Origin of the sequence: Pseudomonas koreensis (assembly GCF_025447595.1) — a bacterium.
GTDB lineage: Bacteria > Pseudomonadota > Gammaproteobacteria > Pseudomonadales > Pseudomonadaceae > Aquipseudomonas > Aquipseudomonas koreensis_H.
Genome location: NZ_JAOEJU010000034.1, coordinates 1 through 55248, shown reverse-complemented (window position 1 = coordinate 55248; position 55248 = coordinate 1). Strand labels below are relative to the sequence as shown.

The following is a 55248-nucleotide window of genomic DNA, read 5'->3' as shown; positions in this document are numbered from 1 at the left end:
AGATGTGTATAAGAGACAGGGAGCGAGCTTGCTCGCGAAGGCCGCGCCGCGGTCTGACTCAGAGCTTGACCGCCGGCCGCCCCGGCTTCTTGGTCTGCAACAGGTGCGAGAACACTGCATGCAGATCGTCCGAAGCGCTTTCCTCGTCGAGGTTGAGCTTGCTGTCGATGTGATCCATGTGATGCATCATCAGGTCCACCGCCAGCTCGCCGTTGCGTGCTTCGATGGCGTCGATCAGCTGGGTATGCTCGTCGTAGGAACAGTGTGAGCGGTTGCCGCTTTCATATTGGGCGATGATCAGCGACGTCTGCGAAACCAGGCTGCGCTGGAAGCTGATCAACGGCGCGTTCTTCGCCGCTTCGGCCAGTTTCAGGTGGAATTCACCCGACAACCGGATGCCGGCGCCGCGATCGCCACGGGAGAAGCTGTCGCGCTCGTCGTTGACCATCTGGCGCAGTTCGGCGATCTGCTCGGCGGTGGCGTGCTGCACCGCCAGCTCAGTGATCGCGCGTTCCACCAGACGTCGGGCGAGGAACACCTGACGCGCCTCTTCAACGCTCGGGCTGGCCACGACCGCGCCACGGTTCGGCCGCAACAGCACCACGCCTTCATGGGCCAGACGCGAGAGCGCGCGGCGAATGATGGTGCGGCTGACCCCGAAAATTTCCCCCAGCGCTTCTTCGCTCAACTTTGTGCCGGGCGCCAGGCGCTGTTCGAGGATGGCCTCGAAGATATGCGCATAGACAATATCGTCCTGGGTTCCGCTGCGGCCGGCTTTGCCTGCTCGCGGTTGTTTCTTGAGGGGTTGCAACTGTTCGTTCATGGGCACTCGAGTCGGGAAGAACGGCGGCGAATTGACCGTGACTGTAATACGGCACAGTGGGTCGCTGGCAAGTATCGCGTAAAAAACAGCGCGATTGTACACAATGGAAGGTGGCAACACGACTGTACGGCTGTTTGTGACTTCGGCTGTATTGCAACGCTCCGTTACGTTTGAGTTTAGGCTTGATCGCAGAATCCGCGATCCCTGTGGGAGCGAGCTTGCTCGCGATAGCGGTTGGACATTCAACTCTAATGTCGACTGTTCCGCCGTCATCGCGAGCAAGCTCGCTCCCACAAGGGTTTCGCATAGCAGCAAATATCTTCATTGGTACAAGGAATACCGCTGTCATGAACGAAATTACCCACACCCGACTGCGCCCGCTGGCGGACACATCGCCCTCCGCCATCGTCGCCGGGTTCATCGCGATGATGACCGGCTACACCAGTTCGCTGGTGCTGATGTTCCAGGCCGGGCAAGCGGCGGGCCTGACCAGCGGGCAGATTTCGTCATGGATCTGGGCGATCTCCATCGGCATGGCGGTGTGTTCGATCGGCCTGTCCCTGCGTTATCGCACACCGATCACCATTGCCTGGTCTACACCCGGGGCAGCGCTGTTGATCACCAGCCTTGGCGGCGTTACCTACGGCGAAGCGATTGGCGCCTACATCACCTGCGCGGTGCTGGTGACCATTTGCGGCCTGACCGGCAGCTTCGAACGGCTGGTGAAAAAGATCCCGGCCTCCCTCGCCGCCGCGCTGCTGGCGGGGATTCTGTTTAAGATCGGCAGCGAAATCTTCGTCGCCGCGCAGCATCGCACCGGCCTGGTGCTGGGGATGTTCTTCACTTATCTCATCGTCAAACGCCTGTCGACACGTTATGCGGTGCTGGCCGCGCTGCTGATCGGCACCGCGTTGTCGGGCTTCATGGGGCTGCTGGACTTCAGCGGCTTTCATCTGGAAGTGGCGACGCCGGTCTGGACCACGCCGCACTTCTCCCTCGCCGCGACCATCAGCATCGGCATTCCGCTGTTTGTTGTAGCGATGACCTCGCAAAACATGCCCGGCATCGCCGTGCTGCGGGCCGATGGTTACAACGTCCCGGCCTCGCCGCTGATTACCTCTACCGGCATCGCGTCCCTGCTGCTGGCGCCGTTCGGTTCCCACGGTATCAACCTGGCGGCCATCAGCGCGGCGATCTGCACCGGGCCGCATGCCCATGAGGATCGCAACAAACGCTACACCGCTGCCGTGTGGTGCGGGATTTTCTACGGGATTGCCGGGGTGTTCGGCGCCACGCTGGCGGCACTGTTTGCCGCGCTGCCGAAGGAGCTGGTGCTGTCGATTGCTGCTTTGGCGCTGTTCGGCTCGATCATCAACGGCTTGAGCATCGCCATGACCGAGGTGAAGGAACGGGAAGCGGCGCTGATCACCTTCATGGTCACGGCGTCGGGGCTGACGCTGTTTTCCATCGGTTCCGCGTTCTGGGGGATTGTCGCGGGGGTGCTGACCTTGCTGATCCTCAACTGGCGCAAGGCCTGAGGCCTGGTTAAAACGCAGGCATAAAAAAACGGCGACCCTCAGGTCGCCGTTTTTTCAGTATCACTTGGCCGCGTTGATCGGCTTTTCCGGATACCAGACGTCCAGCAGCGGGCTGATTTCAGTAGAAGTCAGCTCGGAGCGGGTTTTCAGCCAGGCTTCAACAGCAGCGCGCTGCTCTTCGGAGACCGAACCACGCTTCTGCAGGCAAACCAGACCGAAGTCGTCGCCGCCGACATAGCCCAGACCGTTGGCTTCCATGGCTTCTTTGATGAATGCTTCGAGGAAAGCGTCAATGGCTTCTTCGGACAGGTCTTCTTTGAAGCCCAGGTTCAGTTCGAAACCCAGCTCTTGAAATTCATCGACGCACAGTTTTTTGCGCAGACGCTGGGAACGGTTAGTCGCCATTGGAACAATCCTCTTAAGTAATAACGGCCGGCACTTTACCAGTTTAAGCCGTCGATTGCCCGACTCTCTGGGACGTGCGTGCGACCGCCTGTAAAAAAATAACGAATTGGCGCCCTTGCGAAAGGCACAAGCTGTTACACCTTGGGGCATAATGCCGACACTTTCATGACCACTGAGGGCCTTTTCATCCATGTCCTCGTCTTTTTTCCCCTCGGCTGTAGGGTTTTATTTCATATGATCAAATCGTTGCGTCCTCTGCTCCTGGCCGGCCTTCTTCTGCCGCTGGCCCTGCCCGTCTCCGCTGCCACCATCAACACCGCCCTGACCCCCAACGTCGAAAAAGCCCTCAAGGCCAGCAAGCTGCAGCCCACTGCCCTGTCGCTGGTGATGGTGCCGCTGGACGGCCCGGGCACGCCGACCGTGTACAACGCCGACGTGTCGGTCAACCCGGCCTCGACCATGAAGCTGGTCACCACTTACGCGGCGCTGGAAATGCTCGGCCCCAACCATCAGTGGAAAACCGAGTTCTACACCGACGGCGACCTGAACGGCGGGATCCTCAACGGCAACCTCTACCTCAAGGGCGGCGGCGATCCGAAGCTGAACATGGAAAAACTCTGGCTGCTGATGCGCGATCTGCGTGCCAACGGCGTAACCCAGGTCACCGGGGATCTGGTGCTCGATCGCAGCTTCTTCGTGCAGCCGCAACTGCCGGAATTCAACGATGACGGCAATGACGAGAACAAGCCGTTCCTGGTCAAGCCGGATTCGCTGCTGGTCAACCTCAAGGCCCTGCGTTTCGTGGCCCGCAATGACAATGGCCGGGTTTTGATCTCGGTCGAACCGCCGATTGCCAGCATCAACATCGAGAACACCGTCAAGGCGCTCAACTCCAAACAATGCACCGGCGGCGTGCGCTACAACCCGGTGCCGCAGGCCGATGGCAGCGTGACCGTGACCGTGGCAGGTCAGTTGGGCGAAGGCTGCAGCTCTCAGACTTATCTGTCGCTGCTCGACCACGCGACCTACACCGCCGGCGCCGTGCGGGCGATCTGGAAAGAACTGGGCGGCAGCATCCAGGGCAAGGATCGTCTGGCCCCGACGCCGAGCAGCGCCAAAGTGCTGGCCCGTGCGTTCTCGCCGGATCTGGCGGAAATCATCCGCGACATCAACAAATACAGTAACAACACCATGGCTCAGCAGCTGTTCCTGAGCCTGGGCCAGAAATTCCGCAACGATGCCGACGGCGATGACGCCAAGGCCGCGCAACGCGTGGTGCGTCAGTGGCTGGCGAAGAAAGGCATCACCGCGCCGCACCTGGTGATGGAGAACGGCTCCGGTCTGTCGCGTTCCGAGCGAGTCAGTGCCCGTGAAATGGCCAGCATGCTGCAAGCGGCCTGGCACAGCCCTTACGCCGCCGAATACATCAGCTCGCTGCCGATTGCCGGCACCGACGGCACCATGCGCAAACGCTTGAAAACCACCGCGATGCGCGGCGAAGCCCACGTCAAGACCGGCACCCTGAACACCGTACGGGCGATTGCCGGCTTCAGCCGCGACGTCAACGGCAACACCTGGGCGGTAGTGGCGATCCTCAACGACAAGGCCCCGTTCGGCGCATCGTCGGTGCTGGATCAGGTGCTGCTGGATCTCTACAAGCAGCCGCGGACGCCGCAGACTGCTTCGGTTCTGTAAGCACACCACAAACACTGTGGGAGCGAGCTTGCTCGCGAAGGCGTCCAGTCAGTCAATAAAGATGTCGACTTTGCTGGCCCCTTCGCGAGCAAACTCGCTCCTACAAGTGTTCACCGGCAAACCGGATCAGTGCATCTGCCGCTCAACCCGATCCCGTCCGCCCTGCTTCGCCGCGTAAACTCCCGAGTCAGCCCGTAGCAACAGCGCATCCGCGCCCTCTCCCGGTCGCCAGCTGGCAATCCCGAAACTGGCCGTCACCACCCCCACCACGTCGATCGGCGCACCGCGCAGGCTTTGCCATAACTCCTCGGCCAGCATGTGGGCGTGATCGCCGTCGATGTCCGGGCACAGCACCATGAACTCTTCGCCACCCAACCGGCAGAACACGTCGGTACGCCGCAGACGATGGCCGATTCGCTCGCAGACCGCCTGCAGCACGCGGTCGCCCGCTGCGTGACCGTACTGATCGTTGATCCGTTTGAAGTGGTCGATGTCGAGCATGATCACCGACAACTCGCCACCGCCACGCTCGACCCGGGCCATTTCGGTGGTCAGGCGCTCCTGGAAATAGCGCCGGTTGTGAATCCCGGTCAGGGCGTCAGTCACCGATAATGCGCGCAACTCCTCTTCGACGCGCTTTAGGTCTGAGATGTCGGAGATATAACCGTGCCACAGCACGCCGCCGCCCGGCAGTTCCTCCGGGGTCGCCTCACCGCGAACCCAGCGCAGACCACGCTCGGGCAATTGCACCCGATACTCCTCGCGCCATGGACTGAGATTGTCTGCCGAAGCGCGGATTGATGAGCGCACGCGAGTGGTGTCCTGCGGGTGGATGCGGGTGAAGATCGCTTCGGCGTTGAGCAGCAGCACGTCCGGTTCCAGCTCGTAGATTTCGCGAATGCCATCGCTGGCGTAAATCACACTGAAACGTCCGTCGAACTCCATCTTGAACTGATAGATTCCGCCCGGAACGTGGGCGCTGAGCTTTTTCAACAGCACGTCCCGGGCCGCCAGCACTTCATGCACGCGCTTGCGTTCGGTGATATCGATGCAGATCGCCAGATGGCCGACCCACAGGCCCTGTTCGTCCAGCACCGGAGTGGCCAGCATGTTCACTGGAATATGGCTGCCATCCTTGCGCACCAGCGTCCACTCCCGCGCCTCGTGCCCGCCGACTTCGCCGCCCTCGACCAGCATCGCCTGACAGGTCGGAATGGCCTTGCCGTAGCGGGCGCTCAGTTCGGCGGCGCGAGCCACCAGCTCCCGAGGAAAATGCAGATTCTCCAGGGTCATGTGGCCGACCACGTCAACGCTGCGATAACCGAGCATTTGCTCGGCTCCGGGGTTGAAGGTATTGATCACCCCGCGCAGGTCGGTCGCGATGATGGCCACCTGTGTCGCCGCGTTGAGCACCCCGCGCAACTGGCCGTGAGTGCCGCGCAGCTCCTGTTCGCGCTCATGCAATTCCTGGGTGCGCAACTCGACCATGCGCAACGCGCGCTGGCGCTGACTGACCAGCACATAAAGCAGCGCGCTCAGCAGCAGACTGAGCAATCCGCCGAGAATCACCACACTGGCAACCGACGAATGGTTAGCCTGAATGAAGGCCTCGCTCGGCGCGATATCCACCTGATAATCGTGATCGGCCATGCGCACCAGCCGAGTGGCCGACAGATCGCTCGGCGCAGGCTCATTGGTGGACTCGAACAGCACCTCATGCTGATCGTTGGTGGACAGATCGAGAATGCGCACCGAAAGGTAGTCATGCAGCGCATCCGGCAAACCGTCCGCCAGCAGCTGACGCATGCTGATGACCGCCATCACATAACCGTACGACCTGGCTTCACCCGAGCGCAGCACCGGCGCAACCAACAGAACGCCGCGCGCATAGGCCGGTTCGATGGCGACCAGATGCATCGGCTGCGAAACCGCCAGGCCGCCGAGCTGATCGGCACGTTCAAGCGTCGTGCGGCGCAACGGCTGCGCGAGCAAGTCATAGCCCAGCGGCGAGCCGAGCCGGCTCTGGGTCTGGCTGTACACCACGACAACGTACTCATCGCGGGCCGAGGCCAACTGCAGCTCACCGCGAGCATTGAGTTCACGCACACTGAAAGTGCTCAGACCTTCGTCACGCACCCGTTGCTCGAACGCGCCACGCTCGGCACCGCTCACCCGCAAAGCGAATGAATAAGCCTGGGTACGCAGTAAAAGAGGCTGGGTGTAACCATCGAACTCGGCGCGGGACACCGATTCGGAGTTGGCGAAGAAACGGCGCAGTCCATCGAGACGTTGCTCCTGATCCTGAAAACGCTCTTCGATGCGGCTGTAGCGCTCGTTGGCCAGCAGCTGAAAGCGTTGGCGCAACTGGCTATGAAACTGATTGAGGGTGCCCCAGGCGAGCAGCCCCGTGAGAATCCCGCCGGCGAGCAATACCAGCAGCCCGACCAGCCAGGCCGAGACTTCTTCGCTGATAAAACCCAATATCTTCGGGCGCACGGGGTGCAACGACATAAAAGCCACTCACTACGTCAGCATCTGCGGGAAAAACCCCATCGGCCGTGTGTGAGTTATAGCTATTAGCCACTAATTTGGCTAGTTCTGAAAGGATCCAAGAGCCTTTAAAAATCAAGGCTCTGTGGATCCAATATTGCAGAGTGTCAACGAGCCGTGATTTTCCAGGCGCGGTGGATCTTGCCGTTGCGGGCGAAATCCGGGTCGATGGTGCTGGTGGTGATTTCCTCGACCGCGTAACGCTCGGCCAGGTTGTCTTCGAGCTGGAACTTGCGGAAGTTGTTGGAGAAGTACAACACCCCGCCCGCTGCCAGGCGCGCCATGGCCAGGTCGATCAACTGCACCTGGTCACGTTGCACGTCGAAGATGCCTTCCATGCGCTTGGAGTTAGAGAAGGTCGGTGGATCGATGAAGATCAGGTCGTACTCTTCCCGGCAGTTTTCCAGCCACGCCATCACATCGCCCTGCTCCAGACGGTTTTTGTCGGAGAAGCCGTTGAGCGACAAGTTGCGGCGCGCCCAGTCGAGGTAGGTTTTCGACAGGTCGACGCTGGTGGTGCTGCGCGCGCCACCCTTGGCTGCGTGGACGGAAGCGGTCGCGGTGTAGCAGAACAGGTTGAGGAAGCGCTTGCCGGCGGCCTCTTTCTGGATCCGCATGCGCATCGGGCGGTGGTCGAGGAACAACCCGGTGTCGAGGTAATCGGTGAGATTGACCAGCAACTTCACGCCACCCTCGGTCACTTCATTGAACTTGCCCTGGGCCGCCTGACGCTCGTACTGCTTGGTGCCGCTCTGACGCTCGCGACGCTTGACCACCACGCGGCTCTTGCCGATGTTCAGCGCCTGCGGAATGGCCGCCAGGGCGTCGAACATGCGGATCGAGGCTTTTTCCGGGTCGATCGACTTCGGCGCGGCGTATTCCTGAACGTGCACCCAGTCGTGGTACAGATCGATGGCCATGGCGTATTCCGGCATGTCCGCATCATAGACGCGGTAGCAATCGATGCCTTCGCGCTTGACCCACTTTCCCATCGCCTTGAGGTTTTTCTGCAGGCGGTTGGCAAACATCTGCCCGCCTTCGCTCAGGCGCGGCTGCTCGATCACTGGTGCCGGGGCCGGCGTCGGTTTGATCGGGTTGCCGTTCTTGTTGAACTTGCGCTCTTGCGGCTCGTTCGGCGTCTGATCGTAGGCGGCTTGCTCGCGCTCGGCCTGACGTTGTTCCGGGGTGCGGCGCTCGCCAGTGACGAACTGATCCGGCAGAACTTTGATCAACAGCAGCTTGCACGGCAGCGCGCCGTTCCAGAACGAATACTGTTTGTGGCTGCGGATGCCCATGCGCTTGCCCAGGTCCGGCGCGCCGGTGAACACCGCCGCTTCCCAGTTCAGGCAGGCCTGACGCAGACGCTCGCCGAGGTTCTGGTAGAGGTACAACAGGCTGGCTTCATCGCCCAGACGCTCGCCGTACGGCGGGTTGCAGATGACCAGACCTTTCTGGTTCTGGTCCGGACGCGGCTCGAAGGTTGCGACTTCGCCCTGATAGATCTTGATCCACTCGCTCAGGCCGGCGCGCTCGACGTTGTTGCGGCCCGGCTGGATCAGCCGTGGGTCGGCTTCATAACCACGAATCCACAGCGGCGGCTTGGCCAGACCGGCAGCGGCGCGCTCTACGGCTTCTTCATGGAGTTTTTTCCACAGCGCCGGGACGTGACCGAGCCAGGCGGTGAAGCCCCACTGCTCGCGACGCAGGTTCGGCGCCATGTCGGCGGCGATCATGCCGGCTTCTACCAGGAACGTGCCGACACCGCACATCGGGTCAGCCAGCGCGCCACCTTCGGCGGCAATGCGCGGCCAGCCGGAACGGATCAGGATCGCGGCCGCAAGGTTCTCCTTCAGCGGCGCAGCGCCCTGCTGCAAGCGGTAGCCACGCTGGTGCAGGCTGTGACCGGAGAGGTCGAGGGACAGAATCGCTTCGCCGCGATCCAGACGCAGGTGAATGCGCAGGTCCGGGTTGAGCTTGTCGATACTAGGGCGGTCACCCTGCGGGGTGCGCAGTTTGTCGACGATGGCGTCCTTGACCTTCAAAGCGCCAAAGTGAGTGTTGTCGATGCCCGAACCGTGACCGCTGAATTCCACGGCCAGGGTGCCGTCGGCCAGCATATGGTCCTGCCAGTCGACGTCGAGTACGCCGTGGTACAGGTCTTCGGCGTTTTTCATCGGGAAACGCTTGAGCACCAGCAGCACCCGGTTGGCCAGACGCGACCAGAGGCACAGGCGATACGCGGTTTCCATGGTCGCCATGCCACGCACGGCGGAGGTGTGTTCGCGGGCCTCTTCAAGGCCAAGCCCGACGGCTTCCTCGATGAGCAGGCCTTCAAGGCCTTTGGGGCAAGTGAGGAAGAGTTCGAAACGGTCGGACATGGTTTTTCCAGAGCCTTTGGCTAATGAACCGGCAACGCATTGCCGATCCGGTTTTCAATCAGGCGCTTTTCTACAAGAGCGCCCGCGTGGCACGAAGGTGTGCCGTTCCATCCCCGCTGCTCGGGTTAAAGGAGCTTAGATGCCGGGACAGATAAAAAAGTTGAAGCAACAAAATGATTCAGGACAACCCTTCGTCGAATAGTACCCGAGTGTAAACGTGGGTCATTCTCACTAAAGGATTAACCTCATCATCCAGCGCGGGGCCGATCATACCGGGGTTTGGCCAATAAACACTGGATAAATACGCGGTTACTTATGGCCATAGCATCTTTTTCGTTACGTCCTTATGACAAAACGGTCATTCCATCGATGTGACTCATTGGTTAGAACTGGACACAGGTTGACGTCGCAACGGCGTCAACACCTTGGCTCGCCACGCCGGCAGCGAGCCGCCAACGGCAGAGTTTTTCTGCCAGACCTCAATTGAGGTCGACGCGACAAAAACAGTCAACAAGTGAGGGAAACACCCTATGAGAAGACTTAAGCGTGATCCGTTGGAAAGAGCATTTTTGCGCGGATATCAATATGGCGTTGGTGGCAAATCCCGTGAGCTTTGCCCATTTACTCTACCGTCGGTACGTCAAGCCTGGATCAACGGCTGGCGAGAAGGACGCGGCGACAACTGGGACGGTATGACCGGCACTGCGGGAATCCACAGACTCAACGAACTTCACGCCGTCGGCTGACACAGGGCACTTATTGCGACACGACAATCTGATTTCGTAACAACCTGATCACCATGCACGTCCTTCCCGGACGGCGGGCTACGGCCCAGGGGCTCCTTCGAGGAGCCCTTTTTTATGCCTGCCACATTATTTATGCCATACACAAAACCTGTGGGAGCGACGGTGCGACGACTCGACTTGCTCGCGATGGCGGTGCATCAGTCACACGAAATGTTGACTGAACGGACGCCATCGCGAGCAAGCTCGCTCTCACAAAGGATCAGCGTTTGGCGGCGATGGCGTCGACCGACTCGCGAATCAGCGCCGGACCCTTATAGATGAAGCCGGAGTAGATCTGCACCAGGCTCGCACCGGCAGCGATCTTCTCGGCCGCATGCTTGCCTTCAGTGATACCGCCCGCCGCGATGATCGGCAGCTTGCCGCCCAGCTCGGACGCCAGCACTTTCACGGTGTGGGTGCTCTTCTCACGCACCGGCGCACCGGACAGACCGCCCGCCTCGTCACCGTGTTCCATGCCTTCGACGCCCACACGGCTGAGGGTGGTGTTGGTGGCGATCACCGCGTCCATCCCGGTTTCGATCAGCGCTTGCGCGACTTGCGCGGTTTCTTCGTCGGTCATGTCCGGCGCGATCTTGATCGCCAGCGGTACATGTTTGCCGTGGCGCAGGGCCAGTTCGGCGCGGCGCGTGGCCAGGTCCGCCAGCAATTGCTTGAGCGAATCACCGAATTGCAGGCTGCGCAGGCCCGGGGTGTTCGGCGAACTGACGTTGACCGTGACGTAACTGGCGTGGGCGTAGACCTTGTCCAGGCAGATCAGGTAGTCATCCACCGCGCGCTCGACCGGGGTGTCGAAGTTCTTGCCAATGTTGATCCCGAGCACGCCCTTGTATTTGGCCGCCGCCACCCGCGCCAGCAGGTTATCCACGCCGAGGTTGTTGAAACCCATGCGGTTGATGATCGCCTCGGCTTCCGGCAGGCGGAAAATCCGTGGTTTCGGGTTGCCCGGCTGCGGACGCGGGGTCACGGTGCCGATTTCGACAAAACCGAAACCCAGCTGGGCGAAGCCGTCGATGGCCGCGCCGTTCTTGTCCAGACCGGCCGCCAGACCGACAGGGTTCGGGAACTCCAGGCCCATGACATTCACCGGCAGCGACGCCGGGGCCTTGCACAGCAAGCCGTTGAGGCCCAAACGCCCGCCCGCGCCGATCAGATCCAGCGACAGATCGTGGGAGGTTTCCGGGGAAAGTTTGAACAACAGCTGACGGGCCAGGGTGTACATGGGCGGCTATGACTCGGGCGGCGAAAAGAGGCGGCGATTATAGCCGGGCATCGCCCCGCCGCGCGAGGCGCACGGGTAAATCCGTGCGCATGGCATATGCCTTGCACCTTCCTCGGCATCAGCCCGCAGGCCAATGGTGGCGTGCAGGCAAGGACAATGGCGTCGTCTCTCGGTTTTGCGCGGGCAAAGCCTGGGACGACGTTTTTTTTGAGGGTGGCTTTCATGACTCAAACTTCCGCCGGGCCGCTGGCCTGGATCAATGGCAGCGATGCCCCGGAAAAAAGCGCAATCAACCTCGGTTTCATGGCCCTGAGCGACTGCGCCTCGCTGGTGGTCGCCGCCACCCAGGGCTTTGCTCAACCTTATGGCCTGACTCTGAATCTAAAGCGCCAGAGTTCCTGGGCCAATCTGCGGGACAATCTGGTCAACGGCGAACTCGACGCCGCCCACAGCCTTTACGGCTTGATCTACGCGGTGCACCTGGGCATCGGCGGCGTCGCGCCGACCGACATGGCGGTGCTGATGGGCCTGAACCAGAACGGTCAGAGCCTCAACCTGTCCCACGGCTTGCAGGGCCTGGGCGTGACCGGTCCTGAAGCGCTGCACCACCATGTGCACCAAACCCGCGCAAAACTGACTTTCGCCCAGACCTTCCCGACCGGCACCCATGCCATGTGGCTGTATTACTGGCTGGCGAGCCAGGGCATTCATCCGTTGCAGGATGTCGACAGCGTGGTCGTCCCGCCGCCGCAAATGGTCGCGCACTTGCAGGCCGGACGCATTGATGGCCTCTGCGTCGGCGAACCGTGGGCGGCCAGCGCCGTGCAGCAGGATCTCGGTTTCACGCTGGCCACCAGCCAGACCATCTGGCCCGATCACCCGGAAAAAGTCCTCGGCTGCACTCGCACCTTCGTCGAGCAATATCCCAACACCGCGCGCGCGCTGGTGATGGCGATCCTCGAAGCCAGCCGTTTCATCGAAGAAAGCCCGGAAAACCGCCGCAGCACCACTCAGTTGCTGAGCGCCCCGGAATACCTCGACGCCCCGGTCTCCTGCATCGAACCGCGCTTTCTCGGCGACTACGACGATGGCCTCGGCAATCGCTGGCAGGATCCGCACGCCCTGCGCTTTCACGGCGATGGCGCGGTGAACCTGCCGTATCTCTCGGATGGCATGTGGTTCATGACCCAGTTCCGTCGTTGGGGTTTGCTGCGCGATGACCCGGACTACCTCGCCATTGCCCGTCAGGTGCAACAACTGGCGCTGTACCGCGACGCGGCCAGCGCGGTCGGTGTACCGATAGGCACCGAGGACATGCGCAGCAGCCAGTTGATCGACGGCAAAATCTGGGACGGCAGCGACCCGGCCGCCTACGCCCGGAGCTTCAAGCTTCACGCGCTGAGCGACAGCACGCCCCTTCTCGCCCACCGCTGACAGGAGACCGCGAACATGCTGCGCATTCTGCTGATCAACGACACCGCAAAAAAAGTCGGACGCCTGAAAGCCGCGCTGACCGAGGCCGGTTTCGAGGTGATCGATGAGTCGGGCCTGACCATCGACCTGCCGGCGCGCGTCGAAACGGTGCGTCCGGACGTGATCCTGATCGATACCGAGTCACCGAGCCGCGATGTGATGGAGCAAGTGGTGCTGGTCAGCCGCGACCAGCCCCGGCCGATCGTGATGTTCACCGACGAACATGACCCCGGCGTGATGCGTCAGGCGATCAAATCCGGGGTCAGTGCCTACATCGTCGAGGGCATTCACGCACAACGCTTGCAGCCGATTCTCGATGTGGCCATGGCCCGCTTCGAAAGCGACCAGGCCTTGCGCGCCCAGTTACAGGCCCGCGACCAGCAACTGGCCGAGCGCAAGCGCATCGAACTGGCCAAGGGTCTGTTGATGAAAATGAAGGACTGCAACGAAGAAGAGGCCTACACCCTGATGCGCCGCCAGGCCATGAGCCGCCAGCAGAAGCTGATTCAGGTCGCCGAACAGATCATCGCGATGAGCGAGTTGCTTGGCTGAAGGGCTGCGCCGCTTGCCATACCGCAATCGCGAACAGGCTCGCTCCCACAAGGGATTGCATTTCAAATGTGGGAGCGAGCCTGCTCGCGATTGGCCGCAACGCGGTTTCAGACTATTGGCACAAATCTCGCTAAGCAATCCCTACAGGTAACCAACGGCGGTTGCCCCACCTACGACAAAGACGTCGCTCACCTTCTTCGCCCCTTTCGGCGATCCGGGTAGCGGCGTTTTTGCGTTTTGGCCCCACAGCCCGGGGCCGGTGGTGCGGCCGTGGCGGCGCTCCACTTGCTGGCTTTTGACTCCTTCTCGAGATTCTTTACCGCTGAGGTGCGCGATGAATAAAAGCTTCTGGAAATCCGGCCACACTCCGACCCTGTTCGCGGCCTTCCTGTATTTCGACCTGAGCTTCATGGTCTGGTACCTGCTCGGCCCGCTGGCGGTACAGATCGCCGCCGACCTGCACCTGACCACCCAACAGCGTGGCCTCGTGGTGGCGACGCCGATTCTGGCTGGCGCGGTATTGCGCTTTGCAATGGGCATGCTCGCTGATCGCCTGTCGCCGAAAACCGCCGGACTGATCGGCCAGGTGATCGTGATCTGTGCGCTGTTCGGTGCCTGGAAGCTGGGCATCCACAGTTATGAACAGGCCCTGCTGCTCGGTTTGTTCCTCGGCATGGCCGGCGCCTCGTTCGCCGTTGCCCTGCCCCTGGCCTCGCAATGGTATCCGCCGGAGCATCAGGGCAAGGCAATGGGCATCGCCGGGGCCGGCAATTCCGGGACCGTGTTTGCAGCGCTGATCGCCCCGGTGCTGGCGGCGGCGTTCGGCTGGAGCAATGTGTTCGGGTTCGCCCTGATTCCGTTGATCCTGACCCTGGTGCTGTTCGCCTGGCTGGCGAAAAACGCGCCGGAACGGCCGAAAGCCAAGTCCATGGCCGACTACTTCAAAGCCCTGGGTGATCGTGACAGCTGGTGGTTCATGTTTTTCTACAGCGTCACCTTCGGCGGTTTCATCGGTCTGGCCAGCGCCCTGCCCGGCTACTTCAACGATCAATACGGCCTGAGCCCGGTGACCGCCGGTTATTACACCGCTGCCTGCGTGTTCGGCGGCAGCCTGATGCGTCCCCTCGGTGGCGCGCTGGCTGACCGCTTCGGTGGTATCCGTACGCTCTTGGCGATGTACACAGTCGCAGCAATCTGCATCGCGGCCGTCGGCTTCAACCTGCCAAGTTCCTACGCGGCGCTGGCACTTTTCGTCTGCACCATGCTCGGTCTCGGCGCGGGTAACGGCGCGGTGTTCCAACTGGTGCCTCAGCGTTTTCGCCGCGAGATCGGTGTGATGACTGGCCTGATCGGAATGGCCGGCGGCATCGGCGGCTTTGCACTCGCGGCGGGCATGGGCGCGATCAAACAGAGCACCGGCAGCTATCAACTGGCGCTGTGGTTGTTCGCCAGCCTTGGTGTGTTGGCGTGGTTTGGTCTGCACGGGGTCAAACGTCGCTGGAGAACCACCTGGGGTTCGGCGGCCGTGACCGCTGCCCGGGTCTGAGGCCCGAATGGCTCTGCAACTGAGCTTTGCCGAAGCCAGCGCCACCGGCCCCCGCGCGGAAAACCAGGACGCCTTGCGCCTGGTGACCCCGGCCCCGGTGCTGGCCGCCAGCAAAGGTTTTCTGTTCGCCATCGCCGACGGCGTCAGCCAGTGCGCCGATGGCGGGCTGGCGGCGCGCTCGACCTTGCAGGCGCTGGCGCTGGACTACTATGCCACCCCGGAAACCTGGAGCGTGGCCCAGGCCCTCGATCGTCTGCTGCTCGCGCAAAACCGCTGGTTGCAGGCCAATGGCGGCGGCCAGCCGTTGTTGACGACGGTCAGTGCGCTGGTCCTGCGTGGCCGGCGGTTTACCCTGGCGCACGTCGGTGATTGCCGGGTCTATCGCTGGCACGCCGAGAACTTGCAGCGGATCAGCGAGGATCACGTCTGGGATCAACCGGGCATGCAGCATGTGCTCAAACGGGCGCTGGGGCTGGATCAGCATCTGGTGCTGGACTTTCTCGACGGCGAATTGCGTGAAGACGAATGTTTCGTGCTGCTCAGTGATGGCGTGTGGGCGGTGCTTGGCGATACCGCCATCGCCGGAATTTTGCGCGATCAGCCGGACCTGCACAGTGCTGCGCAAACGTTGGTCAATGCCGCGCATCTGGCCGGCAGTCAGGACAATGCCAGTGCGTTATTGGTGCGAGTGGATGCCGTTGGCGAAGCAAGCCTCGGCGATGCGCTGATTCATTTGCAGCAGTGGCCCCTGCCCCCGCCGCTGAAACCAGGTCAGGTGTTTGAAGGCTGGCGGGTTCAGGAGGTTATAGGTCGGAGCCAGCAATCGTTGCTGTATCGCGTGTTCGATGGTCAGGGCCAAGCCTGGTTGCTGAAGACCTTGCCTGCACAACTGGCGGACGATGCCCAGGCCGGACAGGCCTTGCTGGCGGAGGAATGGTTTCTCAAACGCGTCGCCGGGCGACACTTCCCTGAAGTCCATAGCGCCGGTCAGCGTCAGCATTTGTACTACGTGATGCGTGAATATTCGGGGATCACTCTGGCGCAGCTGTTCGAGCAAAGCGACCCGTTGCCGCTGGCTCAATGGCAGGATGTGGCCGAACGCCTGTTGCGGGCTGTCGGCTTGCTGCATCGGCGGCAGATTTTGCACCGCGACATCAAACCGGAAAACTTGCATCTGGGTGGCGACGGCGAGTTGCGGTTGCTGGATTTCGGTCTGGCGTATTGCCCCGGTCTGTCGCAGGACGCGCCATCGACCCTACCGGGGACTCCGAGTTACATCGCTCCCGAAGCCTTTCAGGGGGCAGCTCCCAGCGCGCAACTGGATTTGTATGCAGTGGGCGTGACTTTGTATTTCCTGCTCACCGGGCATTTTCCTTACGGCGAGGTCGAAGCCTTTCAGCGTCCGCGCTTCGGTGTACCGGTGAGTGCCGGTCGTTATCGCCCCGACCTGCCGGAATGGCTGGCGCAATGCCTGGAGCGCGGCGTATCGGCCGATCCGCAACAGCGTTATGAGACGGCCGAAGAATGGTTGCTGACACTGGAGCAAGGTGAACGCCGCAGCCTGAATGTACGCCCTCGCCCCTTGCTCGAACGGGAGCCGCTGAAGGTCTGGCGGACATTGGCTTTGCTGGCACTGCTGGGCAATCTGGTCCTGCTGTTCCTGCTGTTCCTGCTGTTTCATGGCTGATGCGGCGCTCCATTAACGGGCGTGCCGCTTCCATTCAGTGCAAAAACCACAATGAACATCTGGCCAATTCCAGCTCTGGTTCAATGAATGCACCACTCACGCAAACTTGGCACAACCACTGCATTACTACTTTCACCATACATAAAGCCTGACCTTCAACGACGAAGGCCAGGCTTCCCGAGAGAACGGGACCAGGACAAAGGCGTCCTCGCTAGGCAACTAGCGGGACGCCTTTTTTTGTTTGCGCATTATTTTTCGAGCAAGGCCTGACTGCCCACAAGAGGCAAGCCCCAAGCTCCCCGGAGAACCTGATGAAAAAACTCAAACTGGTGATGATCGGCAATGGCATGGCCGGGGTTCGCACCCTGGAAGAGCTGCTCAAGCTGAGCAACGAGCTGTACGACATCACGGTCTTCGGCGCCGAACCGCACACCAACTACAACCGCATCCTGTTGTCGCCGGTGCTGGCCGGTGAACAGACCTTCGAAGAAATCGTGCTCAACGACCTCGACTGGTATCTGGAAAACAACATCAAGTTGCTGCTCAACCGCAAAGTGGTGGAGATCGACCGGGTCAAGCGCCGAGTGATCGCCGAGGACGGCACCGAGGCCGAATACGATCGCCTGCTGATCGCCACCGGTTCGACCCCGTTCATCCTGCCGATCCCCGGCAACAGCTTGCAGGGTGTGATCGGCTACCGCGATATCGCCGACACCCAGGCCATGATCGACACCGCAAAAACTCACAAGCACGCCGTGGTGATCGGCGGCGGCCTGCTCGGTCTCGAAGCCGCCAACGGCCTGATGCTGCGCGGCATGCACGTCACCGTGGTGCACCTCGGTGAATGGCTGCTGGAGCGGCAACTGGACAAGACCAGCGGCCAGCTCCTGCAAACCGCCCTCGAATCCCGTGGCCTGCACTTTCGCCTGTGCGAACAGACCCAGGCCCTGCACGACGCCGGCAATGGTCGGGTCGGCTCGGTGCAATTCAAGAACGGCGACATCATTCCTGCCGATCTGGTGGTCATGGCCGCCGGCATTCGCCCCAACACCGAACTCGCGGAAAAAGCCGGCATCCCGTGCAATCGCGGGATTCTGGTCAACGACACCCTGCAAACCTACGACCCACGCATCTATGCGATCGGCGAATGCGCCAACCATCGCGGCATTGCCTACGGCCTGGTGGCGCCGCTGTTCGAACAGGCCAAGGTCTGCGCCAACCACCTGGCGCAACTGGGTTTCGCCCGCTATCAGGGCTCGGTGACGTCGACCAAATTGAAGGTCACCGGCATCGACCTGTTTTCCGCCGGCGACTTCATGGGCGGCGAAGGCACCGAAACCATCACCCTCTCCGACCCGATCGGCGGGGTGTACAAAAAACTGGTGATCAAGGATGACGTGCTGGTCGGCGCCTGTCTGTACGGCGATACGGCAGATGGTGGTTGGTATTTCCGGCAGATTCGTGAGAATCACGCCATCGGCGAGATCCGCGATCACCTGATGTTTGGTGAAAACGCCCTCGGCGACGTAGGACATCAAGGCCAGGACAAAGCCATGAGCATGGCCGACAACGCCGAAGTCTGCGGCTGCAATGGCGTGTGCAAGGGCACCATCGTCAAGGCGATTCAGGAACACGGCCTGTTCAGCGTCGACGAGGTGAAGAAACACACCAAGGCCGCCAGTTCCTGTGGCTCTTGCGCCGGGCTGGTCGAACAGATTCTGATCAACACCGTCGGCGGCGCGGCGGACGTCAAACCGAAAAGCGAAAAGGCCATTTGCGGTTGCAGCGACCTCAACCACGGCCAGATTCGCCAGGCCATTCGCGAGCAGCACCTGCTGACCATCGCGGGAACCATGAGTTACCTCAACTGGCGCACCCCGAATGGCTGCGCCACCTGCCGCCCGGCCCTCAACTATTACCTGATTTCCACCTGGCCCGGCGAGGCCAAGGACGATCCGCAGTCGCGCCTGATCAACGAGCGGGCCCACGCCAACATCCAGAAGGACGGCACCTACTCGGTGGTGCCACGGATGTGGGGCGGCGTGACCAACCCGTCGGAACTGCGGCGAATCGCCGACGTGGCGGACAAATATCAGGTGCCGATGGTCAAGGTCACCGGCGGCCAACGCATCGACCTTTTGGGGATCAAAAAGCAGGATCTGCCGGGTGTGTGGAAAGACCTCGATATGCCGTCCGGCCACGCCTACGGCAAATCGATCCGCACCGTGAAAACCTGCGTCGGCAGCGAGTTCTGCCGCTTCGGCACGCAGAATTCGACTCAGTTGGGCATCGACCTCGAACACGACCTGTTCAACATGTGGTCGCCGCACAAAGTGAAACTGGCGGTCTCCGGATGCCCACGCAACTGTTCGGAAGCGGGGATCAAGGACGTAGGAATCATCGGCGTCGATTCCGGCTGGGAGATGTACATCGGTGGCAACGGCGGGATCAAGACCGAGGTCGCCGAGTTCTTCGTCAAGCTCAAGACCGCCGAGGAAGTGCGCGAATACAACGGCGCGTTCCTGCAGCTGTACCGCGAGGAAGCCTTCTACCTCGAACGCACCGTGCACTACCTGCAACGGGTCGGCATGGAGCACATCAAGAAGGCCGTGCTGGAAGATTCCGAGCGTCGCAAGGCCCTGAACGAGCGACTGCAATTCTCCCTGTCGTTCGAACAGGATCCGTGGAAAGAGCGCCTCGCCCAGCCGCAACTGAAGAAAGAATTCGACGTGATCCCCGTGAAAAATCTGGAGGTGCCGGCATGAACTGGCTCGATATCTGTGCCCTGGAAGAGATCAATGCCCTCGGTTCGCGGATCATCGCCGGGCCCAAAGGTGACATTGCGATCTTTCGCACAAGCGACGACGAAGTTTTCGCACTCGATGACCGCTGCCCGCACAAGGGCGGCCCATTGTCCCAAGGCCTGATCTACGGCAAACGTGTAGCCTGCCCGTTGCACAACTGGCAGATCGACCTGCAATCCGGCGAAGCCCAGGCACCGGACGTTGGTTGCGCGCATCATCATCCGGCCCGGGTCGAGAACGGCCGTGTGCAACTGGCCCTGCGGGACGCCGTCTGATGAACCGCCAGACGACCGCCTCGACCTGCTGTTATTGCGGGGTCGGCTGCGGCGTGCTGATCGAGCATGACGGCGAGCGCATCTTCGGCGTCAGCGGCGATCCGGCACATCCGGCCAACTTCGGCAAACTGTGCAGCAAAGGCTCGACCCTGCACCTGACTGGCGACCTGGCGGCCCGAGCGCTGTACCCGCAATTGCGCCTGGGCAAAGGCCTGGCGCGCAGTCGTTGTGATTGGGACACCGCGCTGGATCACGCCACCAACGTGTTCGCCGAAACCATCGCCGAACACGGCCCGGACAGCGTGGCGTTCTACATCTCCGGGCAGTTGCTGACCGAGGATTACTACGCCTTCAACAAACTGGCGCGGGCGCTGGTCGGCACCAATAACATCGACAGCAATTCGCGGCTGTGCATGTCTTCGGCGGTGGTCGGCTACAAACGCAGCCTCGGCGCCGACGCACCACCGTGCAGCTACGAAGACCTGGAGCTGAGCGATTGCGTGGTGATCGTCGGCAGTAACATGGCCTACGCTCATCCGGTACTTTTTCGCCGCCTCGAAGAAGCGAAATCCCGCCGCCCGCAGATGAGAGTCATCGTCATCGACCCTCGGCGCACCGACACCTGCGATCTGGCCGACCTGCATCTGGCGATTCTGCCGGGCACCGATGTCGCGTTGTTCCATGGGATTTTGCATCTGCTGCTGTGGGAAGACTGGATCGACCGCGACTTCATCAAGGCCCACACCGAAGGCCTCGCCGAACTGAAAAATCTGGTACGCGATTACACCCCCGCGATGGTTTCGCAGCTGTGCGGGATCAGTGTCGAGCAGTTGCAGCAATGTGCGGAATGGATCGGCACCGCGCCGAGTTTTCTATCGCTGTGGTGCATGGGTCTGAACCAGTCCACCGCTGGCAGCGCAAAAAACAGCGCACTGATCAATTTGCACCTGGCCACCGGGCAAATCGGCCGGCCGGGTGCAGGACCTTTCTCTTTGACCGGTCAGCCGAATGCCATGGGCGGACGGGAAACCGGCAGTCTCTCCAATCTGTTGCCAGGTCATCGTGAAGTGACCAATCCGGAGCATCGCGCCGAAGTGGCAGCGTATTGGGGGGTGGATAAGCTGCCGGCAAATACCGGTCTCAGCGCCATCGAACTGTTTGAACAGGTGCGCAGCGGCAAAATCAAGGCGCTGTGGATTGCCTGCACCAACCCCGCGCAATCAATGCCGGACCAGAACGCCGTGCGCGCCGCGCTGGAAGCCTGTCCCTTCGTGGTGTTGCAGGAGGCGTTTCGCACCACCGAAACCGCAGCGTTTGCCGATCTGCTGTTGCCAGCGGCCAGTTGGGGTGAGAAAGAAGGCACGGTGACCAACTCCGAGCGACGGATTTCCCACGTCCGCCAGGCCATTGCCGCACCGGGTGAAGCGCGTCCCGACTGGGCGATTACGGTGGATTTCGCACAACGTCTGGAGAAACGTCTGCGCCCGCAACAACCGGGTCTGTTTGCTTTCGAACGATCGGCGCAGCTGTTTGACGAATACAAACAACTGACCCGGGGGCGCGATCTGGATTTGTCCGGGATAAGCCACGGGTTGATTGATGAGCGGGGGCCACAACAATGGCCCTTCCCCGCTGGCGCCCGTCAAGGCACAGCCCGGTTGTATGGCGACGGGATCTTTCCTACGTCGAACGGGCGCGCGCAGTTCGTTGCCGATCCCTATCGCGCCGCCAAGGAACAACGCGACGCGCGCTTTCCCCTGACCCTGATCACTGGCCGCCTGCGTGATCAATGGCACGGTATGAGCCGCACCGGTACGGCGGCGCAATTATTCGGCCATGTCAGCGAAGCGGTTTTGAGCCTGCATCCTGACGAGTTGCGCCGCCACCGCTTGCAGCCGGGGGATCTGGTGAATCTGAAAAGCCGTCGGGGCGCGGTGATCGTGGCGGTCGCCAGCGATGACAGCGTGCGTCCGGGCCAGGCATTCCTGCCGATGCACTGGGGCGATCGTTTCCTCAAGGGTGGCGTCAACAGCCTGACCCTGCCCGCCTTCGATCCTTTGTCGAAGCAGCCGGAACTCAAGCACAGCGGTGTACGGCTGGAACCGGTGAATTTGCCATGGCAACTATTCGCACTGATCGAGGGCGATGTTCAACGGCATTTCGAGACGCTTCGACCGCTCTGTGAGGCGTTTTCCTACGCGAGTCTCAGCCTTGTCGGACGTGAACGGCCTGCGCTGCTGATACGCGCAGCCAGCGCCGTGGCGCCAGACCCGCAATTGCTGCGCGAGATCGATCAGTGCCTGGCCCTGATCGACGGGCCGGTGCTGGCTTATGACGATCCTCGCCGCGCCATCGGTAAGCGGGTGCGCATCGAAAACGGGCGAATCACTGCGATCCGCCTCGCTGGTGAAACCCTCGCTCAGCACTGGTTGCAAGGCCTGTGGCTGGAGGGTCGCGCCGACGAACAACTGCGGCGCTGGCTGCTGGCACCGATGAGTGCGCCGCCGGGCAATGCCGGCGCGCAGGTTGTGGCGGACAAAACCCTGTGCAACTGCAAGAACGTCAGCCACAGCGCAGTCTGCGGCGGGATCCGTGAAGGTCTGGATCTGCAGGGTTTGAAAAATACATTGGGGTGCGGCACGCAATGCGGCTCCTGCGTCCCGGAAATCAAGCGTTTGCTGGCCGCCGAAGCGCGGCCGGTCGCCGTCATCTGAAGAGGAAACACCATGAACGCTAAAGTCTGGCTGGTGGGCGCGGGCCCCGGTGATCCTGAACTGCTGACGCTCAAAGCGGTGCGTGCCTTGCGCGAAGCCGATGTGGTGCTGATCGACGATCTGGTCAATGATGCAGTGCTCGAACACTGCCCTGCTGCGCGGATCATTGCGGTCGGCAAACGCGGCGGGTGTCGTTCGACGCCCCAGGCGTTCATTCATCGATTGATGCTGCGTTACGCCCGTCAGGGCAAATGCGTGGTGCGGCTCAAGGGTGGCGATCCGTGCATTTTCGGGCGTGGCGGTGAAGAGGCGCAGTGGTTGCGCGAGCACGAAGTCGAGGTGGAACTGGTCAATGGCATCACCGCCGGACTGGCCGGCGCGACCCAGTGTGATATTCCGCTGACGCTACGCGGCGTGGCCCGGGGCGTGACGCTGGTTACTGCTCACACCCAGGACGACAGCCAGTTGAACTGGCGGGCACTGGCGCAAGGCGGCACGACGCTGGTGATCTACATGGGGGTGGCGAAGCTCGGCGAGATTCGCGAGCAACTGCTGGCGGGCGGTATGGCGGCGGATACGCCGGTGGCGATGATCGAGAACGCCTCGTTGCCAGAGCAACGCGAATGCCGCAGTGATCTGACAGCGATGGAAGACGATGCCCTTGGTTTCCGGCTCAAGAGCCCTGCGATTCTGGTCATAGGCGCCGTCGCAGCGGCTGCGACCCAGGTCGAGTCGATTAACTGGGCAGCCGATCGCCTGGCCTGACAATCCCCGGCTTCACCAAATCGCAGGTAAAGAAAAGCCCGGCATAAGCCGGGCTTTTCTCGTAGCGGCAGCTAATTACTTAGCTTGAGCTTCAACCTGCGCTTCTACGCGACGGTTAACAGCACGGCCAGCTTCAGTTTTGTTGTCAGCAACTGGGCGGGTTTCGCCGTAGCCAACAGACTGAACGCGGGACGATTCAACACCGTACTGGTTGGTCAGAACTTGCTTAACGGCGTTTGCACGACGCTCGGACAGTTTCTGGTTGTAAGCGTCAGGACCGACGGAGTCAGTGTGACCTTCAACAGTAGTGGTGGTGGATGGGTACTGCTTCATGAAGTCAGCCAGGTTCTTGATGTCGCCGTAGCTGTTTGGCTTCACAACCGACTTGTCGAAGTCGAACTTGACGTCCAGCTCAACACGAACAACTTCAGCAACTGCTGGGCAGCCATCAGCGTCAACAGTTACGTTGGCTGGGGTGTCCGGGCACTTGTCAACGTTGTCGCAAACGCCGTCGTTGTCGCTGTCGGAGCAGACTTCAGCCGGAGCTGGAACTGGAGCAGCAGCTGGCTTGGAGCCGCCACCGAAGTTCACACCGATACCGACGCTAGGAGCCCACTCGGTGTCGCCTTGGTCGATGTTGTATTGAGCTTCAACGCCAGCACGGGCGTAGAAGTTGTCGGTGAAGTACAGCTTGGCGCCAGCGCCCAGGTTGGCGAAGGTGGAACGGTTACGACCGTTCGAACCGTTCTGGTCGATGCTCTGGTCGGAGAAACCGGCCGAGACGTATGGACGCAGCATGTCGCCTGGGTTGTTGAAGTGGTACAGAGCGTCCAGAGCGGTGTTAGCGCCTTTGACGTTCTTGCCATCGTCAGCACGCACGTTGTGCACTTCGTCGTAGCCCAGACGCAGTTCAACGTCGTCGGTCAGGAAGTAACCGATCGAGCCGCCGAACAGGTTGCCGTTGTTCTTGAAGTTACGAGCGCTGTCGAATTGTTCTTTCTTTGCGAAGCCTTCGATTTCAACTGCGCCTTGGCCTTGTGCCAGAGCGCCGAAAGAAGTGGCGGCAATCAAAGAACCAATGGCCAAGCCCAAGGTGTTTTTCAGTTTCATCCGTTAAATCCCCATCTGGTGATTGTGAAGCAGTCCCGCAAACCGGGGGACAACTCGGCGGCAAGTCTATCAGAACTTGCCTACACGTAAGAGATATTTGCGCCGAACTAAGTTTCAGCAATGCCTGCAAATTTCTCACGCAATTTATCAAGAGCGCGTTTGTAACGCATTTTTGTCGCACTCAAACCCATGTGCATGATGTCTGCGATCTCCTGAAACTCCAGCTCTGCGACAAATCGTAGCACCAGAATTTCCCGGTCAATCGGGTTCACATACACCAGCCAGCGATCCAGTCCGCCCTTTTCCTCGGGTTTTGGCGCCTTTTCTTCGGACGCTTCCTCGAGGGGGTCAAGACTCAGTGCGTCCATCAAGCGACGCTTTCGCCGTTCCTTCCGATACTGTGTGATGCATTCGTTGTAAGTGATGCTATAGAGCCATGTCTTGAACTTCGATTTCCCCTCGAAGTTCTTCAGGCCGTACAGCACCTTCAACATCACTTCCTGACAGACATCGTCTGCGTCGCGATCGTTCCCGAGATATCTCGCACAAACGTTAAATAATGTCCGCTGGTAACGCCGCATCAGTTCTTCGTAGGCGCGCGTCACGTGAAACAGCTCGGTATGCGAGCGCGCGACCAACTCCTCATCAGAGAGCTCGCGGGGGTCGTAGCGCGTGGATAGCGTTTGGGCTTTATTCAAAACAAGTCGTGCCGACAGTCAGGTCAATGTCCACCGCTGCCAGCGTCAGCTGGCATTTCGCGGCGGCATACATTAGCAGGGTTTGCCGGGTTAGCGGCTACTCACATGCTGCTCCAGCAGGATCCGATTGGAGAGAGAGACTAGCTCACCCTCATCGGTCAGCAATGTGGTTTTAACCGTGCCGATCTCTTCGATCTGGCCTTCGACCTCGCCAACACGCACTTGTTGCCCAACCTGATACAACTCACGCACATAGATTCCCGCAAGAATCTGACCGGCAATTTCCCGGCTTCCCAAACCCATGGCCAGCGCAACCGCCAGACCAACGGTAATCAATACGATGACGATCACATGGTTAAGCAGGTCGGTCTTGACCTCCAGCTGACTGATCGCGACCGAAATGCTGATGATGATCACCAGCCCCTGGGCAATCCGCCCAAGCCCTGAAGCGTAGTCCAGGCCTACACCTTCTGCCGCCCCGCGAACCAGACCATTGGCCAGTTGTGCGAGCAGCACCCCCACCAGCAGCACCAGCGCCGCGCCGAAAACTTTTGGCAAATACAGCGCCAACATATCGAGCGTAGCTGAAACTCGCTCAAGGCCAAGGGATTCTGCTGCAGAAACCAGGAAAATAAGCAGAACGAACCAGTAAACAATTTTGCCGATCAAGGTCGAGATCGGTACTTGCAGTCCCGCGCGAGACATCAATTTGGTCAAGCCGGTACCGCCCATCAGACGATCAAGGCCCAGTTTGGCGAGCAATTTGGACAGCAAGGTGTCCAGCAGCTTGGCCACGACAAAACCCAACAGCAGCACAACCAGTGCGCCGAACAGGTTTGGAATGAAATTAGCGACTTTGGTCCACAACGCAGTCATTGCAGTGACGAGGCTCTGAGTCCAGAGATCAAGTTCCATATTCAATCAGCCTTATCAGCAGAGCGAGCAGTAGGTTTACGGAGACGGGAGACCGGCGCGACATGGGCCGAACCGTTATTCAGGGCGATCATCAGCGCGGGCAGCCAGCGGCCCAGCAGGCTGAACAGATCGCCGGCGCCAACCTGGCGGTTGGCGGTTTTGAGTACGCGGCCCAGGCAGGCATCGTCGTCGCGGCCGGACGGCGAGGCGTTGAGCATGTCGCGCAAAGACTGTTCAAACGGATCGTGCATACGCACCTCTCGTGATGTCTGTGAAAGACGCGGGCAGATTTGGTCGGGTCACATGGCGCATCGTCATACCCAGCGCAAACGGCGGAACAACCACCATTGTCCGAACGCCAGTGCGAGCACCGTCAGGCAGGCAATCAGGAAACCATAAGGGCTGCTCGCGAACGGAATGCCCCCGACATTGATACCCAGCAGACCGGTCAGAAAACTCATCGGCAAAAAGATGCAGGTGATGATCCCGAAGCGATACATGGTGCGGTTCATGCGCACGCTCAAACGCCGGTCTTCGGCCTCCAGCACAAGCCCCACGCGCTCTCGGGTCAATTCGAGCTCTTCGAGATAACGGGTCAGGCTGTTGTTCAATTCGTTCCAGTAGTCGGCATCGTCATCGACGAACCACGGCAGTTTTATCCGCGTCAGCTGTCCGAAAATATCCCTCTGCGGTGCCAGAAAACGCTTCAGCCCGGCAGCCCGGCGACGGATGTGCAAAATGGCGCCATGCTCGGGGGTATACCGTTCGTCGGCATCCAGTTTTTCTTCCTCTTCATCGACCACTTCGGAGAGGCAAGTCACCAGATCCTGCACCTTGTTGGTGAGGAATTGCGCCAGATAAAGCATCAGTTCGGACGAAGTTTTCGGCCCTTTGCCCTCGCCCAGCATCACCAGCAACTCGTCGGTGGCGCGCAGCGGACGCAAGCGCAGGGAAATTACCCGCTGGGCCGAAGCGAAAATCCGCACCGACACCATGTCTTCCGGTTCGGCGCCCGGGTTGAGATTAACCCCGCGCAAAAACAGCAGCAGCTCGGAGTCCGGCAGCGGCAACAGGCGTGGACGGGTATTTTCTTCCAGCAGCAGATCGCAGGTGAATTCGTTGAGCCCACTGGATTTGCGTAGCCATGTCTGAGTCTGCGGGTGACTGCGATCCCAATGCAGCCACAGGCTTTCATGAGCCTGCAGCTGCAGATCGTCAAGATCAGTCCGGGCTATCGAACGCGCACCGCCTCTACCGTCCAGCACCAGGGCATGCACCAGCCCCCATTGCGCGTTTTCTTCCTCGAACATCCTCACCCCTGTGGTTACCGCGACTTATTCAGGCATTTTCAGCGGACTTGGCGAGACGATCACGCCATTGTTGTCCGCATAGATGTACTGGCCGGGATGGAAAGTGACACCTGCGAAGGTCACCGGCACGTTGAGGTCGCCAAGACCACGCTTTTCAGTCTTTTTCGGGTGGCTGGCCAGCGCCTGCACGCCAAGATCGGTCTGCGCGATAACATCCACATCACGGATGCAGCCGTAGATCACCAACCCTTCCCAACCGTTTTTCGAGGCTTTCTCGGCGATCATGTCGCCCAGCAGCGCGCAGCGCAAAGAGCCGCCGCCATCGACCACCAACACCTTGCCGTTACCCTTGAGCTCGGCTTGTTCCTTGACCAGCGAGTTGTCTTCGAAGCACTTGATGGTCACGATTTCGCCGCCGAACGAATCACGGCCACCGAAATTGCTGAACATCGGTTCCAGCACCTGAACCAGCTCCGGATAGGCGTCGCACAGATCAGGCGTAAGGTAATGGTTCATCGAATAACTCCTGTAACAAGGAAGACGATCAAGGATGTCGCACTCTTTTGAAACGAGTTCCGGCGGTCGCTGTTTACCTTAGCCCATGTCATGGTCGCTGAACGAACCTGAACACAAGCTGAAACGTAATAGCGAAACAGTCACCAAATATGACCAGAACCGTCCAATGCGTCATATCTTAGCCGCAAGCCAACTCGAACGAAATGCCTTTTCAGGGCGCCGCGCTCACACCGCTGCCGCCAGATCCGGCTTCTCGCCGAGCAATGGTGTGTGCGGATCCGCCAGCCAACGCGCCACCAACGGCCAGACCTCAGCCTGGGCCGCTTTGCTGACCAACATCTCGACATGTCCGAACTGATCGTTAAAACCCTGCTCACGGCCCAGGTTGATGAACTGCTTGTGCTCGGAGCCAATCTGTTCGAACAGCTTCTGGCACGCCCAGGCCGGATCCTGATGATCCCCCGCCGCGCTCACCGCCAGCACCGGCACCTGCACCTCGGCAAGGCCCGCCCACCAATCCTTGTCCTTGTCGCCGAAACGACCGAACAATCCGTACCAGCGCATGCTTTCCAGCGCCAGGCCGATCGGCTCGTCCTCGGGGCCGCGCTTGAGTCGCGAGCCGGACAACTGGGCAAAACGCTTGAGAATAAAGCGCCCGCTCCACTCCACCGGCGGAATCTTCAGCGGCCAGTACGTGCGGCTGACCTGCGTGCCGAAAAACGCCGCCGACGCCACTGCCGGCTCACCGAGGTATTCGCCACCGAGCGCGGCCGCCAGGGTGATGCCACCCAGCGAATGGCCGATCCAGTGGGGAATCTGCCCGCTCTGCTCACGCACGAACGCGGCAATCGCCGGCAGATCGTAACGGGCATAGTCGGCGACGCGATTGCGGCGGTAGTCCTCGTTGCGCTGGGACAGACCGTGACCGCGCATTTCCGGGATCCATACGTCGAAACCCAGACGCGTCAGATACGCGCCCAGCCCCAGACCTTTGGGCGAAAACCAGAAGCGCCGGTTGGAAAAACTGCCGTGCAGCAAAATCACCGGCACACCGCGCGAGGCCGGTTCATCCGCCATGCCGAGTCGGGTCACCGCGATTTCCACGGACCAGTCAGGGCTGTTGCCCGGTTTCAAACGGTAGACATCTTCGCTCAGATCGCCGCGTCGTTCGGCGCTGATCAGAGCGACAGGAAACAGGTTGCTGCTGCTTTGCATAATGCTCTTGCACAAAAAAGGGCGGCATCCAGAGGAGCCCGCCCTACTTGAATCCTGAAGCAGCCGGTCAATCACCGGCCGCTTCGCTCACTGATCAGGCCTGAGCCTGACCCTCAGCCAGGAAGAACCAGGTTTCCAGCACGGTATCCGGGTTCAGCGACACGCTTTCGATGCCCTGCTCCATCAGCCACTTGGCGAGGTCCGGGTGGTCCGAAGGGCCCTGACCGCAGATGCCGATGTACTTGCCAGCCTTGTTGCACGCAGCAATCGCGTTGGCCAGCAGCTTCTTGACCGCCGGATTACGCTCGTCGAACAGGTGCGCAATGATCCCGGAGTCACGGTCCAGACCCAGTGTCAGCTGAGTCAGGTCGTTGGAGCCGATCGAGAAACCGTCGAAGAATTCGAGGAATTCTTCAGCCAGGATCGCGTTGGATGGCAGTTCGCACATCATGATCACGCGCAGACCGTTGTCGCCACGGGCCAGGCCGTTTTCGGCGAGCAGATCCACCACCTGGCTGGCTTCGCCGAGGGTACGGACGAACGGCACCATGATTTCGACGTTGGTCAGGCCCATCTCGTTGCGCACGCGTTTCAGCGCACGGCACTCGAGTTCGAAGCAGTCACGGAACGATTCGCTGATGTAACGCGAAGCGCCACGGAAGCCCAGCATCGGGTTCTCTTCTTCCGGCTCGTACAGTTTGCCGCCGATCAGGTTGGCGTACTCGTTGGACTTGAAGTCCGACAGACGCACGATGACCTTCTTCGGTGCGAACGCAGCGGCCAGGGTGCTGATGCCCTCAACCAATTTCTCGACATAGAAGCCGACCGGATCGTCGTAACCGGCGATGCGCTTGTCGACGCTTTCCTTGATGTCCTGCGGCAGGCCGTCGTAGTTCAACAGCGCTTTCGGGTGCACGCCGATCATGCGGTTGATGATGAATTCCAGACGGGCCAGGCCCACACCGGCGTTCGGCAGCTGTGCGAAGTCGAAGGCGCGGTCCGGGTTGCCGACGTTCATCATGATCTTGAACGGCAGCTCCGGCATGGCGTCGACGGAGTTCTTCTTGATGTCGAAGCCCAGTTCGCCTTCGAAGATGTAACCGGTGTCGCCTTCGGCGCAGGACACGGTCACGCCCTGGCCATCCTTCAGCAGTTGGGTGGCGTTGCCGCAACCGACAACAGCAGGAATACCCAGCTCACGAGCAATGATCGCCGCGTGGCAGGTACGGCCGCCACGGTTGGTGACGATGGCGCTGGCGCGCTTCATTACCGGTTCCCAGTCCGGGTCGGTCATGTCGGAAACCAGTACGTCGCCCGGCTGGACCTTGTCCATCTCGGAGACGTCCTTGATGATCCGCACCTTGCCGGCGCCGATGCGCTGGCCAATGGCACGGCCTTCCACCAGCACAGTGCCGGTTTCTTTCAGCAGGTAACGTTCCATGACGTTGGCCTGGGTGCGGCTCTTCACGGTTTCCGGACGGGCCTGCACGATGTACAGCTTGCCGTCGTCACCGTCCTTGGCCCACTCGATGTCCATCGGGCAGCCGTAGTGCTTCTCGATGATCATCGCCTGCTTGGCCAGCTCGCTGACTTCAGCGTCGGTCAGGCAGAAACGCGCACGTTCGGCCTTGTCGACATCAACGGTTTTCACGGAACGACCGGCCTTGGCCTCGTCGCCGTAGATCATCTTGATGGCTTTGCTGCCCAGGTTACGACGCAGGATCGCCGGGCGACCGGCTGCCAGCGTGCCCTTGTGGACATAGAATTCGTCCGGGTTCACCGCGCCTTGTACAACGGTTTCGCCAAGGCCGTAGGCGCCGGTGATGAACACCACGTCACGGAAGCCGGATTCGGTATCGAGGGTGAACATCACGCCAGCGGTGCCGGTTTCCGAACGCACCATGCGCTGCACGCCGGCCGACAGGGCGACCAGCTTGTGGTCGAAGCCCTGGTGCACGCGGTAGGAAATGGCACGGTCGTTGAACAGGGAAGCGAACACTTCCTTGGCCGCACGGATGACGTTTTCCACGCCACGGATGTTCAGGAAGGTTTCCTGCTGACCGGCGAACGAAGCGTCCGGCAAGTCTTCGGCGGTGGCGGAGGAACGCACGGCCACGGCCACGTCTGGATTACCGGCCGACAGCGCGGCGAACGCGGTGCGGATCTCGGCATTCAGTTTTTCAGGGAATTCGGCTTCCATGATCCATTGGCGGATCTGGGCGCCGGTCTTGGCCAGGGCATTGACGTCATCGACGTCCAGCGCATCGAGGGCCTTGTGGATCTGATCGTTCAGACCGCTCATTTCCAGGAAGTCGCGATAGGCTTGCGCCGTGGTGGCGAAGCCGCCGGGGACCGAAACACCGGCACCGGCCAGGTTACTGATCATCTCGCCCAGGGATGCGTTCTTGCCCCCCACATGCTCAACATCGTGTTTGCCGAGCTTATCGAGGGAAACTACGTACTCTACCAAGGTGATCTCTCCACTAACTGTGTTGGAAAAGCTCAGAAACCGGCGGCTCGGGGGAGCGTTGGCCGGCTGTATGGCCTGGACCTGGAAAATAAGTGAGAATGCGGGCCAATGGCGGCCGGCAAATCGCGCCTATCATATCCAAGATTCGTCACTAGCTTAAGGCCCAAGGTGCAAATGAAACGATCTGCTTTCTTTATCTCCGATGGCACCGGCATCACCGCCGAAACCCTGGGTCAAAGCCTTCTGGCGCAGTTCGAAAACATTACCTTCAGCAAATTCACGCGGCCATACATCGACAGCGTTGAAAAAGCGCGGGCCATGGTACAACAAATCAACAAAGCCGCTGAAACCGACGGTTTCCGGCCGATCATCTTCGACACCATCGTCAATCAGGACATTCGTGAGATTCTCGCAACCTCCAATGGTTTCATGATCGACATCTTCTCGACGTTCCTCGCCCCGCTCGAGCAGGAACTGACCGAGCATTCTTCCTACACGGTCGGCAAGTCCCACTCCATCGGTCACAACTCCAATTACATGGAGCGGATCGAGGCGGTGAACTTCGCCCTCGACAACGACGACGGCGCCCGCACGCACTATTACGACAAGGCCGACCTGATACTAGTGGGCGTGTCGCGTTGTGGTAAGACGCCGACGTGCCTGTACATGGCGATGCAGTTCGGCATCCGCGCGGCCAACTACCCGCTGACCGAAGACGACATGGAACGCCTGCAACTGCCGGCCGCCCTGCGCGCCCACCAGCACAAGCTGTTCGGCCTGACCATCGACCCGGACCGCCTTACCGCGATCCGCAACGAACGCAAGCCCAACAGCCGCTATTCGAGCTACGCCCAGTGCGAGTTCGAAGTGCGCGAAGTGGAAAACCTGTTCCGTCGCGAGAACATCCCGAACATCAACTCCACGCATTTCTCCGTTGAAGAAATCTCCGCGAAGATCCTCGTGGAAAAAGGCGTCGAGCGGCGCTTCAAATAGCGCTGCGGTGTCTGATCTGACGCCTTCGCGGGCAAGCCCGGCTCCCACAGGTGTCGTGGCGTTTGCAAAAATTGCATCCGACACAAACCCTGTGGGAGCGTGGCTTGCCCGCGAAGAACGATAACGCGGTCTCTCAGATAACAAACAAATCGACAAACCGGTTCACCGGCGTGGCCTCAAGCCGCGCCTGATCCTTGCACAGCGCAAGAACCTCCCCGCTGCGCTGCCCGGTGAACCGGGTGGCCAGATTTGCCCTGAACTTGTCCTCCAGCAATGGAATGCCTTCGGCTCGGCGCCGGCGATGCCCGATCGGGTATTCCACCACCACGTTTTCGGTGCTGGAACCGTCCTTGAAAAACACCTGCACCGCATTGGCAATCGAGCGTTTATCGGCCTCCAGGTATTCGCGGGTGAAACGCGGATCTTCGACGATGACCATTTTCTCGCGCAGCACATCGATGACCGGATGGGCCTTGTGGAAGTCGTCCTCATACTGCTCGGCCACCAGATTGCCGAACGCCAGCGGCACGGCGGTCATGTACTGGAGGCAGTGATCGCGATCGGCGGCGTTGGCCAGCGGCCCGACCTTGGAAATGATGCGGATCGCCGATTCGTGGGTGGTGATGACGATCCGGTCGATTTCATGCAGACGATTGCGCACCTGCGGATGCAGGGTCACGGCAGCTTCGCAAGCGGTTTGCGCGTGGAATTCTGCCGGGAAGCTGATCTTGAACAGCACGTTTTCCATCACGTAACTGCCGAACGTCCGCGAGAAGCTGAAGGCGCGCTTGTCTTCAGGCTTGAGCGCCAGATCGTTGTTGGTGTGGCTGAACAAAACGTCGTAAAAGCCCCATTGTCTGGCACTCAAGACGCCGGGAATCCCCATTTCGCCGCGCATCGCGATATCCGCCAGCCGCACGCCCCGGCTCGACGCATCCCCTGCCGCCCAGGATTTGCGCGAACCGGCGTTCGGCGCATGCCGGTACGTACGCAGTGCCTGACCGTCGGCAAACGCGTGGGACAACGCCGATAATAGCTGCTCACGATTGGCGCCCATCAGTTTGGCAGTCACTGCAGTCGAGGCGACTTTCACCAGAATGACGTGGTCGAGTCCTACGCGATTGAAGGAGTTTTCCAGCGCGATCACGCCTTGAATCTCGTGGGCCATGATCATGGCTTCGAGTACATCGCGCACGGTCAGCGGCGCTTCACCATTGGCCAGACGCTTTTGCGACAGGTGATCGGCCACCGCGAGAATCCCGCCGAGATTGTCCGACGGATGCCCCCATTCGGCGGCGAGCCAGGTGTCGTTGTAATCGAGCCAGCGCACGATGCAGCCGATGTCCCACGCGGCTTTGACCGGGTCGAGGCGCCAGGAGGTGCCGGGGACACGAGCGCCGAATGGGACAACGGTACCCTCTACAATCGGGCCAAGATGCTTGGTGCATTCGGGGAAACGCAGGGCCAGCAGGCCACAGCCGAGGGTGTCCATCAGGCAGTTGCGGGCGGTGTCGAGGGCTTCGGTGGATTCGATTTTGTAAGTGAGGACGTAATCGGCGATGTCCTGCAGGACACGGTCGTAGTCGGGGCGGTTGTTCAGGTCGACGTTGGCGCTCATGTTCGATTCACTCTTGAAAGTGGTTCGTTGATGGGACCTCGGTTCAGGCTGGGACTCTGAGGCTTACAGCCTTCTTATGGTTGGAATACGGCCAACTGTGGGAGCGAGCTTGCTCGCGATGGCGGTTTATCAGCCAACATCAATGCTGAATATCAGTCCGTCATCGTCGGAACGCCGCCCGGAGCAAGCTCGCTCCCACAGGTTTCGGGTGGCCTTAGAAGGAATCACCAGGCACGCGGACGAAGCCTTCCATGAGTACCCGCGCACTACGGCTCATGATCGCCTTCTTCACGACCCACTCACCGTTTTCCAGATTCGCCTCAGCGCCAACACGCAACGTCCCGGACGGATGCCCGAACCGCACAGCATTGCGTTCAACACCACCAGCCGCCAGATTCACCAAGGTGCCGGAGATCGCTGCTGCGGTGCCAATCGCCACCGCCGCCGTCCCCATCATCGCGTGGTGCAACTTGCCCATCGACAACGCCCGCACCAGCAAATCCACGTCGCCGGCAGCAATGGCTTTGCCGCTGGATGCCACGTAATCCGCAGGCTTGGCGACGAAGGCCACTTTCGGCGTGTGCTGACGCTTGGCCGCTTCATCCAGGTTGGAAATCAGCCCCATGCGCAACGCACCGTAAGCGCGGATGGTCTCAAACATCTGCAACGCTTTCGGATCGCTGTTGATCGCGCTCTGCAGCTCGGTGCCGGTGTAGCCGATGTCTTCGGCGTTGACGAAGATCGTCGGGATACCCGCGTTGATCATGGTCGCCTTGAACGTGCCGACACCCGGCACTTCCAGCTCATCGACCAAGTTGCCGGTGGGAAACATCGAGCCACCGCCGCCCTCTTCTTCCGCCGCCGGGTCCATGAACTCGACCTGGACTTCGGCGGCCGGGAAGGTCACGCCGTCGAGTTCGAAATCGCCGGTTTCCTGCACTTCACCGTTGGTGATCGGCACGTGGGCAATGATCGTTTTACCGATGTTGGCCTGCCACACGCGAACCACCGCCACGCCGTTGTGCGGAATGCGGCTGGCGTCCACCAGACCGTTGCTGATGGCGAACGAGCCGACAGCCGCCGACAAGTTGCCGCAGTTGCCGCTCCAGTCCACGAACGGTTTGTCGATCGACACCTGACCGAACAGGTAATCGACGTCGTGATCGGCCTTGATGCTTTTCGACAGGATCACGGTTTTGCTGGTGCTGGAGGTGGCGCCGCCCATGCCGTCGATCTGTTTGTCGTACGGGTCGGGGCTGCCGATTACCCGCAGCAATAGCGCGTCGCGGGTCGGGCCGGGAATCTGCGCGGCTTCGGGTAGATCCTTGAGGCTGAAAAACACGCCTTTGCTGGTGCCGCCTCGCATGTAGGTGGCGGGGATTTTGATCTGCGGTGCGTGAGCCATGGATGCTCCTTTAAAGCGGCCAAAGGACTCATCATCCTTTGGGCCCTTAAGTGATTTAAACGGCAACCGCCGACTCTTCGAGGAAGTCCTGAGCGAAGCGCTGCAACACGCCGCCAGCCTCGTAGATCGACACTTCTTCGGCGGTGTCGAGGCGGCAGGTCACCGGCACGTCGACACGCTCACCGTTCTTGCGATGGATCACCAGCGTCAGGTCGGCACGCGGCGTGCGCTCGCCGATCACGTCGTAGGTTTCGCTGCCGTCGATGCCCAGCGTCTTGCGGTCGGTGCCTGGTTTGAATTCCAGCGGCAACACGCCCATGCCCACCAGGTTGGTGCGGTGAATGCGTTCGAAACCTTCGGCGGCGATCGCTTCCACACCCGCCAGACGCACGCCTTTGGCCGCCCAGTCGCGGGACGAACCCTGACCGTAATCGGCGCCGGCGATGATGATCAGCGGCTGCTTGCGCTCCATGTAGGTTTCGATGGCTTCCCACATGCGCATCACTTGGCCTTCCGGCTCCACACGCGCCAGCGAACCCTGCTTGACCTTGCCGTTTTCCACGACCATTTCGTTGAACAGTTTCGGGTTGGCAAACGTCGCGCGCTGCGCGGTCAAATGGTCGCCCCTATGAGTCGCGTAAGAGTTGAAGTCCTCTTCCGGCAGGCCCATTTTCGCCAGGTATTCACCGGCGGCGCTGTCGAGCATGATCGCGTTGGACGGCGACAGGTGATCGGTGGTGATGTTATCCGGCAGCACCGCCAGCGGACGCATGCCCTTGAGCGGCCGCGCCCCGGCCAGCGCACCTTCCCAGTACGGCGGACGGCGGATGTAGGTGCTCATTTCGCGCCAGTCGTACAGCGGCGTGACTTTCGGGCCGGTGTCTTCATGGATGGCGAACATCGGGATGTAGACCTGACGGAACTGCTCGGGCTTGACCGAGGATTTCACCACGGCGTCGATTTCTTCGTCGTTCGGCCAGATGTCTTTCAGGCGGATTTCCTTGCCGTCGACCACGCCCAGCACGTCTTTTTCGATGTCGAAACGGATGGTGCCGGCAATTGCGTAGGCCACCACCAGCGGCGGCGAAGCGAGGAACGCCTGCTTGGCGTACGGGTGAATCCGGCCGTCGAAGTTGCGGTTACCGGACAGCACAGCGGTGGCGTACAGATCACGGTCGATGATCTCTTGCTGGATCACCGGATCCAGCGCGCCGGACATGCCGTTGCAGGTGGTGCAGGCGAAGGCGACGACGCCGAAACCGAGCTGCTCAAGCTCTGTGGTCAGACCTGCTTCATCGAGGTACAGCGCCACGGTTTTCGAGCCCGGCGCCAGCGACGACTTGACCCACGGTTTGCGGGCCAGCCCGAGCTTGTTGGCGTTGCGCGCCAGCAGGCCGGCGGCGATCACGTTGCGCGGGTTGCTGGTGTTGGTGCAACTGGTGATGGCGGCGATGATCACCGCGCCATCTGGCATTTGGCCGGGCACGTCTTCCCATTTCCCGGAGATGCCTTTGGCTGCCAGATCCGACACCGCCACGCGGGCGTGCGGGTTGCTCGGGCCGGCCATGTTGCGCACCACCGAGGACAGATCGAAGGTCAGGCCGCGCTCGTACTGCGCGCCTTTCAGGCTGTCAGCCCACAGGCCGATCTGCTTGGCATATTGCTCGACGAGCTGCACTTGCTGGTCTTCACGACCGGTCAGTTTCAGGTAGTCGATGGTCTGCTGGTCGATGTAGAACATCGCCGCCGTGGCGCCGTACTCCGGGGCCATGTTGGAGATGGTCGCGCGGTCGCCGAGGGTCAGCGCGGAAGCGCCTTCGCCGAAGAACTCCAGCCATGCGCCCACCACTTTCTGTTTGCGCAGGTACTCGGTCAGCGCCAGCACCATGTCGGTAGCGGTGATGCCCGGTTGCAGCTTGCCGGTCAATTCGACGCCGACGCTTTCCGGCAGGCGCATCCACGACGCGCGGCCGAGCATTACGCTCTCGGCTTCAAGCCCACCGACGCCGATGGCGATCACGCCCAGCGCATCGACGTGCGGGGTGTGGCTGTCGGTGCCGACGCAGGTGTCCGGGAATGCCACGCCGTCGCGCACCTGGATCACCGGAGACATTTTCTCCAGGTTGATCTGGTGCATGATGCCGTTGCCTGGCGGGATCACGTCGACGTTCTTGAACGCCTTCTTGGTCCAGTTGATGAAGTGGAAACGGTCTTCGTTGCGACGGTCTTCGATGGCGCGGTTCTTCTCGAACGCCTGGGCGTCAAACCCGCCCGCCTCCACTGCCAGCGAGTGGTCGACGATCAGTTGCGTCGGCACCACCGGGTTGACCTGCGCCGGATCGCCGCCCTGCTGGGCAATCGCGTCGCGCAGGCCGGCCAGATCCACCAGCGCGGTCTGGCCAAGAATGTCGTGGCACACCACGCGGGCCGGGAACCACGGGAAGTCGAGATCGCGTTTGCGCTCGATCAGTTGTTTCAGGGAATCGGTGAGCGTGGCCGGGTCGCAGCGACGCACGAGGTTTTCCGCCAGCACGCGAGAGGTGTACGGCAGGGTGTCGTAGCTGCCGGGCTGGATCGCATCGACAGCCGCGCGGACGTCGAAAAAGTCCAGCGGCGTGCCGGGCAGGTTCTTGCGAAATTCTGTGTTCATCGGTCAGGACTCGGTCACGGTGATAACAAAAAGGTGGGGCCTGGCACGGGTCTCAAGATTCACACAGCCCCTTGTGGGAGCGAGCTTGCTCGCGAAAGCGGACTGAAGTTCAACACTGATGTCGACTGATGTACCGCAATCGCGAGCAAGCTCGCTCCCACAGGGTGTATCGGTGTTCTCAAGCTCCGGGGCAGCCCACCATTCAGCGACGTTCGATTGGCACGAACTTGCGCTGTTCGACGCCGGTGTACTCGGCGCTTGGACGGATGATGCGGTTGTTGGCGCGCTGTTCGAACACGTGCGCTGCCCAGCCGGTGAGGCGCGAGCAGACGAAAATCGGGGTGAACAGCTTGGTCGGGATGCCCATGAAGTGGTACGCGGAGGCATGGTAGAAGTCGGCGTTGGGGAACAGTTTCTTTTGCTCCCACATGGTCTTGTCGATGGCTTCCGAAACCGCAAACAACACCTTGTCGCCCACTTCGTCGGCGAGTTTTTTCGACCAGCCCTTGATCACCTCGTTGCGCGGATCGCTGTCCTTATAGATCGCGTGGCCGAAGCCCATGATCTTGTCCTTGCGTTCGAGCATGCCGAGGGTGCCCTTGATCGCCTCTTCCGGCGACGAGAAGCGCTCGATCATTTCCATCGCCGCTTCGTTGGCGCCGCCGTGCAGCGGGCCGCGCAGCGAACCGATGGCTGCCGTGACACAGGAATACAGGTCGGACAGGGTCGAAGCGCACACCCGAGCAGTGAAGGTCGAGGCGTTGAATTCGTGCTCGGCGTAGAGGATCAGCGACACGTTCATCACTTTGACGTGCAGTTCGCTCGGCTTCTTGTCATGCAGCAGGTGCAGGAAGTGGCCGCCGATGGATTTCTCGTCCGTCACGCAATTGATGCGTTTGCCGTCGTGGCTGAAGCGATACCAGTAGCACATGATCGCCGGGAACGCGGCCAGCAGGCGGTCGGTCTTGTCGCGTTGCTCGGAGAAGTCTTTCTCCGGCTCGATGTTGCCCAGGAACGAGCAACCGGTGCGCATCACGTCCATCGGGTGGGCGTCGGCGGGGATGCGTTCCAGCACTTCTTTCAGCGCTTGCGGCAGGTCGCGCAGCTTGCTGAGTTTGTTCTGGTAGTCGGCGAGCTGTGCCTTGGTCGGCAGCTCCCCGTAGAGCAGCAGGTACGCCACTTCTTCAAATTGTGCATCTGCTGCCAGTTCGCGTACGTCGTAGCCGCGATAGGTCAGCCCGGCACCGGCCTGGCCCACGGTGGACAGTGCGGTTTGCCCGGCAACCTGGCCCCGGAGTCCGGCGCCACTGAGTACTTTTGCTTCGGCCATTGTTGTCTCCAATCTTCTTGAATTTGTATGGAAAACATGTGGGAGCGAGCCTGCTCGCGAAGGTGGCTGGAACACCTCGGCACATCAGGAACACCGCGTTATCGTTAACGCCCATCGCGAGCAGGCTCGCTCCCACAGGGGTTTTATTCAGCCTTTCTTTTGTGCAAACAACGCGTCGAGTTTCTGCTCGAAGGTGTGGTAATCGATGCGATCGTAGAGCTCCATGCGAGTCTGCATGGTGTCGATGACATTCTGCTGGGTGCCGTCGCGGCGGATCGCGGTGTAGACGTTTTCCGCCGCCTTGTTCATCGCGCGGAACGCTGACAGCGGGTACAGCACCAGCGACACATCGGCTCCCGCAAGCTGCTCGGTGGTGTACAGCGGCGTCGAGCCGAATTCGGTGATGTTGGCCAGGATCGGCGCTTTCACGCGGCTGGCGAACAGTTTGTACATCTCGAGTTCAGTGATGGCTTCCGGGAAGATCATGTCGGCGCCGGCCTCGATGCACGCGGCGGCGCGATCCAGTGCCGATTCCAGGCCTTCAACGGCCAGCGCGTCGGTGCGCGCCATGATCACGAAGCTGTCGTCGGTGCGGGCATCGACGGCAGCCTTGATGCGGTCGACCATTTCCTGCTGGGTCACGATCTCTTTGTTCGGACGGTGGCCGCAGCGCTTGGCGCCAACCTGGTCTTCAATGTGGATCGCCGCCGCGCCGAACTTGATCATCGATTTGACGGTGCGGGCCACGTTGAACGCCGAGGCGCCAAAACCGGTGTCCACGTCCACCAGCAGCGGCAGGTCGCAGACGTCGGTGATGCGGCGCACGTCGGTCAGCACGTCATCCAGGCCGGTGATGCCCAGGTCCGGCACGCCGAGGGAGCCGGCGGCCACCCCGCCACCCGACAGGTAGATCGCCTTGAAACCGGCGCGCTTGGCCAGCAGCGCGTGGTTGGCGTTGATCGCGCCGACCACTTGCAGCGGATGTTCGCTGGCGACCGCATCGCGGAAACGCTGGCCTGGAGTGCTCTTGTTGGAACTCATGACTCACCTCGTTCAGTGGCTGTCTTATTGTCGGCGCCGTCCTGGTAGTGACGGGCGATGTTGCGTTTCGAGGCGCCGATGTGACGGCGCATCAACAATTCCGCGAGCTCGCCGTCACGGTCGGCGATGGCATCGAGAATCCGGTGGTGTTCGGCAAAGGCCTGGCGCGGGCGGTTGGGCGTGGTGGAAAACTGGATGCGGTACATGCGCACCAGTTGATAGAGCTCGCCGCAGAGCATTTGTGTGAGGGTGCGGTTGCCGCTGCCCTGGATGATCCGGTAGTGAAAGTCGAAATCGCCTTCCTGCTGGTAGTAGCCGACGCCGGCCTGAAACGCCGCATCGCGTTCATGGGTTTCCAGCACCCGGCGCAGTTCGTCGATTTCTTCGACGCTCATGCGTTCGGCCGCCAGACGGCAGGCCATGCCTTCGAGGGATTCGCGGATTTCGTAGAGCTCGAGCAATTCGGCGTGGCTCAGCGACACCACCCGCGCACCGACGTGCGGTACGCGCACCAGCAGGCGCTGGCCTTCCAGACGATGGATCGCCTCGCGCAGCGGCCCGCGGCTGATACCGTAGGTGCGCGCCAGTTCCGGCTCGGAGATCTTGCTGCCCGGGGCGATCTCGCCTTTGACGATGGCCGCCTGGATGCGCCGGAAGACGTTTTCCGAGAGCGTCTCGGAATCGTCGCCGTTGATCACCGGGGGATCGAGTTGATCCAGCATATTGTCGACACCTTCAAATCCAATGCGGCAAAAACTAGCGAATCAGCCTGCATCAGTCAAAGGATAAATAAGGATTGTCGACAATCGTCTAATAAGCCCTCGTATCAGCCCCAAGGGTTATAGACCGCCCCCGGCGCTGGCGCCATAAAACCACCGTGCTAGAATGCCGCCCGCATTTGCGAGTCATTTGCACGGCTTGTCATAAAAAGCTGATAGGCACACGAAGGCGCATGGGCAGACGGGATTTCCTGATGCCATGGCCCTGAACCGAGAACGGAACGCTGCTCGCCAGGATTTATGAGACTCAAGCCCTTCCCCACATTCTTTGCACTGTTTTGCCTGCCCGGCCTCGCCGCGGCGGGGGAAAAGACCGTGTACGGCCTCAACGAATACGCTGCCCTCGACGGGATCAACCTGGAAGTGGCGGCGAAACTCGACACCGGGGCGAAAACCGCCTCCCTGAGCGCCCGCGACATCAAACGCTTCAAACGCAACGGCGAGTCCTGGGTACGTTTCTACCTGGCCATCGACGCCGCGCATTCGCACCCGATCGAACGGCCGCTGGCCCGGGTCAGCAAGATCAAGCGCCGCGCCGGCGACTACGACCCGGAAGAAGGCAAGAAGTACACCGCCCGCCCGGTGATCGAGCTGGACATCTGCATGGGTTCGGCAATGCGCAGCATCGAAGTGAACCTGACCGACCGTAGTGCGTTCCAATACCCGCTTTTGATCGGCTCCGAGGCGCTGAAACGCTTCGATGCGCTGGTCGATCCCAGTCTTAAATACGCTGCCGGCAAACCCGCCTGCGCCATCGCCGCTCATACCGCCGAGTAATTTCCATGCGTTCTCTAACCTTCCACCTGAAAGTCCTGATCACCATCCTGGTGTTGCTGGGCGTTTCGGTTACGGCCTATCAGATTTTCGTGCTCGGCATTCCGGTGACCGAAGACGCCACCGACGACTTGTGGAACATCGACGCCAAGGTCGAGTTCGTCGCCAGCACCAAGGATCCGGTGAAGATCCAGATGTTCGTGCCGCCCCTGAGCCGCGATTACGTCAGCCTCAATGAAAGCTTCATCTCCAACAATTACGGCGTGGCGGTCAACCGCGTCGACGGCAACCGCAAGGTCACCTGGTCGGCGCGCCGGGCCAAGGGCAACCAGACCCTTTATTACCGCCTGGTGCTGACCAAGCGTTACACCGCCGAGAAAACCAAGATCAAAGGCCCGACCTTCCGCGACAGCATGGCCATCGAAGGCCCGGAAAAGATCGCCGCCGAAGCCCTGCTTGCCCCGATCCGCCAGCACTCGGCCGACGTCGAGACCTTCATTGGCGAGGCGATCAAACGCGTCAACAACGTCAACGACGACAACGTGAAACTGCTGCTGGCCGGCGATCCGTCGACGCCGCACAAAGCCAAAATCGTCGAACTGCTGCTGTCCATCGCCCACGTGCCGGTGGAAAAAGTCCACACCATCCGCCTCGTCGCCGATCAACCGCAAACCCCGGAACTGTGGCTGCGCAGTTTCAACGGCACCGACTGGCTGTATTTCAACCCGGAAACCGGTGAACAAGGCCTGCCGACCGACCGCCTGCTGTGGTGGAGCGGTGATGAAAACCTGATCACCGTCGACGGCGGCAAGAAAGCCAACGTGACCTTCAGCCTGAACAACAGCGAGATGAACGCGATTCGTCTGGCCAAGCTGACCGACGAAAACACCGACGCCAACTTCCTCGAATACTCGCTGTACGGCCTGCCGCTGCAAACCCAGCAGACCTTCATGATCATGGTGATGATCCCGATCGGCGTGCTGGTGATCCTGATCCTGCGCAACCTGATCGGCCTGCAGACCCTCGGCACGTTCACGCCGGTGCTGATCGCCCTGGCCTTCCGCGAGACGCAGCTGGGCTTCGGCATCCTGCTGTTTACCGTGATCACCGCGCTTGGCTTATCGCTGCGCTCGTACCTGGAACACCTGAAGCTGCAAATGCTGCCGCGCCTGTCGGTGGTACTGACCTTCGTGGTGGTGCTGATCGCGGCGATCAGCCTGTTCAGTCACAAGCTCGGTCTGGAGCGCGGTCTGTCGGTAGCGCTGTTCCCGATGGTGATTCTGACCATGACCATCGAACGACTGTCGATCACCTGGGAAGAACGCGGCGCCAGCCACGCCATGAAAGTGGCGATCGGCACGCTGTTCGCGGCGTCCTTGGCGCACCTGATCATGACCGTTCCGGAGCTGGTGTACTTCGTGTTCACCTTCCCGGCGATCCTGCTGATCCTGGTGGGCTTCATGCTGGCCATGGGTCGCTATCGCGGCTACCGCCTGACTGAACTCGTGCGCTTCAAGGCTTTCCTGAAGAAGGCTGACGCCTGATGTTCGGTTTCTGGAAGACCTGGAAGGCCCTGGAGGCTCGGGGCATCATGGGCATCAATCGGCGGAACGCCGACTACGTGCTCAAGTACAACAAGCGCAGCCTGTACCCGATCGTCGATGACAAGATCATCACCAAGGAACGCGCGATCAAGGCCGGCATTCACGTGCCGGAACTGTATGGCGTGATTTCCACGGAGAAGGAAATCGACAAGCTCGGCGAGATCATCGGCGGGCGCAACGACTTCGTGATCAAGCCGGCCCAGGGCGCCGGCGGTGACGGCATCATCGTGGTCGCCGACCGTTTCGAGGGTCGCTATCGCACGGTGTCGGGCAAGATCATTGCCCACGAAGAGCTGGAGCATCATATCTCCAGCATTCTCACCGGCCTGTATTCGCTGGGCGGCCACCGCGACCGGGCGCTGATCGAATACCGGGTGACCCCGGACCAGATCTTCAAGAGCATCAGCTACGAAGGCGTGCCGGACATCCGCATCATCGTGCTGATGGGCTACCCGGTGATGGCGATGCTGCGCCTGCCGACCCGTCAGTCCGGCGGCAAGGCCAACCTGCACCAGGGCGCCATCGGCGTCGGCGTCGACCTGGCCACCGGCCTGACCCTGCGCGGCACCTGGCTGAACAACATCATCACCAAACACCCGGACACCACCAACGCGGTAGACGGCGTGCAACTGCCCTACTGGGACGGTTTCATGAAGCTCGCGGCCGGTTGTTATGAGCTGTGTGGTTTGGGTTACATCGGTGTGGACATGGTGCTGGACCAGGAGAAAGGCCCGCTGATTCTCGAACTGAATGCGCGGCCGGGGTTAAATATCCAGATTGCCAATGATTGCGGGCTGACGTTGCGTACCCATGCGGTGGAAGCGCATCTGGAAGAGCTCAAGGCGCGCGGGGTGACGGAGTCGGTTGAAGAGCGGGTGGCGTTTGCTCAGGAGTTGTTTGGGCACATTCCGGCGGTCGAGGGCTGAGTCGCACTACCTGCCCCCGATCTGCCAATCCCCGACATCCCCTCTAGGAGCAATTCCCGGAGGGGACTACAATCCCCACCCCGCCTCGATGGCCGATCTGCCCCGCCCATGTTGACCTGTTCCGTACACCCGCTGCCCTACCGCGCCAACCCCGCCGACTATTTCGCGGCCGTCCGCCATGCGCCCGGCGCCGTGCTGCTCGACAGCGGCCGGCCGAGTGCCGACCGTGGCCGTTATGACTTGCTCAGTGCCTGGCCGCTGGAACAACTGGCGGTATTGCCGGACGAGCGCGGGGAAGATTTCCTGCAACGTCTGCGGGACAATCTGACCCGCTTGGGCGACGCGCAATTGCCCGACGGTTACGAATTGCCCTTCGCCGGCGGCCTGATCGGTTACCTGAGCTACGACTTCGGCCGGCATCTGGAAAATCTGCCAAGTCAGGCCCGGGATGATCTGCAATTGCCCGATGCGCGTTTTGGTCTGTACGACTGGGCGTTGATAAGTGATCACCAAACGGCAACCAGCCAACTGGTGTTCCACCCTTCGGTCAGCGCCAGCGAGAAACAACGGCTGATCGACCTATTCAGCCAGCCGTTGGGCACGCAACTGACCCCGTTCAAGCTGAACAGCCCGATGGCAGCCGATCTCTCGGCCAATGAATACCGTCAGGCATTCGAGCGCATCCAGCATTACATCCAGGCCGGCGACTGCTATCAGGTCAACTTCGCTCAGCGTTTCCGCGCGCCGTGCCAGGGTGATCCATGGCTGGCCTACTGCAAACTGCGTGAAGCATGCCCGACGCCGTTTTCCGGGTTCCAGAGCCTGCCCGACGGCAACGCGGTACTGAGCCTGTCGCCCGAGCGTTTCGTCAAAGTCAGTCAGCGTCAGGTGGAAACCCGCCCGATCAAGGGCACCCGCCCCCGTGGCGCGACCCCGGCCGAAGACGCGGCGAACGCCGCCGAACTGCTGGCCAGCCCCAAGGATCGCGCGGAAAACCTGATGATCGTCGACCTGCTGCGCAACGATCTGGGCCGCACCTGCCGCATCGGCTCGGTGCGGGTGCCGGAGTTGTTCAGTCTGGAAAGCTATCCGAACGTGCATCACCTGGTCAGCAGCGTGACCGGCGAACTGGCGGAAGATCGCGACGCCCTGGACCTGATCGCCGGCAGCTTCCCCGGCGGCTCGATCACCGGCGCACCGAAGATTCGTGCGATGCAGATCATCGACGAACTGGAACCGACCCGACGTGGGTTGTATTGCGGTTCGTTGCTGTATCTGGATGTGCGCGGCGAGATGGACAGCTCCATCGCCATTCGCAGTCTGCTGGTGAAGGATGGCCAGGTGTGCTGCTGGGGCGGTGGCGGGATTGTGGCCGATTCGGACTGGCAGGCGGAGTATCAGGAGTCGATTACCAAAGTCAGAGTCCTGCTCGAAACCCTGCAAAACCTTTAACCGCCGATCATTCCCACGCAGAGCGTGGGAACGATCATCAAAGGGTTACAGGGACAGGTCGCGATTCGAGGCTTTGAGGAATTCCTGCTTCAACTCGGCAAACGTATGCACCGCCGGAAACTGCGGGAACTCGCGAATCACGTTATCCGGCGCATGGAACAGAATCCCCGCATCCGCTTCACCCAGCATGCTGGTGTCGTTGTAGGAATCCCCCGCCGCAATCACCCGGTAATACAGGCTCTTGAAGGCCAGGACCGACTGACGTTTCGGATCTTTCTGACGCAACTGGTAGCTCGTCACCTGCCCGCTGTCATCGGTAATCAGTCGGTGGCAGAGCAAGGTCGGAAAGCCCAGCTGACGCATCAGCGGCTGGGAAAATTCATAAAAGGTATCCGACAGAATCACCACCTGAAACCGCTCGCGTAGCCAGTTGACGAACTCCACCGCGCCGTCCAGCGGCTTGAGGGTGGCGATCACTTCCTGAATGTCCGAAAGCTTCAGGCCATGCTCGTCGAGGATGCGCAGGCGCTGTTTCATCAGCACGTCGTAGTCGGGAATGTCCCGGGTGGTGGCCTTGAGCGATTCGATTCCGGTTTTTTCGGCGAAGGCAATCCAGATTTCCGGCACCAGCACCCCTTCAAGATCAAGACAGGCGATTTCCACAAGACACTCCCGTTTGTAATGTTTATTGAGTCGAGCGAGCCCGAACTCTAGCGGCTCGACCTGGAGCGCGCAACGCAGAGGCCGCCCCGGCGGGCGTTGCTTTTTGTTAACATCGCCGCCATATAGAGCGCCCAGCGCCACCGACCTGTAGGAAGCAGCCCTGATGAGCCCAACGTTCGACGTCGTGGAACTCGCCACGACCTATGCCAACAAATCCGCGCAGGACATCCTCAAACTCGCGTTCGCCGAGTTCGGCGATGACCTGTGGATATCTTTCAGCGGCGCCGAGGATGTGGTGCTGGTGGACATGGCCTGGAAGCTGAACAAGAACGTCAAGGTGTTCAGTCTCGACACCGGCCGCCTGCATCCGGAAACCTACCGCTTCATCGATCAGGTGCGCGAGCACTACAAGATCGACATCGAACTGGTCTCGCCGGACTACACGAAACTTGAACCGTTCGTGAAGGAAAAAGGCCTGTTCAGCTTCTACAAGGACGGTCATGGCGAATGCTGCGGGATCCGCAAGATCGAGCCGCTGCGCCGCAAACTCTCCGACGTAAAGGCCTGGGCCACCGGCCAGCGCCGCGACCAGAGCCCAGGCACCCGCAGTGCCGTGGCGGTGATGGAAATCGATACAGCGTTCTCCACCCCGGAGCGCACCCTGTACAAGTTCAACCCGCTGGCACAGATGACCAGCGAGGAAATCTGGGGCTACATCCGCATGCTGGAGCTGCCGTACAACAGCCTTCACGAGCGCGGTTTCATCAGCATCGGTTGCGAACCGTGCACCCGCCCTGTCCTGCCGAACCAGCACGAACGCGAAGGTCGCTGGTGGTGGGAAGAAGCGACCCAGAAAGAATGCGGTTTGCATGCGGGGAATATCATCAGCAAGGCATAACTCCCTGATGCCCCGTGGGAGCAAGTCTGCTCCCATAGTGTTCTCCAGCCGTCTTGAAAAATGTGTACACACGAATGTCACCATCGGTGCCATTTATGTGTGCACTTTTCGTTTCTGCGCCCTGAAAAGTTACATCACGCTGCAAAATCACTCCCTTCCGGCGCCCATCAAAATCCCTCCCGAAAAATAAATACCTGTTCGAACGGTCAATTTATATCGTCTGTATTTCAGCGACTTAGTGCTCATCAATAACTTTTCGAAATCAGCGGTGGTTTTCATAGATCGCCGGCTGGCACAGATCTGGCTTATGTGCATACATGTTTTGTATACAAAACCGCAAAACATGAACCCACACTTTCGATCCGCAAGCCTGAAGCGCCCTATCCCGTACAGGCTGCAGATGCCCCGTAACCAGTGATGTTTCACGGCCGCGACGAAGATCTGCCGAGCCCGAGCGCTCATGCACAGTCATCGTGGTCCGAACATCAGGAGCCTGCCGGAATGCGTACGAGTCTCTCCAATAACAACATCGCGCTGAATCTGCCCGCCTCTTCACCCCTCGACCACAGCGTGCCCGGTGACTGCATCGCCGAACCGCTGCAACTGAGCCCGCGCCTGCACAACAGTGACCTCGCACCAACCAAGGTCGAAGGACGGCGCTGGGGCAAATACAGCATCTTTGCCCTGTGGACCAACGATGTGCACAACATCGCCAACTACTCGTTTGCCATCGGTCTGTACGCCCTGGGCCTGGGCGGCTGGCAGATTCTGCTGTCGCTGGGGATCGGCGCGGCGCTGGTGTACTTCTTCATGAACCTGTCCGGCTACATGGGGCAGAAAACCGGGGTGCCGTTTCCGGTCATCAGCCGGATCAGTTTCGGTATTCACGGGGCGCAAATTCCTGCATTGATCCGGGCGGTGATCGCCATCGCCTGGTTCGGGATTCAGACGTACCTGGCGTCGGTGGTGTTTCGCGTGTTGCTCACGGCGATCCACCCCGGTTTCGCTGACTACGACCACAACTCGATCCTCGGCCTGTCGAGCCTGGGCTGGGTATGTTTCGTGGCGATCTGGTTCGTACAACTGGGGATTCTGGCCTACGGCATGGAAATGGTTCGTCGCTACGAAGCGTTCGCCGGGCCAGTGATTCTGCTGACCGTCGCCTGCCTCGCCGCATGGATGTACACCCAGGCCAACGCGACCATCGCCTGGTCGATCCGCGAACCGCTGACCGGCGGCGAGATGTGGCGCAACATCTTTGCCGGCGGCGCCTTGTGGCTGGCGATCTACGGCACGCTGATCCTCAACTTCTGCGACTTCGCCCGCTCCTCGCCGTGCCGCAAGACGATCAAGATCGGAAATTTCTGGGGCCTGCCGGTCAATATTCTGGTGTTCGCCGGGATCACTGTCCTGCTGTGCGGTGCGCAATTTCAGATCAACGGCCGGATCATCGAAAGCCCGACCGAAATCATTGCGTCGATTCCCAACACGTTCTTTCTGGTGCTCGGTTGCCTGGCCTTTCTGATCGTCACCGTGGCGGTGAATATCATGGCCAACTTCGTCGCCCCGGCCTTCGTGCTCAGCAACCTGGCGCCTAAATACCTGACCTTCCGCCGCGCCGGGCTGATCAGCGCCACCATCGCCGTGCTGATCCTGCCGTGGAATCTCTACAACAGCCCGCTGGTGATCGTGTATTTCCTGTCCGGCCTCGGCGCCCTGCTCGGCCCGTTGTACGGCGTGATCATGGTCGACTACTGGCTGATCCGCAAAGGCCGGATCCACGTGCCGCAGCTGTACAGCGAAAACCCCAACGGCGCGTATTACTACAGCCGCGGGGTCAACCTGCGGGCCGTGGCGGCGTTCATTCCGGCCGCGTTGATCGCGATCGTCCTGGCACTGGTGCCGGGCTTCCACAGCGTTTCGCCGTTCTCCTGGCTGATCGGCGCCGGCATTGCCGGGATGCTCTATCTGATCATCGCCAAACGCCAACCGCACTACGCCGATGTCGACGGTGAAGCCATCGCCGTCGACAACGTCAGCCACTGAATCTTTTGGCGGCCCCTCGCGGGGCCGCAGAACTAACCGTAATAAGGACTTCCCATGCGAATTCTCGTGGTCAACGTCAACACCACCGAATCCATCACCCAGGCCATCGCCCGCTCGGCACAGGCTGTGGCTTCCCCCGGCACCGAGATTGTCGGCCTGACGCCGCATTTCGGCGCCGATTCAGTCGAAGGCAATTTCGAAAGTTACCTGGCCGCCATCGCCGTGATGGACCGGGTGATGTCCTACGACCAGCCGTTCGACGCGGTGATTCAGGCCGGCTACGGCGAACACGGTCGCGAAGGATTGCAGGAATTGCTCAACGTGCCGGTGGTGGACATCACCGACGCGGCGGCCAGCACCGCGATGTTCCTCGGCCATGCCTACTCGGTGGTCACTACGCTGGATCGCACCGTGCCGTTGATTGAGGATCGGCTGAAACTCTCCGGTCTTTGGGATCGCTGCGCCTCTGTACGCGCCAGTGGCCTGGCGGTTCTGGAGCTGGAACACGAACCGCAACGGGCGCTGGAAGCGATCGTGCATCAGGCGGAACTCGCGGTGACTCAGGATAAAGCCGAAGTGATCTGCCTCGGCTGCGGCGGCATGGCCGGGCTCGACGAGAAGATCCGTCAGCGCACCGGAGTGCCGGTGGTGGATGGCGTCACGGCCGCCGTGACCATCGCCGAATCGCTGGTGCGACTGGGCCTGTCGACCTCCAAGGTGCGCACGTATGCGACCCCACGGCCAAAAAACATCATCGGCTGGCCAGCACGGTTTGCGCGTTGAAACGTTCGGCGAGGCCCAGGGTTGAAAACTGCTCGATGACGAAATCGACGAACGCCCGGGTCTTGCCCGGCAGCAGTTTGTGTTCGGCGTAATAGATGGAGATGTTGCCGTCGTCGACGTACCAGTCAGGCAAGACTCGCTGCAACGTTCCCGCCTCCAGGTAGCCAACCGCGAAGGGCATACTCACCAGCGCAATCCCCAACCCCTGCGCCGCCGTGGCGCAGGCCGCTTCGGAATCGCTCATGGTCATTCGCGCCTTGAGGGTCAGCGGGCTGTGTTGCCGGGTGCGATGCGTCAACTGCCAGGAGCGCACGCGACCGGTTTGCGGTGAGCGGATCAGGATTCCGTCGTGCAGCTTAAGGTCGTCCGGTTCGCTGATCGGCGCGTATCGATCCAGATAATCCGTGGAAGCCACCAACACCCGATGCGCCGGCGTCAGCCTGCGCGCCACCACGCCTTGGGGCAGTTCGAAGCCACCGCCAATCGCCGCATCGAAACCCTGGCCGATCAGATCGACCTGGCGGTTATCGAAGTGCCAGTCCGGGTTGATCGCCGGAAACCTTTTCAGGAACTCCCCCAGCAACGGCACGATGTACAAGCGGCCGAACACCGTGCCCATGCTGACTTTCAGCGTGCCGGCCGGTTGGCCGCCGGCGCTGGCCAGATTGTTCACGGCATTCTGGATGGTGGTGAGGCTGCCGCTGACCTCACTCAGAAACAATTGCCCCGCTTCCGTCAGGGTCAACCGACGGGTGCTACGCTGGAACAGCCTCACGCCGAGGCGCGCTTCCAGTTTCGCCACGCTTTTACCCACGGCGGCCGGTGTCAGGCTCAGGCGTCGCGCGGCCTCGGCAAAGCTGCCGACTTCGGCGCTGCGCACGAAGCATTCGATACTACTGAAGGTTTCCATGGCCGCCACTCTAAACTTTTGGTTTACACAGACTATAGCAACCACGGTCTACTCGCCTGGTGGCGAGGGGCAGATACTCGACACCACACCAAGGCAGCCTGCCTTGAAACTTCTGGAGATCGAACATGACCACTCAAAACCTCAGCGGTAAAGTCGCTCTGATTCAAGGCGGCTCTCGCGGCATCGGTGCCGCCATCGTCAAACGCCTGGCCGCTGAAGGCGCCGCGGTTGCCTTTACCTATGTCAGCTCGGCCGCCAAGGCTGAAGAACTGCAAAACAGCATCACCGCCACCGGCGGCAAAGCCCTGGCGATCAAGGCCGACAGCGCCGACGCCGGTGCCATCCGCCACGCCGTAAGCGCCACTGTCGAAACCTTTGGCCGCCTCGACATTCTGGTCAACAACGCCGGCGTGCTGGCCGTCGCACCGCTGGAAGACTTCAAACTGGAAGACTTCGACCAGACCCTGGCAATCAACGTGCGCAGCGTGTTCATCGCCAGCCAGGAAGCCGCCAAACACATGGGCGAAGGCTCCCGCATCATCAACATCGGCAGCACCAACGCCGACCGCATGCCCTTCGCCGGTGGCGGCGTGTATGCGATGAGCAAATCCGCACTGGTGGGCCTGACCAAAGGCCTGGCCCGTGACCTCGGCCCACGCGGCATCACCATCAACAACGTACAGCCAGGCCCAGTCGATACCGATATGAACCCGGCTCATGGCGAGTTCGCTGACAGCCTGATCCCGCTGATGGCGGTGGGTCGCTACGGTAAAGCCGAGGAAATCGCCAGCTTCGTTGCCTACCTGGCAAGCCCGGAGGCCGGTTACATCACCGGTGCGAGCCTGACCATCGACGGTGGTTTCGGCGTCTGATTTATCGGATTGTCGATAACGAAAAACGCCGCCCCTCCTTTGACAGAGGGGCGGCGTTTTTTTGTTCGCAATTTGATCAGGCCCAGTCGAGCGCCGGCAATCCGCATGCACTCGGCGTGAACGCCTTCAACGTACGAAGAATCCCGTCGGCGTGTGCGTATTTTTCATCGGCCATGGCGGCATCGGGAATGGCGATGGCAGTCATACCGGCTGCTTTCGCTGCCGTCACGCCGAATGGCGAATCTTCGAACACCAGACAATCTTCCGGCGCTACACCCAGACGACGCGCGGCGGTGAGGAAGATGTCCGGCGCAGGCTTGGCGGCGCCGACTTCCGGGTCGTCAGCGGTGACGATGAAGTCGAACAACGCGAACCAGTCGCGGTGCAACGTGGTTTTCTGACCGAACGACTGACGCGACGAACTGGTGCCAACCGCAATCGGAATATTGTGCGCCTTGAGGTGGCGGATCAGTTCCTCGGCGCCCGGCATCGCTTGCGCGGTGGGAAAACGCTCGCGCATCAGCGGCTCGCGGATCACCAGAAATTCTTCGGCGGTGATCGGCAGGTCCAGCGCCTCGACCACATAACGCGCCAGATCGCCGGCACCACGGCCGATGATGTTCTGCTTGATGCTCCAGTCGAAGGTGCGACCGTAACGCTCGGCAATCAGCGAGGTGACCTCGGTGTAGATGCCCTCGGTGTCCAGCAGCAAACCGTCCATATCGAAAATCACGGCCTTGATCGGGCCGAACGCCTTCAGCGGTGCATTCATCATCGGATCCGTTATCAAAGACATCCCGGGCGGCGTGGATAGCGCCGCTGCTCGGATCTGATTAAAGGGTTCAGCAGCATAACGAGCGCGGCCGAGGTTGAGCAACGGGCAATGTCGGTTGTCCGCCGAACGCCCTCCCGCACATTTAGAGAATCGCCCTACAGACATCGCCTACTCGGCTGACTTCTTTACTGTTTGATCCCCCGCAAAGTTTCGCGCCATTCCCCTGATGCGCGCGAGTGACTGCGAATGCTTCCATCTGACCAACTCCTGAAACTGAACAACAGCATTGGTTTGCTGGTGGTCGCTGCGCTGAACCCTGATCAGCCCGACGTCGAAAAGCTGTTTAAGGAGTTTCGCCTCTGTCTCAATAACTATGACGCCTGGGCCGAGCAATTCTGGACGGGCACCGCGCTGGGTGTCGAGCAAGTGTTCCAGGTCGGCAACGATGTCCGGCTCAGTGCACCGGTTGCCAGCCGCAAACCCATCAGTTCCTCCGTGGCCATGTGTTCCGCCAGCGGCTCCCTGACGCTGGTGCACATGTTCGAAGCCGCGCGGTTCGTGCCGATCGGTGATACGCCGGTGATCCTTGAGCCGGTCATTTCCGATGTCGACGGTGTTTTGGGGTTCGGCGAACCGCAGCGTTACACCATTGGCCCCAGCGGCATTCTCAAGGTCGACGATTGCGACCGGGGCCAGCGTTATCGCATCACCTTCTTTCCCGATGTTTCTACCGCGCATATCCAGACGTTGTATGCCTCGTATCAGGGTCTTCTTGAGGGGCTGGAAGGCTGGCTGCGTGAGGAGTGGAAAGGGTTTCAACCGCAGTGGACGGAGTTTTCCGGCGCCGGTTTCACCGAGCGTTACGGGCAGTTGCAACGGGCTGACTGGCTCGGTTTCGAATCCGCGCTGAATGGTGTCTGGGATGACGTGAAGCAACTGTTTGCACTGCTCGCCGACTTGCAGGCCAACAGCGAAAAACTTCTGCAGTACCTGTCCGCCGCTGAGCTGGAAGCCTTGCTCGAGGCTTCTACCGAGGCCATCGCCAATGGCTTGCTGATGCTCAGCGACGAGCCGTTGCTGTTCATTCATCTGGCGGCGTTCACCAGTTGGCTGAAGATGCTGCCGCCGCAGTATCTGGCCGAGGTGGTGGCTGAAGTCCGGGCCGAATTGCTGGTCAGTTTTCTGCTGATGTGCGTGTCGGGTGGCATGGGTGTGCCGCTGCGGTTGAGCACCAAGGTACTGGGCAAGATCAAGTCGCCGCGTGCGCGGGAATGGCTGGCGGCGTCGGCGATTCGGTTGGCGGAGCTGACCTCGGCGCCTGACCTGACCCGACATGCGAGCGCTTTGAAACCGCTGATGGTCAATGCAGGTCCGGCACCGTTGCGGCCGACACCGGCTGTCCCGCTGGAGGTTCGCACGGCGGATGCGCTGCAACTGACGGTGCCCAATCCGGCGGCCATTGCCCGCGACAAGTCCCATGGCATGACGCGAATGGAGCGGCATGAGCCTCGCGATGATGCTTCGGATCAGGCGAAAAATCCCAACGGTGACAGTGCCGATTGTGCGCCGCGGACCTGCACCAATGGCTGTCCGGTGTCGATGGTCACCGGCGAAGAGTTGTTGACGCTGACCGATGGCGTGCTCGATGGGCTGCTGCCGTTCGAGTTCAGCCGGTTGTACCGCAGCAGTGCGGCCGAGATCGATGTCGGGTTGGGGTTTGGTTGGAGCCATTCGCTGGCGCATCGGCTGGAGGTTGATGGCGCTGCGGTGGTCTGGGTTGACCATGAGAACCGGCGCACGCGGTTTCCGTTGCCGAGCGTTGAGCGGCCGGCGATTCACAACAGTTTGTCGCGGGCGGCGATCTTTCTGGGGGATGAGCCGGAGGAGCTGATTGTTGCGCTGGCGGGTGAGGCGGCGCGGTTTTATCACTTTCGGGCTGGGCGTCTGACTGCAGTTAGCGATGCCTACGGCAATCGTCTGAAGGTGCATCGGGATTTTTCCGACCGGATTCAGCGGCTGGATAACGGCGCCGGTCGTTCCTTGTTGCTGCGCTACGAGCGGGCGCATCTGGTCGCGGTCGACTATCAGGTTTGGCGCGATGCGGCCTGGCGTACCGAGCAGACGCTGGTCAGCTACCGCTTTGATGCCCGTCATCGACTGATCGAGGCGGCGAACGCGGTCGGCGAAAGCGAGCGTTACGACTACGACGACCGGCACGTCATCCTGCAACGGCAACTGAGCGGTGGCGCGAGCTTCTTCTGGGAG

At 60.9% G+C, this 55248-nt stretch carries 43 protein-coding genes; 21 read left to right on the top strand and 22 right to left on the bottom strand.

Translation table 11 applies throughout. The annotated features are described in order from the left end of the window. Positions 1 to 58: 58 nt before the first annotated feature. Positions 59 to 823, bottom strand: a complete 765-nt coding sequence (locus tag N8H71_RS27270; protein WP_007952027.1) for a GntR family transcriptional regulator — start codon at positions 821 to 823, stop codon at positions 59 to 61. A gap of 347 nt (positions 824 to 1170) precedes the next feature. Between N8H71_RS27270 and N8H71_RS27265 the strand changes: the two genes are divergently transcribed. Then, entirely contained in the window at positions 1171 to 2361 is a 1191-nt protein-coding gene (locus N8H71_RS27265; RefSeq protein ID WP_262196376.1) for a benzoate/H(+) symporter BenE family transporter, read from the top strand. Positions 2362 to 2421: 60 nt separating this feature from the next. Here N8H71_RS27265 and N8H71_RS27260 read toward each other — a convergent pair whose 3' ends face one another. Next, positions 2422 to 2766 carry a YggL family protein gene (locus tag N8H71_RS27260; protein ID WP_007952029.1) on the bottom strand — a complete coding sequence of 115 codons (345 nt, stop codon included), beginning with the start codon at positions 2764 to 2766 and terminating at the stop codon, positions 2422 to 2424. Between the two features lie 234 nt (positions 2767 to 3000). Here N8H71_RS27260 and dacB point away from each other — a divergent pair, with 234 nt between their 5' ends. Further along, positions 3001 to 4461 (top strand): D-alanyl-D-alanine carboxypeptidase/D-alanyl-D-alanine endopeptidase, encoded by a 1461-nt coding sequence (dacB, locus tag N8H71_RS27255; RefSeq protein WP_007952030.1) that lies wholly within the window; start codon positions 3001 to 3003, stop codon positions 4459 to 4461. Positions 4462 to 4587: 126 nt separating this feature from the next. On the opposite strand, the gene N8H71_RS27250 is transcribed toward dacB, so the two are convergent. Further along, positions 4588 to 6972, bottom strand: coding sequence for a sensor domain-containing diguanylate cyclase (locus N8H71_RS27250; RefSeq protein ID WP_262196375.1), 2385 nt, complete (start codon positions 6970 to 6972; stop codon positions 4588 to 4590). Positions 6973 to 7118: 146 nt separating this feature from the next. Next, on the bottom strand, positions 7119 to 9389 hold the full coding sequence (gene rlmKL / locus N8H71_RS27245; RefSeq protein ID WP_262196374.1) for a bifunctional 23S rRNA (guanine(2069)-N(7))-methyltransferase RlmK/23S rRNA (guanine(2445)-N(2))-methyltransferase RlmL: 2271 nt from the start codon (positions 9387 to 9389) through the stop codon (positions 7119 to 7121). A gap of 530 nt (positions 9390 to 9919) precedes the next feature. On the opposite strand from rlmKL, the gene rmf reads away from it, so the two are divergent. Continuing rightward, positions 9920 to 10135, top strand: a complete 216-nt coding sequence (gene rmf / locus N8H71_RS27240; protein WP_003223300.1) for a ribosome modulation factor — start codon at positions 9920 to 9922, stop codon at positions 10133 to 10135. 259 nt (positions 10136 to 10394) lie between these two features. On the opposite strand, the gene N8H71_RS27235 is transcribed toward rmf, so the two are convergent. Next, a complete protein-coding gene (locus N8H71_RS27235) occupies positions 10395 to 11414 on the bottom strand; it encodes a quinone-dependent dihydroorotate dehydrogenase (RefSeq protein WP_007952033.1) in 1020 nt (339 codons plus the stop codon). A gap of 222 nt (positions 11415 to 11636) precedes the next feature. On the opposite strand from N8H71_RS27235, the gene N8H71_RS27230 reads away from it, so the two are divergent. The 8 genes from N8H71_RS27230 to cobA all read left to right on the top strand — a co-directional run bounded on the left by N8H71_RS27230 (position 11637) and on the right by cobA (position 23230). Then, positions 11637 to 12848: a CmpA/NrtA family ABC transporter substrate-binding protein gene (locus N8H71_RS27230; protein ID WP_262196373.1), complete on the top strand. Its 1212-nt coding sequence runs from the start codon at positions 11637 to 11639 to the stop codon at positions 12846 to 12848. Positions 12849 to 12863: 15 nt separating this feature from the next. Further along, on the top strand, positions 12864 to 13439 hold the full coding sequence (locus N8H71_RS27225) for an ANTAR domain-containing response regulator (protein WP_007916390.1): 576 nt from the start codon (positions 12864 to 12866) through the stop codon (positions 13437 to 13439). 334 nt (positions 13440 to 13773) lie between these two features. Continuing rightward, a complete protein-coding gene (locus N8H71_RS27220) occupies positions 13774 to 14985 on the top strand; it encodes a nitrate/nitrite transporter (protein ID WP_134826003.1) in 1212 nt (403 codons plus the stop codon). 7 nt (positions 14986 to 14992) lie between these two features. Beyond that, a complete protein-coding gene (locus N8H71_RS27215) occupies positions 14993 to 16672 on the top strand; it encodes a bifunctional protein-serine/threonine kinase/phosphatase (RefSeq protein WP_262196372.1) in 1680 nt (559 codons plus the stop codon). A gap of 311 nt (positions 16673 to 16983) precedes the next feature. After that, positions 16984 to 19437 (top strand): nitrite reductase large subunit NirB, encoded by a 2454-nt coding sequence (gene nirB / locus N8H71_RS27210; protein ID WP_262196371.1) that lies wholly within the window; start codon positions 16984 to 16986, stop codon positions 19435 to 19437. Next, positions 19434 to 19751 carry a nitrite reductase small subunit NirD gene (nirD, locus tag N8H71_RS27205; RefSeq protein WP_007951992.1) on the top strand — a complete coding sequence of 106 codons (318 nt, stop codon included), beginning with the start codon at positions 19434 to 19436 and terminating at the stop codon, positions 19749 to 19751. Before nirB ends, nirD begins: the two co-directional genes overlap by 4 nt. Further along, positions 19751 to 22465, top strand: coding sequence for a nitrate reductase (locus N8H71_RS27200; protein ID WP_262196370.1), 2715 nt, complete (start codon positions 19751 to 19753; stop codon positions 22463 to 22465). The genes nirD and N8H71_RS27200 overlap by 1 nt, the downstream gene beginning before the upstream one ends. Positions 22466 to 22477: 12 nt before the next feature. Beyond that, a complete protein-coding gene (gene cobA, locus N8H71_RS27195; protein ID WP_262196369.1) occupies positions 22478 to 23230 on the top strand; it encodes a uroporphyrinogen-III C-methyltransferase in 753 nt (250 codons plus the stop codon). 75 nt (positions 23231 to 23305) lie between these two features. Here cobA and N8H71_RS27190 read toward each other — a convergent pair whose 3' ends face one another. The 8 genes from N8H71_RS27190 to ppsA all read right to left on the bottom strand — a co-directional run bounded on the left by N8H71_RS27190 (position 23306) and on the right by ppsA (position 31464). Continuing rightward, complete coding sequence (locus tag N8H71_RS27190) at positions 23306 to 24340, bottom strand: OmpA family protein (protein ID WP_262196368.1); 1035 nt, start codon at positions 24338 to 24340, stop codon at positions 23306 to 23308. A 107-nt stretch (positions 24341 to 24447) separates the two neighbouring features. Next, positions 24448 to 25038, bottom strand: coding sequence for an RNA polymerase sigma factor SigX (sigX, locus tag N8H71_RS27185; RefSeq protein ID WP_011333251.1), 591 nt, complete (start codon positions 25036 to 25038; stop codon positions 24448 to 24450). Between the two features lie 90 nt (positions 25039 to 25128). Continuing rightward, positions 25129 to 25953, bottom strand: a complete 825-nt coding sequence (locus N8H71_RS27180) for a mechanosensitive ion channel family protein (RefSeq protein WP_007916401.1) — start codon at positions 25951 to 25953, stop codon at positions 25129 to 25131. A 2-nt stretch (positions 25954 to 25955) separates the two neighbouring features. Next, complete coding sequence (locus N8H71_RS27175) at positions 25956 to 26204, bottom strand: CrfX protein (protein WP_262196367.1); 249 nt, start codon at positions 26202 to 26204, stop codon at positions 25956 to 25958. Between the two features lie 63 nt (positions 26205 to 26267). Further along, on the bottom strand, positions 26268 to 27263 hold the full coding sequence (locus N8H71_RS27170) for a zinc transporter ZntB (RefSeq protein WP_262196366.1): 996 nt from the start codon (positions 27261 to 27263) through the stop codon (positions 26268 to 26270). A gap of 24 nt (positions 27264 to 27287) precedes the next feature. Continuing rightward, positions 27288 to 27779 carry a ribonuclease E activity regulator RraA gene (gene rraA, locus N8H71_RS27165; protein WP_262196365.1) on the bottom strand — a complete coding sequence of 164 codons (492 nt, stop codon included), beginning with the start codon at positions 27777 to 27779 and terminating at the stop codon, positions 27288 to 27290. A gap of 225 nt (positions 27780 to 28004) precedes the next feature. Then, a complete protein-coding gene (locus N8H71_RS27160) occupies positions 28005 to 28994 on the bottom strand; it encodes a lysophospholipase (protein WP_262196364.1) in 990 nt (329 codons plus the stop codon). A 94-nt stretch (positions 28995 to 29088) separates the two neighbouring features. Continuing rightward, the gene (gene ppsA, locus N8H71_RS27155) at positions 29089 to 31464 is read right to left on the bottom strand and encodes a phosphoenolpyruvate synthase (RefSeq protein WP_262196363.1); all 2376 of its coding nucleotides are present in this window, start codon (positions 31462 to 31464) and stop codon (positions 29089 to 29091) included. Between the two features lie 174 nt (positions 31465 to 31638). Here ppsA and ppsR point away from each other — a divergent pair, with 174 nt between their 5' ends. Further along, positions 31639 to 32457, top strand: a complete 819-nt coding sequence (gene ppsR / locus N8H71_RS27150) for a posphoenolpyruvate synthetase regulatory kinase/phosphorylase PpsR (RefSeq protein ID WP_007951980.1) — start codon at positions 31639 to 31641, stop codon at positions 32455 to 32457. Positions 32458 to 32590: 133 nt separating this feature from the next. On the opposite strand, the gene prpD is transcribed toward ppsR, so the two are convergent. The 6 genes from prpD to N8H71_RS27120 all read right to left on the bottom strand — a co-directional run bounded on the left by prpD (position 32591) and on the right by N8H71_RS27120 (position 41220). Further along, a complete protein-coding gene (prpD, locus tag N8H71_RS27145; RefSeq protein ID WP_262196362.1) occupies positions 32591 to 34075 on the bottom strand; it encodes a 2-methylcitrate dehydratase in 1485 nt (494 codons plus the stop codon). 214 nt (positions 34076 to 34289) lie between these two features. Continuing rightward, positions 34290 to 35480, bottom strand: coding sequence for a 2-methylaconitate cis-trans isomerase PrpF (gene prpF / locus N8H71_RS27140; protein ID WP_262196361.1), 1191 nt, complete (start codon positions 35478 to 35480; stop codon positions 34290 to 34292). A gap of 55 nt (positions 35481 to 35535) precedes the next feature. Beyond that, positions 35536 to 38130, bottom strand: a complete 2595-nt coding sequence (acnD, locus tag N8H71_RS27135) for a Fe/S-dependent 2-methylisocitrate dehydratase AcnD (protein ID WP_262196360.1) — start codon at positions 38128 to 38130, stop codon at positions 35536 to 35538. 202 nt (positions 38131 to 38332) lie between these two features. Then, on the bottom strand, positions 38333 to 39460 hold the full coding sequence (gene prpC, locus N8H71_RS27130; protein ID WP_262196359.1) for a bifunctional 2-methylcitrate synthase/citrate synthase: 1128 nt from the start codon (positions 39458 to 39460) through the stop codon (positions 38333 to 38335). 147 nt (positions 39461 to 39607) lie between these two features. Next, a complete protein-coding gene (gene prpB, locus N8H71_RS27125; RefSeq protein WP_262196358.1) occupies positions 39608 to 40501 on the bottom strand; it encodes a methylisocitrate lyase in 894 nt (297 codons plus the stop codon). Then, positions 40498 to 41220: a GntR family transcriptional regulator gene (locus tag N8H71_RS27120; RefSeq protein ID WP_173892848.1), complete on the bottom strand. Its 723-nt coding sequence runs from the start codon at positions 41218 to 41220 to the stop codon at positions 40498 to 40500. Before N8H71_RS27120 ends, prpB begins: the two co-directional genes overlap by 4 nt. Before the next feature lie 300 nt (positions 41221 to 41520). Between N8H71_RS27120 and N8H71_RS27115 the strand changes: the two genes are divergently transcribed. From N8H71_RS27115 to pabB, 4 genes are all read left to right on the top strand, one after another. Further along, entirely contained in the window at positions 41521 to 42057 is a 537-nt protein-coding gene (locus N8H71_RS27115) for an ATP-dependent zinc protease family protein (RefSeq protein ID WP_011333239.1), read from the top strand. A 5-nt stretch (positions 42058 to 42062) separates the two neighbouring features. Then, entirely contained in the window at positions 42063 to 43598 is a 1536-nt protein-coding gene (locus N8H71_RS27110; protein WP_007951967.1) for an inactive transglutaminase family protein, read from the top strand. Beyond that, complete coding sequence (locus tag N8H71_RS27105; protein WP_007951965.1) at positions 43598 to 44584, top strand: alpha-L-glutamate ligase-like protein; 987 nt, start codon at positions 43598 to 43600, stop codon at positions 44582 to 44584. The genes N8H71_RS27110 and N8H71_RS27105 overlap by 1 nt, the downstream gene beginning before the upstream one ends. A gap of 108 nt (positions 44585 to 44692) precedes the next feature. Then, positions 44693 to 46036: an aminodeoxychorismate synthase component I gene (gene pabB, locus N8H71_RS27100; RefSeq protein ID WP_262196357.1), complete on the top strand. Its 1344-nt coding sequence runs from the start codon at positions 44693 to 44695 to the stop codon at positions 46034 to 46036. A 45-nt stretch (positions 46037 to 46081) separates the two neighbouring features. Here pabB and thrH read toward each other — a convergent pair whose 3' ends face one another. Beyond that, complete coding sequence (gene thrH, locus N8H71_RS27095) at positions 46082 to 46699, bottom strand: bifunctional phosphoserine phosphatase/homoserine phosphotransferase ThrH (protein ID WP_262196356.1); 618 nt, start codon at positions 46697 to 46699, stop codon at positions 46082 to 46084. A gap of 163 nt (positions 46700 to 46862) precedes the next feature. Here thrH and N8H71_RS27090 point away from each other — a divergent pair, with 163 nt between their 5' ends. From N8H71_RS27090 to N8H71_RS27080, 3 genes are all read left to right on the top strand, one after another. Then, the gene (locus N8H71_RS27090) at positions 46863 to 47597 is read left to right on the top strand and encodes a phosphoadenylyl-sulfate reductase (protein ID WP_039769972.1); all 735 of its coding nucleotides are present in this window, start codon (positions 46863 to 46865) and stop codon (positions 47595 to 47597) included. 501 nt (positions 47598 to 48098) lie between these two features. Then, a complete protein-coding gene (locus N8H71_RS27085; RefSeq protein ID WP_262196355.1) occupies positions 48099 to 49643 on the top strand; it encodes an NCS1 family nucleobase:cation symporter-1 in 1545 nt (514 codons plus the stop codon). A 54-nt stretch (positions 49644 to 49697) separates the two neighbouring features. Continuing rightward, positions 49698 to 50426 (top strand): aspartate/glutamate racemase family protein, encoded by a 729-nt coding sequence (locus N8H71_RS27080; RefSeq protein ID WP_262196354.1) that lies wholly within the window; start codon positions 49698 to 49700, stop codon positions 50424 to 50426. Here the strand turns inward: N8H71_RS27080 and N8H71_RS27075 are convergent. Next, positions 50395 to 51336 (bottom strand): LysR family transcriptional regulator, encoded by a 942-nt coding sequence (locus tag N8H71_RS27075; protein WP_262196353.1) that lies wholly within the window; start codon positions 51334 to 51336, stop codon positions 50395 to 50397. The two genes, N8H71_RS27080 and N8H71_RS27075, sit on opposite strands and share 32 nt — an antisense overlap. Positions 51337 to 51461: 125 nt before the next feature. On the opposite strand from N8H71_RS27075, the gene N8H71_RS27070 reads away from it, so the two are divergent. Next, entirely contained in the window at positions 51462 to 52208 is a 747-nt protein-coding gene (locus N8H71_RS27070) for a 3-oxoacyl-ACP reductase family protein (RefSeq protein WP_262196352.1), read from the top strand. 76 nt (positions 52209 to 52284) lie between these two features. On the opposite strand, the gene N8H71_RS27065 is transcribed toward N8H71_RS27070, so the two are convergent. Beyond that, positions 52285 to 52980: an HAD-IA family hydrolase gene (locus N8H71_RS27065; protein ID WP_007960113.1), complete on the bottom strand. Its 696-nt coding sequence runs from the start codon at positions 52978 to 52980 to the stop codon at positions 52285 to 52287. Positions 52981 to 53229: 249 nt separating this feature from the next. Between N8H71_RS27065 and N8H71_RS27060 the strand changes: the two genes are divergently transcribed. Next, the coding region (locus tag N8H71_RS27060; RefSeq protein WP_262196351.1) for a DUF6531 domain-containing protein at positions 53230 to 55248 on the top strand (2019 nt) is incomplete at its 3' end.

What these genes read in the sequence shown, in the direction of transcription:
- N8H71_RS27265 (WP_262196376.1), top strand. Translation starts at nt 1,171, where the DNA reads ATGAACGAAATTACCCACACCCGACTGCGCCCGCTGGCGGACACATCG.
- N8H71_RS27225 (WP_007916390.1), top strand. Translation starts at nt 12,864, where the DNA reads ATGCTGCGCATTCTGCTGATCAACGACACCGCAAAAAAAGTCGGACGC.
- prpC (WP_262196359.1), bottom strand. Translation starts at nt 39,460, where the DNA reads ATGGCCGAAGCAAAAGTACTCAGTGGCGCCGGACTCCGGGGCCAGGTT.
- N8H71_RS27230 (WP_262196373.1), top strand. Translation starts at nt 11,637, where the DNA reads ATGACTCAAACTTCCGCCGGGCCGCTGGCCTGGATCAATGGCAGCGAT.
- N8H71_RS27175 (WP_262196367.1), bottom strand. Translation starts at nt 26,204, where the DNA reads ATGCACGATCCGTTTGAACAGTCTTTGCGCGACATGCTCAACGCCTCG.
- prpB (WP_262196358.1), bottom strand. Translation starts at nt 40,501, where the DNA reads ATGAGTTCCAACAAGAGCACTCCAGGCCAGCGTTTCCGCGATGCGGTC.
- N8H71_RS27215 (WP_262196372.1), top strand. Translation starts at nt 14,993, where the DNA reads ATGGCTCTGCAACTGAGCTTTGCCGAAGCCAGCGCCACCGGCCCCCGC.
- rmf (WP_003223300.1), top strand. Translation starts at nt 9,920, where the DNA reads ATGAGAAGACTTAAGCGTGATCCGTTGGAAAGAGCATTTTTGCGCGGA.
- rraA (WP_262196365.1), bottom strand. Translation starts at nt 27,779, where the DNA reads ATGAACCATTACCTTACGCCTGATCTGTGCGACGCCTATCCGGAGCTG.
- ppsR (WP_007951980.1), top strand. Translation starts at nt 31,639, where the DNA reads ATGAAACGATCTGCTTTCTTTATCTCCGATGGCACCGGCATCACCGCC.
- N8H71_RS27160 (WP_262196364.1), bottom strand. Translation starts at nt 28,994, where the DNA reads ATGCAAAGCAGCAGCAACCTGTTTCCTGTCGCTCTGATCAGCGCCGAA.
- N8H71_RS27200 (WP_262196370.1), top strand. Translation starts at nt 19,751, where the DNA reads ATGAACCGCCAGACGACCGCCTCGACCTGCTGTTATTGCGGGGTCGGC.
- prpF (WP_262196361.1), bottom strand. Translation starts at nt 35,480, where the DNA reads ATGGCTCACGCACCGCAGATCAAAATCCCCGCCACCTACATGCGAGGC.
- nirD (WP_007951992.1), top strand. Translation starts at nt 19,434, where the DNA reads ATGAACTGGCTCGATATCTGTGCCCTGGAAGAGATCAATGCCCTCGGT.
- pabB (WP_262196357.1), top strand. Translation starts at nt 44,693, where the DNA reads ATGTTGACCTGTTCCGTACACCCGCTGCCCTACCGCGCCAACCCCGCC.
- N8H71_RS27115 (WP_011333239.1), top strand. Translation starts at nt 41,521, where the DNA reads ATGAGACTCAAGCCCTTCCCCACATTCTTTGCACTGTTTTGCCTGCCC.
- nirB (WP_262196371.1), top strand. Translation starts at nt 16,984, where the DNA reads ATGAAAAAACTCAAACTGGTGATGATCGGCAATGGCATGGCCGGGGTT.
- N8H71_RS27170 (WP_262196366.1), bottom strand. Translation starts at nt 27,263, where the DNA reads ATGTTCGAGGAAGAAAACGCGCAATGGGGGCTGGTGCATGCCCTGGTG.
- N8H71_RS27250 (WP_262196375.1), bottom strand. Translation starts at nt 6,972, where the DNA reads ATGTCGTTGCACCCCGTGCGCCCGAAGATATTGGGTTTTATCAGCGAA.
- N8H71_RS27180 (WP_007916401.1), bottom strand. Translation starts at nt 25,953, where the DNA reads ATGGAACTTGATCTCTGGACTCAGAGCCTCGTCACTGCAATGACTGCG.
- N8H71_RS27080 (WP_262196354.1), top strand. Translation starts at nt 49,698, where the DNA reads ATGCGAATTCTCGTGGTCAACGTCAACACCACCGAATCCATCACCCAG.
- cobA (WP_262196369.1), top strand. Translation starts at nt 22,478, where the DNA reads ATGAACGCTAAAGTCTGGCTGGTGGGCGCGGGCCCCGGTGATCCTGAA.
- N8H71_RS27090 (WP_039769972.1), top strand. Translation starts at nt 46,863, where the DNA reads ATGAGCCCAACGTTCGACGTCGTGGAACTCGCCACGACCTATGCCAAC.
- N8H71_RS27190 (WP_262196368.1), bottom strand. Translation starts at nt 24,340, where the DNA reads ATGAAACTGAAAAACACCTTGGGCTTGGCCATTGGTTCTTTGATTGCC.
- N8H71_RS27070 (WP_262196352.1), top strand. Translation starts at nt 51,462, where the DNA reads ATGACCACTCAAAACCTCAGCGGTAAAGTCGCTCTGATTCAAGGCGGC.
- acnD (WP_262196360.1), bottom strand. Translation starts at nt 38,130, where the DNA reads ATGAACACAGAATTTCGCAAGAACCTGCCCGGCACGCCGCTGGACTTT.
- N8H71_RS27235 (WP_007952033.1), bottom strand. Translation starts at nt 11,414, where the DNA reads ATGTACACCCTGGCCCGTCAGCTGTTGTTCAAACTTTCCCCGGAAACC.
- dacB (WP_007952030.1), top strand. Translation starts at nt 3,001, where the DNA reads ATGATCAAATCGTTGCGTCCTCTGCTCCTGGCCGGCCTTCTTCTGCCG.
- N8H71_RS27105 (WP_007951965.1), top strand. Translation starts at nt 43,598, where the DNA reads ATGTTCGGTTTCTGGAAGACCTGGAAGGCCCTGGAGGCTCGGGGCATC.
- N8H71_RS27075 (WP_262196353.1), bottom strand. Translation starts at nt 51,336, where the DNA reads ATGGAAACCTTCAGTAGTATCGAATGCTTCGTGCGCAGCGCCGAAGTC.
- N8H71_RS27110 (WP_007951967.1), top strand. Translation starts at nt 42,063, where the DNA reads ATGCGTTCTCTAACCTTCCACCTGAAAGTCCTGATCACCATCCTGGTG.
- N8H71_RS27270 (WP_007952027.1), bottom strand. Translation starts at nt 823, where the DNA reads ATGAACGAACAGTTGCAACCCCTCAAGAAACAACCGCGAGCAGGCAAA.
- N8H71_RS27260 (WP_007952029.1), bottom strand. Translation starts at nt 2,766, where the DNA reads ATGGCGACTAACCGTTCCCAGCGTCTGCGCAAAAAACTGTGCGTCGAT.
- prpD (WP_262196362.1), bottom strand. Translation starts at nt 34,075, where the DNA reads ATGAGCGCCAACGTCGACCTGAACAACCGCCCCGACTACGACCGTGTC.
- N8H71_RS27085 (WP_262196355.1), top strand. Translation starts at nt 48,099, where the DNA reads ATGCGTACGAGTCTCTCCAATAACAACATCGCGCTGAATCTGCCCGCC.
- N8H71_RS27220 (WP_134826003.1), top strand. Translation starts at nt 13,774, where the DNA reads ATGAATAAAAGCTTCTGGAAATCCGGCCACACTCCGACCCTGTTCGCG.
- N8H71_RS27065 (WP_007960113.1), bottom strand. Translation starts at nt 52,980, where the DNA reads ATGAATGCACCGCTGAAGGCGTTCGGCCCGATCAAGGCCGTGATTTTC.
- rlmKL (WP_262196374.1), bottom strand. Translation starts at nt 9,389, where the DNA reads ATGTCCGACCGTTTCGAACTCTTCCTCACTTGCCCCAAAGGCCTTGAA.